Here is a 56,825-nt window from a genome sequence, read left to right on the forward strand (position 1 = left end):
AAATGACAATCCGGGTGTTGGCGACCCCCGCTCGGGCTACGCCCTCACGGCGCTCGCCAACACCCGGATCAAGTGGCCTGGTTTTACTCCGCCTAATGGACGACTTTTACTCCGCCGTTGACAGCTGGCCGCGCTCAAGGACCGTCTCGGCATCACCACGCCATGGGTCATGGAGATGCCGTCCGTGCTGCAAGTGGCTCTCGTGGTTTTCCTTATCGAGTTCGGTCAATACTGGATGCACCGCGCGATGCACGACTGGCTGCCGCTGTGGCTGACCCATGCTCCGCATCATCATCTCACCCAGCTGAACGCGATGAAGGGTTTCGTCGGCAACCCGATCGAGCTTTTTCTCATCAGCCTGAGCGTCGTGGCCCTGTTCGATGTGGCGACGCCCGCGCTATTCTGCGGGCTCAACGTACTCGGCGTGATCTCGGGCTATGCCCACGCCAACATCCGCTCCAATCCGCCCCTGTTCTATTCCTACGCCTTCACCACGATCCGCCATCACAGTCTGCACCATACTGCGCTCAGCTACGAGGATACGCGGTGCAACTACGGCAACTCGGTGATCCTGTTCGATCGCCTCTTCGGCACATATCGCGAAGGGGAATCCAGCATCGTCGGCCAGGATGAGCGCAGGCGCTTGTCGATCCGGGAGCAGTTCCTGTTCCCGTTCCAGCCCCTGCTCGAGAAATTCGAGCTTTCAAACGGCATGCTGCGATCCTCATCCGAGACGCGCCGATGACGTCAGGCTGGAGACGAGGAGCCAGCGCCTGCCTTCCGGGCGCTGACACCCTGCCAGCCATCGACCTCGACCGCCGCGACCACCTGCGCGGGCCGCTTCGAGCAAGTTCCAATCGAATAACAGCAAATCCTACACCGGGACCCGTCGCGCTTCTTGCGTGTGCGGAAACTTCATAAATGAGGGGCAACTACATGAAAGACCGCATGTCGCTCAAAGTCGCGTTGCTGTCCGCAACGTGCTTTTCCGGCGCAATACTTGCCGGTCCTGCGATGGCTCAGGATGCCAGCATGGGACGATCTGCGCAGGCAGGCGATGATCAGTTCGGCGACGATGCGATCATCGTGACCGCCACGCGTCGCGCCACGACCTTGATGGACACCCCGATCAACATCACCGCGCTCGGCTCCGACGAGCTGGAACGCCAGCGGATCGACGATGTCCGCGACATCGCCGATTTCACGCCCGGCGTGACGATTTCCGATACGGGCGGCGGAACGACCGGTTCCATCGTCCTGCGCGGCCTGAATGCCTCTGACGTCGACGACTTCGGAACCAACTACGACGATGCTCTGGGCATCTATCTCGGCGAAGTCCCGCTCTATTACGACTTCAAGCTGCTCGACCTCGAGCGCGTCGAAACTCTCCTCGGGCCGCAAGGCACGCTCTACGGCCTCGGCACGTTGGCGGGTGCCATCCGGTACATTCCCAATCGGCCGAACGTGACCAGTGTGGAAGCCGAGGGTCACGGTCGCTTGTACGCCCGCTCGCATAGTGACGATTTCGGCGTTCAGGCCGATGGCATGATCAACCTGCCGATCGTTCAGGACCACATCGCGTTTCGCTCGGTCTTCGGCTATTATTTCGATCCGGGCTTTATCGACAATCCCTTGCTGGTGCTTGAACCGGGCGTTTCGCTGCCTCAGCCCGATGGCCCCAACCAAGTCACGCAGCAGGGCTTTGCGGACAATCTCTACCGCGAGAAGGACGTGAACTACGAGCGAACCTGGACGACGCGAAACCAATTGCTGTTCCAGGCGAGCGAGGACCTCAAGCTCACGCTGACGTACGCCTATCAGCAGACCAAGACGGGTGGCGCATCCTCGAACAGCTTCGGCGTGCTCGGCACCGGAAGATACGAGAACGCCACGAGGTTCCCGGAGCCCGCCGACCGCCATGCGCATCTCGGCAGCGCCGAGGTCAACGCCAACATCGCGGACATCTTCGATATCGTCGCGACCGGCGCCTACACCGAGACCAAGTATGACGGGCTGGGCGACGTGACCGACCTGCTTCTCGATCTCGATTATGGTTACGAGCTGTTTCCCGCCTTTGCAGGCTACTTTCAGCAGGATACCAAGCGAAAGCAGAAGAACGCCGAAATCCGCTTCGTCTCACGCCATGGCGGACCATTGAGCTGGGTCGTCGGCGGCTTCTACAACGAAAACAAGTACCGCAGCGATTATGCCGAACGCTTGCCCAACCATCCCTGGGGTGATCCCGAGAGCAATCCGGAATATCTCGAATACGTCAGCTACATTCAGTCGAAGGTGACGGAAAAGGCGATCTTCGGTGAAGCCTCGTTCCAGATCATCCCGCAATGGCAGGTCACGGGTGGCGCCCGCTACTTCGACTACGACTCGACGATCGCCGGTGCCGCGGCGCTGCCGTTCCTGGGCGATCCGATCGATCCGCGCGAGTTGCCCGTCAACGGCGGCGACGCGGGCGACGACGGCTGGGTTTGGAAGATCAATACGTCCTTCGACGTCACCCCGGGCCTCCTGCTCTACGGCACGTACAGCAAGGGTTATCGCATCGGCGGTCCGAACCGAGTCGCGCCGTGTCCCGAGGGCGTTCCGACCGATCCGACGCAGTACGAGGGTCCGCAGATCATCTGCGCGCTGCCCAATGAAATTCAGTATGGGCCGGATCGGACGAAGAACATCGAGCTTGGCGTGCGCGCGCAACTGTTCGACAATATCCTGTCGCTCAACTTGAACGTCTTCCAGATCAAGTGGGACGGGATCCAGGTCGACTCCGCGACGACATACGGCGTCACTGGCATTACCGTGAACGGCGGCAAGGCCAAGGCGCAAGGTGTCGAGACATCCTTCACCATCCGGCCGGTACCCGAGCTCACGATCCGGGGCGTCTATTCCTATCTCGATGCGAAATTGACGCAGGATGTCCCCTCGATCATTCCGGTGAACGACCCGCCCGGCGAATATCCCAGCTCGCCGATTCAGCTCCCCGCACTCGATGGCGATCGCTTGCCGGGCTCGGCCAAGAATTCCGGCAGCCTCGGCGTGACTTATTCTGCGCCGCTCAGGGTGGGCAATCTGATCGCCAACTGGACCGCCGTTTATCGCGGAAATGTCGTGTCTCGTTTGGGCTATGATCGCGCATTCGGCGATTTGATCCCAAGCTACACCACGCACCGGGCATCGCTTGGTTACGAGTGGGACAAGTACAGCATTGGCCTGTGGGCCAACAACATCTTCGACAAGTACGCGATCACCGCAGTGACCAACGACCGCTCCCGCATCGGTCTGAATGACGGAGTGGCTTTGCGCTATTATCGTCAGGTGCCGATCGCACCGCGCACCGTCGGGATCGAGGCGCGCATCAAGTACTGATCCGACGACGATGTAACTCGCAGGGAGCGGGGCACTCGCCGCATCATCGGCAAGTGCCCCGTTTTCGATTTGTCGTTTCTGTGGTCTCAAGAAGCCAAAGCTTGGAGACTCTCAGTCTGGCGTAATGCCCTGCTGCTCGAACCACTGGCGCACAGGTTCGAGCTGTCGCGCGTGCCGGCGCCACTGCCCGATCCCGTCGGCGTTGAGCGGGCGACGCACTTGCGCGGCGCTCGGCGTCGCCACTGCGGACCGGTTTTCGTGAAACGAGAGACAGGCGTCTTCCCAGTCGAGCCCGCAATGATCGAGCAAGCGCTGCGTCTGAGCTACCTGATCGCCTACCAGTTCTTCGTACGAAAGCTGGAGCACCCTGCCCGGAAACAGCCTATCCCACAGCGCCATCAACTGGTGGAACCGGGCGTAATAGCGCGCCGTATCCATGAGGTCGTACGAATAGGCGTAGAACCCCGACTGGCTGGCGAACAGGTTCTTGTAGTTGCTCCAGACCGTGTCCATCGGATTGCGGCGCAGGCAAACGATGCGCGCATTGGGCAGCGCGCGCGCAATGTGGCCCACGTAGAGGGAATTTGCGGGCAGCTTGTCGGTGAAACGAGGCGTCGCCTTGGGTCGATGGTGGGCGGCCTCTGCCAGATAGGCGTCACCGATCCGTCTCGGCGTAATCCCACCGCTGGCAGCGACCGTCTCGGGATCGATCACCGTCCGCGACGTGGTCCGGGCAAGCCGCTTCACGGCCAGCGGCATGGCCTGCAGCTCGCCGGCCGAGCCCACTTGCGAGTGCGACGACAGGATCCGGTCGACCAGCGTCGTCCCGGTGCGCGGCATGCCGACTATGAAAATCGGCGATGCTTCGGGATTGCCCGGCCCTGACGCGAGAGCGGGAGGCGAACCGGCGAACAGCGTCTCGATCGCGTCGAAGATCGCTGCATCCTGGGCGAATTCGTATTGGATCTTCCGTTTGTGTCGATCGTTCGCGGCCCGAAGATGATCGAAGGCTTCGGGCTCGCCCAAGTCCTCGAGCTCCTTGGCCAGAGCATAGCGAATCCGCAGCGCGTCGTCCTGCTTATCGGCCCGGACAAGCGCCGCCTTCAGCCGCGGGACGTGGTTGGCCTGTGGCGTCTGACGAGACAGCAGCGCCAGCCCGTAGTGCGCGCGCGCATTGCACGCGTCAGCCGCGACGATGGCCTCGTACTGCGCCCGGGCTTCCGCCACGTCGCCGATGAAGCCGCTCGCGGCCGCCAGATTGTAGCGATACTCGAGGTTTTCCGATTTGGCTGCGACGGCCTTGCGAAACAGTCCGGCCGCGCTCTCGTGATCGCCTAGCCGCGTCAGCACGCAGCCAATGGTGTCCAGCGTGTGCGGATCGTCGGGCTCCAGCGCCAAAGCCTGGCGGGTGGCCTTCGCAGCCTCGCCATCGCGGCGCAGCAAGCTGAGTACGCGGGCGAGCTGCGCCAAATGCTCGGCCTGCGGCCCACGTTCGACCGCCGCCCCGAGCAAGGGCACTGCCTTGTCGAACTGACCGATTTCGGCAGCCGCGATGCCAAGAAGGAAATAGCCCCCGGGCCGGTCCCGGTCCTGCAACACGAGCGCTTTTGCCGCAGTGGTCGCGGTCAGCAGGTCGCCTTGCGCCAGCGCGGCTCTCGCGCTCCGCTCAAGCTCTTCCAGCGAGGCCTGCGACGCGGGGCCTGTATGCTTCAAGCCCGGCCCCGCATCGCGTGTCGCTTCAGTCCCTCATAGCCAAAGTCACGCCGCGATCGCGACTTGCCAGTCTCGCCTGGATCTGGTCGCGGGTTCGTGCCAAAACCTCGGCACGGCATTCCTGGGCGCGCGCGTTGGCATAAGGATGCACGGTATCCAGGCCATCCCCGCAGACCGCGCGAGCGGCCGCGTCCATCCGGATCGCAAGGCGCTGTTGGCCGTCCACGGTGGCAAGGTCGAGCCCGTCGAGACGCAGCGTCACTTGCTGCTGAGCGAAAGGATCCTGTGGAGTATCGGCGAGCGCTGGCGTCGCAAGTGCGCACACGGCCAGGGCTGCAAAGCCGGTTTTGAGCATCGTTCTCTCCTGCATTTTCATCAAACCGCTCTCCGGCGGTTGCACCCGCAAATATGCCGGGATCAGCCGACATACAAGGGTCATCAGGAAAGACGCGCTGAATCAGAACGCGGTAATTTCGATGGCCGCGAGCTTGGAGCTATCGCCAAGCAACCCGATCGGCAGCCGCGCGCGCGCCAAGCTCTCGCGGCGAGTTTGTGGATCGCGCAGGGTCACTTCGATGGCCTGGGCCCGGGGACCGCACATTTTGCGCACGGCATCGATGGGCAGGTCGACACGCCAGTCGTTCTTGCCTTCTGCGGCCACGGGCACGCCGTTGAGGCTGATGACGTGACTTGCTTCTTCGCGATGGCCCGAGACGCGGAGGCAGTCGTCTTTCCCGCAGCGGACCAATTCGGTCTTGGGTGAGAATTTCGCGTGGGCGGGCACTGACGTGACGAGGCCAATCCCGCAGACAAACAACCCCGTCGAACGTCGCCACATGAACAGTCTCCCGGCCCGCGCCTGCAACAGGCGCGTCGCGATGAAACTCTCCCGGACGTTTGATCATTGCTTGATTGAAGACGATGCTAGGCGATGCCGAAGCGACGTCAAGGTCCTTGTCGCCATTTGGGCCGGCCAGAGGTTGGGCTGCCGCGAAGGCCGAACGATCCTTGGCGAAAGTCGAGGCTCATCAACTTAAAGAACCACTATTGCAGGTCTGAAGACCAGCGCTTGTCGCACCGTGGAGCGAGAGGCAGAGCAGCGTCGCGGCACCGACCGGGGCTGACGATGATTGCACCGCCCCCTGTCATCGGGCTTTGGCTTGCGTGCCAGTTTTCCTCATCGCTTGCGCGCCCGACGATCCACGAGCGATCAGGCGGCCTTGCAGCACCACTTTGCGCGCAGGACCATCTGGATGCGCGATGCGATCGGTCAGCATCGTCATCGCCGTGCGTCCGATCTCTTCCACAGGCTGTTCGATGACCGTCAGCCCCTCGCCGACAAATTCCATCCAGTCGATGTTGTCAAAACCAGCCAAAGCAATATCGGCCGGGACTTGCAGACCCAGCGCCCGCAATTCGCGCAAGACACCCATCAGCATCACGCCATTGCTGGCGACGATGGCATCCGGGCGATCCGCGTGTGCCAGTACGTCGTGCAGCATCTGCGCGGCTTCGCCTTGGGCATGCGGGACGGCATGGCTGGTGGTGGCGATCCCCAGGCGGGCCGCCGCGTCCTCGAACCCCTTGCGACGTTCCTGCCCCGTATTGCTTTCAGCGCCGAACAGCCCGGCAATGCGGCGATGGCCGAGATGGGCCAGATGTTGCACGAGCGCATCGGCCATGGCGATATTGTCCAGCACCACGCAGTCGAACACTTCGCCGGGGATCGTCCGGTCGATCAGCACTGTGGGAAAGTCGCGCGGCTTGCTCCGGCGCGCGCTGCGGGCAGGAGCAAGGATGACACCGGTCACCCGCTCCTCCTCCATCAGATCGAGATAGGCGTCCTCCTTCGCCGGGTCCTCGTCCGTGTTGCAAAGGATGATCCGCAGGCCCTGCCGACTGGCCATGTCCTCGATCGTGCGTGAGACGGCGGTAAAGAACGGGTTGCGTATGTCCGCCACGATCAGACCGATGGTGTTGGTATGCTGTGAACGCAGGCGCCGTGCTGCCAGATTGGGGCGATAGCCCGTCGTCTCGACCGCTTTCAGCACTGCATCGCGCATCGCGGGATCGACCGATTTGCCGGACAGGACACGCGATACGGTGGCGGGGGAAACCCCTGCCGCCAGCGCCACGTCGCGAATACCCACTGCCATGAAAACGTTCTCTCACCGTAAGGCCATCGGCCCTTTATGTCGCGCTACCATTGCCTGTTCAGGCAGTTTTTCACAAGGGCTCTTGACAATTTCGCTCAGAAAACGTTTTCTCATGGTAGAACGAAGAATGGAGAGAAGGATGTTGGCAGACACCGCCCCGAGCGCGGTCGCGCAACCCCATGTCGCGATTGGCGCAACTGCGCTTTCGAAAGAGGATGCGATCCGCCAGGCGGGTCAGTTGCTGGTCGCAGGCGGCGCGGTCGATCCGGCCTATGTCCAATCGATGCTGTCGCGCGAAGCGGTGGCCAATACTTTCCTCGGTTCCGCCGTCGCGATCCCGCATGGGATGAAGGAAGACCGCGCCATGGTGCAGCATGACGCGATCGCAGTGCTGCAGTTGCGCGACGGCGTCGAATGGAATCCGGGCCAGAGCGCGCGCCTCGTGGTCGGCATCGCCGCGAACTCCGATAGTCACATCGCGATCCTGCGCCGCCTCACTCGCCTGATTCAGGACGAGGAGAAGCTGGAGGCGCTGATTGCCACCGACGATGCGCAGGCCATCGTGCGTGCGCTGGAGGGAGATGCGCCTGCGCACGACAAGCCCGCCGCCAGCGATCTGGCCCAGACCGCCGAATGGGTCGTCGATTACCCTTCCGGTCTGCACGCCCGCCCCGGTTCGGCCTGGGTCGACACGGCCAAGGCGCAAAAGGCCCGCCTGCGCGTGCGTCATGGCCGTGACAGCGCCGATCCGCGCAGCCTGATCTCGCTGCTGCAGCTGGGCCTGAAACAGGGTGATACCGTGGTCTTCAGCGCCGAAGGAGAAGGCGCCCGGTCCGCGCTGGATGCGCTCGTCAAGACCGCCCGCAACTTGTCGGCCCGCGAGAAGCGCGATGCCGAGCGGGCCGAGCAAAAGGCCGCCGCCCCGATCCGTGGCTGGAAACCGGTCGGCACTCCTGAAATGGTCACGGGTGTCGCTGCCAGCCCCGGCCTTGCCATCGGTACTGTGCATGTGCTTGCGGCGCAGGAGCTGGACGTGCCGGACGTGCCGGTCGATCTGGTCACCGGTGGGGCGCAGTTGAACGAGGCGCTGTCGCGCACCCGCGCCCAGATGAAGGCGCTGATCGACGATACCGCCCGCCGCCTTGGCGCGGGCGATGCCGCGATCTTCAAGGCGCAGACCGAGCTGCTCGACGATACCGATCTCATCACTCTCACTTGCCAGCTCATGGTCGAAGGGCACGGCGTCGCATGGTCATGGTACAACGCGGTCGAGCGCGTCGCGGGCCGTCTTTCGGCGCTCGGCAATCCCGTGCTTGCCGCGCGCGCCGCCGATCTTCACGACGTCGGTCGCCGCGTGCTGGCCGAAATCGATTCCTCGCTTTCCACCGGCTCGCTGGCAGACATGCCCGATGAGCCGACGATCCTCGTCGCCTCCGATCTCTCTCCCTCGGATACCGCGACGCTGGATACGGGCCGCGTAGCCGGTATTGCCACTGCGCTGGGCGGCCCGACCTCTCACAGTGCGATCCTCGCGCGCACGCTGGGCCTGCCCTCGGTCGTCGCGGGGGGCGCACGCCTTCTGGCCCTGGCGGCGGGCACGACCGCCATCGTCGACGGCGACAGCGGACGGGTCTGGATCGACCCCTCAGCCGAAGACCTTGCCTCTGCCCGGGCCTGGATCGCGGGCCTGGAACAAAAGCGCGAGGCCGAAGAAGCCGAGCGCGGCCAGCCCGCCATCACCACGGACGGCACTCGGATCGAGGTTGCCGCCAACGTGAACCGGCCCGATCAGGTGCCGTTCGCCATGGCGCAGGGCGGCGAAGGCGTCGGCCTGATGCGTACCGAATTCCTGTTTCTCGAAGCGGGCGAGACCCCGGACGAGGATGAGCAATACGCCATCTACCGCGCAATGATCGACGCGCTCAAGGGGCGCCCGCTGATCGTGCGCGCGCTGGACATCGGCGGCGACAAGCTGGTCCCCCATCTCGACTTGCCGGAAGAGGAAAACCCCTTCCTCGGCGTGCGCGGCGCGCGCCTGTTGCTGCGCCGTCCCGACTTACTCGACCCGCAACTGCGCGCGCTCTATCGGGCGGCAAAGGGCGGCGGGGATATGAAGATCATGTTCCCCATGATCACTTCGGCCTGGGAATTGATTCGCCTCCGCGAACGCTGCGACGAGATCCGGGCCGAGCTGGATGCTCCCGAAATCCCCGTCGGCATCATGATCGAGGTGCCCGCTGCCGCCGTTCAGGCCCGCGCCCTGGCGCAGCATGCCGATTTCTTCTCCATCGGCACCAATGACCTGACCCAGTATGCGCTCGCGATCGACCGCCAGAACCCGGAGTTGGCGGGTGAGGCGGATAGCCTGCATCCCGCCGTCCTGAACCTGATCGCCATGTGCGTCGAAGGGGCCAAGGCCCATGGCCGCTGGGTCGGCGTTTGTGGCGGCATCGCCGGCGATCCGTTCGGCGCGGAACTGCTGACGGGGCTTGGCGTGGCCGAGCTGTCGATGACCCCGCGCGACATTCCGGCGGTCAAGGCGCGCCTGCGCAGTGCGAGCATGGAGAAACTGAAAGTGCTGGCCGCACGCGCTCTCGCCGCGGCCGGAGCGGACGAAGTTCGCGCCCTCGATACCGGAGCGGGGCAATGACCGTCCTCGCCCTCACTTTCAATCCGGCGATCGATCAGACCGTCGTTCTCGACCGATTGACCGTCGGCGCGGTGCACCGCGCGAGCCATGTACGGCAGGACGCCGGCGGCAAGGGCGTGAATGTGGCCAGCTGCCTTGCCGACTGGGGCACGCCTGTCGCCGCCTATGGCCTGCTGGGCAGCGACAATGCTGCCAGTTTCGACGCGCTGTTTGCCAAGAAAGCGATCCCCGATCGCATGATCCGCATTCCCGGTTCGACGCGCGTGAACCTCAAACTGGTCGATGACGCCGCGACCACCGACATCAATCTCGACGGCATCGCGATCGATCGCGAGTGCGCGCAACGTATTGCCGCATCCCTCCAAAGCGCAGCGCAATCCGGTGACTTGGCCGTGCTGTCAGGCAGCCTTCCACCGGGCTGCCCGGCCGACATCTACGCCACGTTGACCGCCGCGCTGCGCGAGCGAGGCGTCCGGGTTCTGCTGGACACCAGCGGCCTCCCGCTGGCCTGCGCGTTGGAAGGCGCAGTACTGCCTGACGTCATCAAACCGAACCGCGAGGAACTGGCCGACTGGCTGGGCCGCTCGCTGCCCGATACCGCCGCCCTGCTGAGTGCCGCGCATGACTTGCGCCGGCGCGGGGTCTGTCTGGTCGTGATCTCAGCTGGCGAGGACGGCGCGCTCTTCGTATCCGACGAAGGCGCGATCGCCGCGAAGCTGACCCTCGACGAGATCACCAGCACCGTCGGCGCGGGCGATGCCATGGTCGCCGGGATTGGCGCGGCGCTGGCTGAGGGCGCCTCGCTTGAGCGTATCGCGCGCCTGTCGACCGCCTTCGCCGTCGCCAAGCTGGGCATGGCCGGCCCCAATCTCCCCGCGCCGGCCGAGGTCGAGGCACTGGCCGAGCGCGTGGCGGTCGACTGGCTGGAAACCCCGACAACCAAAACAAGCATGGCTGGAGAGGCCGAATGAGCAAGTTCTACGCCATCGTCGAGGATACGGACGCCGGTGTCCGCGCCCTTCTTGCCGCCGAAGCTTTGCGCAAGGCAGCGGCAACCGCTGGCCGGGCGATCGAGATCGAGGTTCGCACTGAGCACGGCACGGTCACCCCGCTGCCTGAAGGCGCGCCCGCCGCAGGCGATACGCTGCTGTTGGTGGGCCCCGAACAGGGTGCCGATCCGGCCCTGGCCGCACGCGCGAACAGCCGCCTCACGCTCGATGCCGTGCTGTCCGATCCTGCCGCCGCACTTGGCGCGAACTTGGGCGCGTCCGCACCGGCAGGCAGCGACAGCAAGCGCATCGTCGCGGTCACTTCGTGCCCGACCGGTATCGCTCACACGTTCATGGCGGCCGAGGGCCTGCAAGCGGGTGCCGCGCAACTCAACTACGACATCCGAGTGGAAACGCAGGGGTCAGTGGGCGCAGGCACTCCGCTGACGGCGGAGGAAATCGCGGCCGCCGATGTCGTCATCATCGCCGCCGACCGCGAAGTCGACCGTGCGCGTTTCGCCGGCAAGCGCGTCTTTGCGTCCAATACCAAGCCCGCGATTTCGGGTGGTGCCAAGTTGATCGCCCGCGCGCTTGACGAAGCCCAGGTCCAGGGCGGCGAAGCCACGAGCGGCGCGCCCGACAAGCAGGAGCGCGCCGGCCCCTACAAGCACTTGATGACCGGCGTGTCCTTCATGCTGCCCTTCGTGGTCGCGGGCGGCTTGCTGATCGCCCTGGCCTTCGCGCTCGGTGGGATTGACGCCAATTCCGACGCTGCCGAAGGAACGCTTGCCCATGCGCTGTTCCAGATCGGTGCCAACGGCGGCTTTGCCCTGATCGTCCCGGCATTGGCGGGCTACATCGCCTTTTCCACTGCCGATCGGCCGGGCATCGCGCCTGGCATGATCGGCGGCATGCTCGCCAGTTCCGTCGGCGCGGGCTTCCTGGGCGGTATCGTCGCGGGTTTTGTCGCGGGCTACGGCGTCTACTGGCTGAACCGCTGGATCCAGCTGCCCAAGAACCTGCAGGGCCTGAAGCCCGTGCTGGTCCTGCCCGTGCTGGGCACGCTGCTGACCGGCCTGCTGATGATTTACGCGATCGGCACGCCCGTGGCCGCGCTGCTCAATTTCATGACTGAATGGCTGCGATCGATGCAAGGGTCGAGCGCGCTTCTCCTGGGTGCCATCCTCGGCGCAATGATGGCGCTCGACTTGGGAGGACCTGTCAACAAGGCGGCCTACGCCTTTTCCATCGGCGTTCTGGCGAGCGGCATCTACGGCCCGATGGCCGCCACCATGGCCGCGGGGATGACCCCGCCGCTGGCGGCCGCGCTGGCCACCCGCCTGTTCAAGTCGCGCTTTTCGTTAGAGGAGCGCGAGGCGGGCGGCGCGGCGGCCGTGCTGGGTTTGGCCTTCGTGACCGAGGGTGCGATCCCCTTTGCCGCGCGCGATCCGCTGCGCACGATCCCGGCGCTGATGGCCGGATCGGCGCTGACCGGTGCCATATCGATCGCCGTGGGCGTGGAACTGCGCACCCCGCATGGCGGCATCTTCGTGCTGCCGATCCCGGGCGCGGTCACGCATGTCGGGCTCTATGCCCTCGCCATCCTTGCCGGAACGGTACTGTCCGCCGTTCTCGTCGGCCTTTTGAAACGCACGGCGCCCGCCGCCGCTGCCGCCTGAAAATTCACGCGAAGGTTCAACTCATGACTGTCACTACCCGCCACGGCGCCCGCCGCGCCGATGCTGCCGCGCTCGCACTTTTCACGGCCCTTTCGCTCGCCGCCGTCCCGGCCCTCGCGCAAGAGAGCGGCGCCAGCGCCGTGACGGACCGGCAGGTTCCGCTGCCGCCCGCACTGCCTGAACCCGCCTCTCCCGAAATCACGCCCCTGCAACCATTCGCAGAAGAAGGCATCACGCTTGCACTGAACTACACCGGAGAAGCCGCGGCAAACCTTTCGGGCGGACTGAAGAAGGATGCGGCATATGCCGGGCAGGTCTATGTCGGCGCCGATCTCGACATGGAGGCGCTTGCCGGGATCGCAGGCGCGACCGTCCATGCCGCCGTCACCAATCGACATGGCAAGAGCCTGTCCGCGGTAGCGCTGGGCAACAACACCTCGGTTCAGGAAATCTGGGGCACGCAGAACACCCATCTTGCCATCCTGACCTGGGAGCAGAAGCTGTTCGACGGCGCGCTGACTCTCGAGGCGGGCAAGAGCCAGGCCAATATCCATTTCCTGAATTCGCAATACTATTGCCACTTCCAGAACAATTCCGTGTGCGGCAATCCCACGTTCGTCTTCAAGAGCAGCAACTTCACTTATTTCCCGGCATCGAGCTGGATGGCCCATGCCAAGGCGCAACTCACTCGGGAGATCAGCTTCCATACCGGCGTCTATGAGGTGAACCCGCGCCGCAAGCGGCCCGATGACGATGGCTTCGCCTTCTCGTTCAAGGGCGGCACAGGCGTGGTCATCCCGTGGGAGCTCGAATATGCGCCATCCGGCGGTCTGCCGGGCCGCTATATCCTTGGCGGCTGGATCGACAGAGGCGATTATGCCGACCCGCTGCGCGACGCCAATGGCGATATCGCGATCCTGTCAGGCGAAGCGCCCGCGACCCGCAAGGGACGCTCCGGCCTCTATGTCCGTGCCGAACAGCAGATCACCGGCAATGGCGGATCCCAGCCGCACGGGCTGGCGATCTTCGGTGTGGTGATGACCAACCTGTCGGGCCGGGTCGAGGAAAGCCGCTTCTTGGATTTCGGGCTGGTCCATACCGGCACGTTCGCGGGGCGCGACAAGGACACGCTCGGCTTCGTCATTTCCGATCAGCGCTTTTCCGATCTGGCGATGGAGCGCATGCGCGCGGCACGGATCGCCGCGGGCGGTAACGGCAAGATTGCGCGCCACCAGACGATGATGGAACTGGCCTATGGCGCGCAACTGAGCCCAGCGATCCGCGTCTCGCCCAACGTCCAGTATATCCTGAACCCCGACCAGACCGGCGCACCGTTCCGCACCCGCGACATCGACGATGCACTGATCGTGGGCTTCAAGTTCACGATCGACGCGCCAACCTTGCTCGGTCGATGACGCTGTCGTTCGACCACAAGGTCAGTCTGGGCCAGGAAAACTTCCTCGCTTCCGTCCGGTTTGACATTGGCTAGCTTGTCGCTTTGAGGTTCCGGTTGCGGATCAGCCCTTCCTGAGCGACGCTCGCGATCCGGGCCCCGGCGCGGTCGTAAATGGAGCCGTGCGCCACACCGCGTGCGCTCCCCGACCAGGGGCTGGTCATCGTGTAGAGCAACCATTCGCCGATCGGCGGCGTGCGGTGAAACCAAACGACATGATCGAGACTGGCGCCCTGAATCTGGGGAGAGAAGAAGTACAGGTCATGCGCGACCATTGCGGTGGAAATCAGCCCGAAGTCGCTGACATAGGCCAAAGCCACGCGCGGCCCGGTCGCATCCCCGGCAAAGTCTTCGGGAATTCGCAGCCAGCCGGACTGGACCGCGGTACCCGTATTGCGATCGTACTCGGCGCTGCCGAGGCGAAGATCGAAAGCGGCAAAGCGACTGCGTAGGAAATTCGGCACGGAAGCGCCTTGTCCGCTCAGAACCTGCTCCATCGTCGGGCATGTCTCGGGATCGCTTGCCTCGGGCATCCTTGCCTGGTGCGACAATCCCTCTTCCGGCAGGTGGAACGAGGCCGTCAGGTTGAGGATGGCTTTGCCGCCCTGCATCGCGACGACGCGGCGGTTGGCGAAGCTTCCGCCATCGAAATCGCGCGCGACGCGGTAGAGAATGGGACGGGCCGGGTCGCCCGCGCGCAGGAAATAGGCATGGAGCGAATGGGCCACTTTCTCGCTCTCGACCGATCGGGCAGCAGCGGTCAGCGCCTGCGCAATGACCTGCCCGCCGAACACGCGGCCGCTGACGCCCAGGGTAGGCTGACTGCGGCACAGATCGGTATCGAGTTCTTCGATTCGCAGGACATCGGCTATTTCGGCCGAAGCGGCTGCCGCATCATTCATCATGTTTGCGCCCCTTGATCCGCCCCACGTCTGGCGTGTTCGGCGAGCCACTCGTGCGCCTGTTGCTCGATCGCGCGCAGCTCGGCGATCGTCTGGTCGATCGCCTTGCGCTGATTGCGCAAATCGGCGACCCGTTCGCTGACTCGCTCGATCAGCCGGCGCGCCTGTTCGTTGTGTTCGGGATCGACTTCGTAGAGGTCGAGAAATTCGCCGATGTCGCGGATGGCGAAGCCCAAAGCCTTGCCGCGCAGAATGAGCCGCATCCGACCCATTTCGCGACGGGAATAGATCCGGGTCGTCCCCGCCCGACGCGGTGAGATCAGCCCTTTGTCTTCGTAGAAGCGCAGCGTGCGCATGGTCACGCCGAGGCGCTTCGCCGCCTCGTGTATGCCGATAAACTCATCGCCTAGATCATCCGCGCCGTCGGTTTGGCTCATGAACTCTTGGCTTCGCGCCGAGCCTGTTCTTCGGCCACAAGTTCCTTCTTGGAGAGCTTGCCGACGAGGGTCTTGGGAAGGCTGTCGCGAAATTCGATAGCGGACGGCATTTCGATCTTGCTGATGCGTTCCTGCAGATGTGCCATCAATTCCCCTTCAGTGAGCGTTGCGCCTTCGCGCAGGGCGACGAAGGCCTTGGGCGATTGCCCCCGGTATTCGTCAGGGACGCCGATGACAACCGCCTCCGCTACAGCGGAATGCTCGTAAATCGCATCTTCGATGACCCGCGGATACACGTTGTAGCCGCTGCACAGGATGAGGTCCTTGATGCGATCGACGAGGAACAGATAGCCGTCCTCGTCGAGATAGCCGATGTCCCCGGTGCGCACGGCGCCGTAGACGAAAGTGCGCTCGGTGGCGTCCGGTCGATCCCAGTAGCCCTGCATCACCTGCGGCCCGCGGGCGCACACTTCGCCGCGCTCGCCGGTCTTCATCAGCTTGGAGATGTTCTCCGGATCCCGGATTTCCAGCGCGGTGCCCGGAAACGCCGGGCCGCACGAGTTGTCCTTCACCAGACCCTCAAGGGGATTGCAGGCGATGATCGGGCTGGCCTCGGTCAGTCCGTAGCCCTCGACCACGCGCACGCCCGTGCGCTTCTCGAATGTCTGCCTCGTTTCCAGCGGCAGCGGGGCGCCGCCGGAAATGCACACCCGCACTTCGCCCATCGCGCCATGCATGTCGACGCCGTTGAGCGCCGTATAAAGCGTGGGAACGCCGAAGAACTGGGTCGGCCTGGTGCGCTTGGCCGTGTCGAGAAACGACTTCATTTCGAAGCGCGGCAGTAGAATCATTTCGGCGGCGGTATCGACCGAATAGTTGAGCACGGTCGTCAGCGCGAAGACGTGGAACATCGGCAACACACCCAGCGTGCGCTCCTGCGTTTCGGGCATGCGACCGACATGTGCGATCATCTGCGCGGAATTGGCCGTGAGGTTGGCGTGGCTGAGCATCGCTCCCTTTGGGCGACCCGTGGTGCCGCCGGTATATTGCAACACCGCCAGATCGTTAGGCGACATTTCCACCGGATCGGGATCGGAATCGCGCGCGACGAGGTCCGCGAAGCGCACGAAGCGCAGATCATGCGGTTCGCGCGCGATCTCCTTGCGCTTGAACAGACGATAGGCCCTGCCCTTCCAGCTCGGGAGTACGTCGGCAATCGGACAGACTACGACGCGGGTCAGCGAAGTGCGCCCCACCAGCGGTTCGAGTTTGGGCAGCGACATCGCCAGGTCCGTGGCGATAATGACGCTGGCGCCCGAATCCTTGACCAGGTGTTCGAGCTCGCGCTCGGTATAGAGCGGGTTGAGATTCACCACGACACCGCCGATCCGCAGCACCGCGAAGTAGCAGGCGACGTAGTACGGTGTGTTCGGCAGGCACAGGCCGACGCGCATACCGGGGCGGACGCCGAGATCCTGCAGCCCGCGCGCTGCCTTTCGCGTCATCTCGCCCAGTTCGGCGTAAGTCCACTTGCGCCCCATGAAGTCGATCGCGGTCCAATCGCCATGGCGATCGACGGCATGGTCTAACAGTTCGGTGAGAAGCCGCGGCGCGATCGGCGGCATCTCGTCGTGATCGGGCGTCTTGCCCGCCGCACTGGCCTTTGCTTCGATCTGCGCCGCGGCCGTCATCAGAACTTCACCCGAGCGCCGAGCGAGAAGACCAACGCCGAGGCATCGTTCAGCTCGCCATTGACCAGGATCGGCGTCTGCGCGGGGCTTCCGGCATAAGCCGCCGTGGTACGATCGATCGGAGCATCCTTGAAGCTGATATAGCTCGCTGCCGCATCGACGGTGAAGGCCTCGCTCAGGCGGTAACTGGTACCGGCCGAGACATTGAAACGGTCGGTGTCGGGAACGCGGGCATCGCGTTCGCCGTCACGCGTGGGCGTGCCGCCCCACTGCACGCCGCCGCGCACGGTCCAGTCCGGCGAGACGTCGTAATCCGCGCCGAAGGCGACGCTCCAGCTATCCTTGTAGTTTTCAGGGATCGCAGTGTTGAGCGGGCTGCCGAGGCGGATCGCATCGAACTCGCTCCAGCCGTAGCGGATAGCCTGCGCGTTGAGGGCGAGCTGCGGCGTCGCTTGCACGCGCACGCTGCCGATCGCCTGCCACGGCGTGCTGAACGTCGCCTTGGTGAAGATCTCACGGTTCTGCGCCGCGAGCGGGCCGAGCAGACCGGCAGTGGTCACCGAGCCTTTGAGCGTGTGCTCGATCGCCGACTTGTAGGCGACGCCCAGAGTGAACGGACCGCCGCGATACTGCGCACCGACCGACCAGCCCAGGTCCCAACCATCGCCCTTCAGCGTCTGGCTGCCGTCGGGCAGGCCCGGCGCGAGCTGGGGCAACGCGTTTCCAAGCGTGGCATCTGCGTATTGGATGTTGAGACCACCACCCACGCTGATCTGGTCCGTCAGCATGACCGCGACCGTAGGCTGAATATCGAACGTGCGCAGCTTCGTCTTGTCGGCCGTGTAGCGGACCCAACTGTCTTCGGCATAATTGGTGGTGAAGTTGAACGGCGCGCTCACTGCCAGACCGACCGCGATCCTGCCGAAGCCGTAGGACACCGCGCCCGACGGGACGACACCCTTGTCGATCGGGTTCTTCGCGACCGGATCGCCGCCGACGGGCGCCGGAGACTGGCCGGGACGGACGATGATCGTGCCCTTGTCCACGACCTTGCCGCGCGGGATGATGGCGCTGGCATGGATCGACGCTTCACCGCCCTGCGTGCCGCCGATCGAGGCCGGGTTCCACCAGATCGAATCGATCCCGGTGTCGGCCGCCTCGCCCGAGAACGCACGGCCCTGTGCGCGGACCGATTGCTCCTGCAGATAAAAGGCCTGCGCATGCGCCACACCGGCGAATGCCGATCCGGCTGCGATCACGGCGCCACCGGCAAGGATACGACCCTTCAAGTTCGTCATTTCTGTTCTCTCCGCTGTGTTATTTTATATATTTGAGGTCACTAAAGGTTTCTGATCCGTCAATTAGCGTACGCGCTTCCACGTCTGCGTCTTGCACAAGGGCCATACGATGCAGCCCTTCAGCTTGAGGGTGTCGGCGTCGACCGGAGTGACGGTGCCTTTGTAGGTTCCGCCATCTTCGGGATTGTAAACCGCGCCATCGGTCCATTTCGCACCATCCTGACGGAACCCGCCAAGCAGCTGCAGCCCCTTCATCCGCCGGCTGCGCTTGCTTTCGTCCTTGTTCTGGCTGTCGAGCGCATTGGGGTTCTTGCGCAGCGTATCGGAATCGACGAGCCGTCCGCAGATCGAGCTGCCGCACCGGCTGATTTCGACCACGCCATTGCGCGTTGGCGTACGCCATTTGCCGATGACCGAGCCGGCGTCCGCGGCCATAGCCGAAGGAACCGCCAGCGACGCGGCAACCAATACCGCCCACGCCGTGTTGAACACTCGCATGCTTATCCTTTCCCATCTCTCCGGTTGGGCATGTGCCCCGATCGCTTCACGGCGAGCGGCGTCACGTGCCCCACGATGAATCGGGGTCTAGCGCAAAATTTGCTTGACGTATAGGGAAAGAATAGCACCTTAAGGGAAGAAATTTAACGGCCGGGAGTCACCGTGCCGTAAAACGCGCTTGGAGAGATTTGCATGGACAGCGTTGTCATCGCCGGGTTCGCCCGTTCCCCGTTTCATCCCGCCAACAAGGGCGCGTTGGCCAAGGTCCGTCCTGACGATCTGGCCGCGCAAGTCATTCGCGGGTTGATCGAACGCACGGGCGTCGACGCGGCGGACATTGAAGACCTGATCGTCGGGTGCGCCTTTCCCGAAGGCGAGCAGGGTCTCAACGTGGCGCGTTTGATCGGCCTCTTGTCCGACTTGCCGCTTTCGGTTGGTGGGATGACGGTCAACCGCTTCTGCGGTTCGTCGATGAGTGCTATCCATTACGCGATGGGGCAAATCGCGATCGGTTCGGGCGAAGCCTTTATCTGCGCTGGCGTCGAATCGATGAGCCGGGTGCCGATGATGGGTTTCAATCCGATGCCCAATCCCGCGCTAGCGAAGTCGAGCGGCGTCTACATGTCGATGGGCGAGACCGCCGAAAACGTCGCCACCAAGTATCAGATCCCGCGCGGCGATCAGGAATCGCTGGCGGTCGAAAGCCACAAGCGCGCCGCCGCGGCGCGCGATGCAGGCAAATTTTCCGACGAGATCGTACCGATCCAGACTGCGGCTGGCATGGTGGATCAAGACGGTACGATCCGCGCGGGCACGAGCGAGGCGGACCTCGCCGCGCTCAAACCCGCGTTCGACAAGGACGGCTCTGTGACTGCCGGAACCTCCTCTCCCCTCACTGACGGCGCCAGTGCCGTCCTTGTCGTTACGGAACGCTACGCCAAGGCCAAGGGCCTGCCGATCCTGGCCCGGATCAAGTCGGTCGCCATCTCGGGCTGCGATCCCGCGACGATGGGCCTCGGCCCGATCGCGTCGAGCCGCAAGGCGATGGAACGAGCCGGCATTGCCGCGAACGATCTTTCGGTGGTCGAACTCAACGAGGCCTTCGCCAGCCAGGCCATCGCCTGCATGCGCGACCTCGGCCTCGATACCGCGAAGACCAACATCGACGGCGGCGCGATCGCGCTCGGTCACCCGCTGGGTGCGACCGGCGCGCGGATCGTCGGCAAGGCGGCCTCGCTGCTCAAGCGCGAAGGCGGCAAGTACGCGCTGGCCACTCAATGCATCGGCGGCGGTCAGGGCATTGCCACGGTTCTGGAGGCCGCGGAATGAGCGATCTTGCCATCAAGAAAGTCTGCGTGATCGGTGCCGGCACGATGGGTGCCGGGATCGCCGCGCAAGTCGCCAACGCCGGCGTGCCGGTGCTGCTGCTCGATATCGTCCCCAAGGACGGCGATAACCGGAACGCCATCGCCGAAGGCGCCGTGGCGAAAATGCTCAAGACCGAGCCAGCGCCGTTCATGTCGAAGCGTGCGGCCAAGCTCGTTGAGACGGGCAATATCGAGGATCACCTCGACAAGGTCGCCGAATGCGATTGGGTGGTCGAAGCGATCATCGAACGCCTCGACATCAAGCAGGGCCTTTATGAAAAGCTCGAGAAGGTGAAGCGCGACGGCTGCGCGATATCCTCGAACACTTCGACGATTCCGCTGGCGAACCTCGTCGAAGGACGCTCGGACGCGTTCAAGCGCGATTTTCTGATCACGCACTTCTTCAATCCGCCGCGTTACATGCGCCTGCTCGAGATCGTCACCAGCCCGGACACCGACGCCGCGCTGGCGGACAAGGTCGAACGCTTCGCCGATATCGCGATGGGCAAGACCGTGGTCCGCGCCAAGGACACGCCCGGCTTCATCGCCAACCGCATCGGCACCTACTGGATTCAGCTCGGCATCAATGCCGCGATGGATCAGGGCCTGACCGTCGAGGAAGCCGACGCCATCGCCGGCAAGCCGATGGGCGTGCCCAAGACCGGCATCTTCGGGCTGGTCGATCTGGTCGGCATCGACCTGATGCCGCACCTCAAGCAGAGCCTCACCTCGACGCTCGCCAAGGACGATCCCTATCACGCGATCGCGCGCGACATTCCGCTGATCGAGACGATGATCTCCGAAGGCAACACTGGCCGCAAGGGCAAGGGCGGGTTCTACCGACTCAACAAGGACATGGGCCGACGCAAGGAATCGATCGACCTCGATTCGGGCCACTATCGCGAGAAGATCAAGCCGCGCAACGTGCCTTCCGGCCCGGCTGCTCGCGGTGACTTGCGAGCGCTGGTGAGTTACAAGGGCAAGGTCGGAGACTATGCCTGGGCCGTGCTGGGCGGCACGCTGGCCTATGCCGCGAGCCTGCTTCCGGCCGCCGCCGAGACCGTCGTCGCGATCGACGATGCGATGAAGCTCGGCTACAACTGGAAGGCTGGCCCCTTCGAGATGATCGACAAGCTGGGCGCTGCCTGGCTGGCGGAAAAGCTCGAAAGCGAAGGCAAGCCGGTCCCGGAAATCCTGCGCACCGCGGGCGATCGCAGCTTCTACCGCGTCGAGAACGGCAAGCGCCAGTATCTCGGCACTGACGGCGATTATCACGACATCGTGCGCCCCCAAGGCGTGCTGCGCCTCGCCGACATCAAGCTCACCGCAAAGCCCCTGCGCAAGAACGCGTCCGCCGCGCTGTGGGACGTGGGCGACGGCGTCGTCTGCCTCGAATTCACCGGCAAGATGAATGCGCTCGATGGCGAAGTGATGAAGCTGATCATCGACGCGCTGCCGCTGGTGAAGGAGAAGTTCAAGGCGCTGGTCGTCTACAACGATGCCGACAGCTTCTCCGCCGGTGCGAACCTCGGCCTTGCCATGTTCGGCGTAAACATCGCCGCCTGGGGGGAGATCGAGAAGCTCGTGATGGGCGGGCAGATGGCCTACAAGGGCCTCAAGTACGCCCCCTTCCCCGTGGTTGGCGCGCCCGCCGGCCTCGCCGTGGGCGGCGGCTGCGAGATCCTTCTGCATTGCGACGCGATCCAGGCCCATGCGGAGCTTTACACCGGGCTTGTCGAATGCGGTGTCGGCCTGATCCCCGGATGGGGCGGCAATGGCGAGATGATCGACCGTGCCCGCCACGCGAAGGGCATGCCGCAAGGCCCGATGCCCGCGGTCGCCAAGGTGTTCGAGATGGTCTCGACTGCGAGTGTCTCGAAATCGGCGGCGCAGGCCAAGGAAATGATGTTCCTGCGCCCCGACGACGGCATCACCATGAACCGCGACCGACTGCTGCACGATGCCAAGCAGAAGGCGCTGTCGCTTGTCGAGGGCTACCAACCGCCCTCCCCGCCCGAATTCCAATTGCCGGGCGAAAGCGGGCACGTTGCGCTCAAGATGGCGGCCGAGGGCTTCCACAAGCGGGGCATGGCGACCGACTACGATGTGGTGGTCTCCGGTTCGCTGGCGAAAGTCCTCAGCGGCGGCGACGCCGATCTGACGGACACCGTCAGCGAACAGGATCTGCTCAAGCTGGAGCGCGAGGCTTTCATGCAACGGGTTCGCGATACCCGCACGATGGCCCGGGTCGAGCACATGCTCGATACCGGCAAGCCGCTGAGGAACTGAAGAAAGGCCGCGACAGGATCCCTTCCACATCGTCATCCCCGCGAACGCGGGGATCCAGCGAGTGCCGACGTGGCAGAATGGATTCCCGCCTTCGCGGGAATGACGAAGAAAGGGGCCGGAGTGTGGCACTGAGGAGAGAACGACATGCAAGTCTATGAAGCCCCCTTACGCGATATGAAGTTCGTCATTCACGAACTCCATGCCGACGACGGATTCGGCGGCCTCGAGGCCTTGTCCGAGTTCACCCCCGACCTCATCGATGCCGTTCTCGAAGAAGCGGCGAAAGTCTCGCAGGAAGTGTTGCTGCCGCTGAACCGCTCGGGCGACATCGAAGGCTGCACGCTGGAAAACGGCGTCGTGCGCACGCCCGAAGGCTTCAAGGAAGCCTACGAGATGTTCCGCGAAGGCGGATGGTGCGCGCTTGCGTCGGACCCGGAATGGGGCGGCCAGGGCCTGCCCGAGGTCGTCAACAAGATGACCGAGGAAATGATCTGCGCGGCGAACTTGTCGTTCAGCCTCTACCCCGGCCTTACGCATGGTGGCACCACGGCGATCGAGGCCTATGCCTCTGAGGACCTGAAGCAGAAGTATCTGCCCAAGATGGTCGAAGGCACGTGGTCGGGCACGATGTGTCTGACCGAAGCGCATTGCGGCACCGACCTCGGCATGCTGCGGAGCAAAGCGGTCCCGCAGGATGACGGCAGTTACAAGGTCACAGGCTCCAAAATCTTCATCTCCGCCGGCGAGCACGACCTCACCGAGAACATCATTCACCTCGTCCTTGCACGCCTTCCCGATGCGCCTGCCGGGGTGAAGGGCATCAGCCTGTTCCTGGTGCCTAAGTACCTGCCCAAGGACGATGGCACGCCGGGGCCCTCCAATGGCGTCGCGGTTCAGGCGATCGAGCACAAGATGGGCCTGAAGGCGTCGGCCACCTGCCAGCTCAACTTCGAGGAATCGACGGGGTGGCTTGTCGGCCAGCCGAACAAGGGCCTCGAGGCGATGTTCACGATGATGAACACCGAGCGCGTCTCTGTCGGCGTGCAGGGTCTCGGCGTCGGCGAAGCGGCCTATCAGTCGGCGGTGTGGTACGCGAAGGATCGTGTCCAGGGCCGTTCGCTGTCGGGCGTGAAGAACCCGGACGGCCCCGCCGATCCGATCATCGTCCACCCCGACGTGCGGCGCATGTTGATGACGATGCGTGCCTACAATGAGGGCTGCCGCGCGGTGTGCGCGTGGGTCAGCCGGGCGCTCGATGCCGAAAAGCATTCGACCGATCCCGAAGTGAAGCAGCGCGCCACCGACTTCGTCGCGCTGATGACTCCGATCGTCAAAGGCCTGTTCACCGATCTCGCCTTCGAAAGCGCCAGCCTTGGCGTGCAGGTCTATGGCGGCCACGGCTACATCGCCGAAAGCGGGGTGGAGCAGTACGTGCGCGACGCCCGGATCGCGATGATCTACGAAGGTACCAACGGCATTCAGGCGCTGGACCTTGTCGGTCGCAAGCTGCCAGCGCACACTGGGCGCTATCTGCGCAGCTTCTTCCACCCGGTCGCCAATTTCATCGCTGCGAACAAGGAAGACGAAACGTTCGGCAAGATGATCGAGGGGCTGGAAAAGGCCTTTGGCGCGCTGCAGCTTTCGACCGCGACGATCGCGCAGAAGGGCATCGCCGATCCCGAGGAAGCCGCCGCCGCCGCGACCGACTACATGCGCCTGATGGGCCTGGTCGCGATGGGTTACTGCTTCGCCAAGTCCGCGATCCTGGCCAAGAGCAAACTGGCGGAAGGCGCGGAGGATGCCGCGTTCTACAAGGCCAAGATCACCACCGCGCGCTTCTTCTTCGATCGCATCCTGCCGCAGGCGACGACCGCGTTCCTCGCGATCAAGTCGGGCAAAGCCTCGATGATGGAGCTGGAAGCCGCCGCGTTCTGACCGGTCAGAGGCGTCCGCCGTCAACGCTGGGGCACTCGGCAGAGACGAAGGACGCCTCGTCCGATAACGGAGGGACCATCGCTCCTCCCGCTGAATCGCCGCTTGGGATGATCCGATTCCGCATCGCAACAACGCCCCTGCGTTCTTCAACTTATGGTTTGTTGTCGGGTTGCTAACGTTTCCCGACTATCATTTGTTATAGGCAGCGAGCGAAGAGGCACTTAATGGCAGTCAGATTGCAACGAGGGATGGAACGCGCAGATTGGATCGACCGATTGTCGGCCCTCTCCTTCGCTTGCATCGGAACAACCATCGAACAGCAAGCGAACCGGCTGCGTGAGTTCAACGATTTGCTGATCCGGGCGCCCGAGGTGCACCTGGTCGATGGCCTCCGGCCGGTCCAGCCCGACGTACTCGAAAGCCTGATCCGCGTGGATGCGCTGGAAAGCGCCATTCTTTCGATGCTCGACGATGCCGCTTACATGATCTCTCGCGGCTGCGGCGGTCACATGGTCACCGTCTTGCTTCCAGGAAGCGAAGACGAGCGCACCGTCACGGGGGACACGCTGTCCCTGGCTTTGCTGACGGCGACCGCGCAAGCGCTGATTGATTCGGCACGCGACAGTGGCGCCCCGACGACCTTCTCCGAGTTCGAGCACCGATCCCGGCAGCTGCATTGAGCGAGACGTCTCGAAGCCCCCGGCTCTCTCAAGATCTAAAAGCCGCGCCGCGCTGTCCCGTCCGGGACGTTCGTGAGTTTGGTCGCATCCGACTCGCTCGACCATTTATGTAGAGCAAGAAACTCAAGAGTGCATCGATCAACGGCGGACTGAAGTTGGCGACCGAAGGGCCTCAGTCTGGATAGACCCCGGCGAGCACCGTGTCGAAATGATGGCGCACTCTGCGATGACAATTACAGGCCCGGGCCTCAAGCCCGTCACTGTCGATCACGACGATGCCGCCGCGACGCGTGCGTAGCAGACCATCACGCTTGAAGCGCTGCACCACCCGGCTGGCGTAGCTGCGACCGATGCCCATCATCGACGCGAGTTGTTCCTGGGTCATGGAGATGTCGTTCTGCCCTGTGCGCTCCAGCGCCGCACCAATCCACTTCGCCGCCCGCTGCTCGATCGAATGCGTGGCGTTACACCCGATCGATTGGAAGACCTGGGCCATCAGACAGTCGGCATATCGCGCCAACAGTTCGGCAATGGCGGGCGACTGCTGCTTCGCGCGGTCCAGATCGTTGACGCTTATCCGGAAAAACCGGCCTTTGTTCATCACGATCGCGCGCGCGAAGGCCGGATTGTTTCCATGACTGACGACGCCGCCGACGGCCCCTTCTCGGCCGATCAGTGTCGTTTCGACGATCTGGCTGTCCTCGAGCAACACGAAGAAGGATCCGATCGCAGCTCCCTGGGGAAAGTAACAGTATTCAACGACGTCTCCGGGCTCCATGAAAATAGTCCCGGCCGGAAAAGCACATTCCGTCAAGTATGCGTCGATGATGCTGCGATCGCCTTCGCTTAAAGTGTCCAGAAGATTGCTGCCTTCGTTCATGCTTACCTCTACAGCAACCCTGCAACCCGGCTTAAAAATCGTCACAGGACGATTTGTTCCGAATATCTTGCTGCGAACCCACGGCTTTTGGGGAAGCGAGTGACCGCATTACGAAGGCGCGCTCCGTAAATCCACGGGGTCCGGAACCAATCGGGTGGTACCAGCGTTGTGCTTTGACGCGGGGTGTTCGCCGGATACCGATCTTGTATTCAAATGGGTCGCGGGCTAAAGCTGGGGTGACGTGAATCAGATTGATATTGGGACAATGCTTCCCGCTCTTCGCATCGCAACGGGGCCTGCGCATTCGGCGCTAGACAAGTCGTTCGGCTCGCTCGACCTCGACGATCGGGGCGATTACGCACGCTTCCTGCTGGCGCACGCAATCGGACTGATGCCGCTTTTCAGCACGTACCGTGAATTCGTGACCCAGGAACTCCGCATGCCGACGCCGGATTTCACCGGCATGCTTGCCGCGGATTTGGGCGATCTCGGCCTCGAGACTCCGAGCATCCCCGAAGTTTCCCTCGACGATGATCTCTCGGCCCCCGGCATAGCTTATGTCGTCAGCGGGTCTCGGCTTGGCCTGACCATGATCCGGCGCAACGGGTACTGGGGTCGGGCTCACGGGCAGCCGTCGCGCTACATGGAAGACGATAGCGGTCTCGAAGTCTGGAAGTCCCTCGTCGGTTGGATGAAGCAGAAGGCTGCAAGCGAGCAGGATGAAGAGCGCGCCTCGCGCGCCGCCCTGACGGCGTTCGATGTTTTCGGCTGTGCTTTCGAAGCCAGCGCGCCAGCTTGCGTGCAGTGACCTGAATGGCAGACATGTCCCATCAGGTCGATCTTTCGACGTGCGACCTCGAACCGATCCACATCATCGGCCGCATCCAGAGTTTTGGATGGCTGATTTCTTGCTCCAGTGATTGGATCGTCAATCACGTCTCCGCCAATTGTCCCGACTTGCTCGGTATCGACATCGGCGAAATCGTCGGCAGTCCGGTAACGCGCTTCATCAGCGCCAGTGCGATCCACGACATTCGCACACGCTTGCAAGTCTTGAGCGATGGCGATTCGGTCGAACGGCTGTTCGAAGTCGATCTGCACGACGACGGACGCTTGTTCGACATTGCCATCCATGCCTCCGGTCGATCCTTCGTGCTCGAGATCGAGCAAAGCGAGGGGGGCCGCCGTCGCGACTACGTCAGTTACGTCCGGCCCATGATCAACCGGATGCGCAGCACCGATTCGGTCGAGGAACTGTGCAAGAGCGCGGCGCGGCATTTGCGCGGATTGACCGGGTTCGACCGCGTGATGGTCTATCGCTTCGAGCAAAGCGGCGCGGGCGAAGTCATCGCCGAGAGCCTCAATGGAGGCGTGGACAGCTTTCACGGGTTGCACTTTCCCGCATCGGACATCCCGGCGCAGGCGCGCCGGCTCTATGCGCGCAACATACTGCGGATCATCACCGATATCGACGATCCGACCGTTCCGATCGTTCCGGCGACCAATCCCGACGGCGTGCCGCTCGATCTGTCGATGAGCGGGCTTCGCGCGGTATCGCCGATCCACATCGAATACTTGCGCAATATGGGCGTGAAAGCCTCGATGTCGGTTTCGATCATGCGACGTGGCAAGCTGTGGGGGCTGATGGCCTGCCACCATTATGCGCCGCTGACACTTTCGTTTTCGGTCCGGACTGCGTCCGAGCTTTTCGGGGAGTTTTTCTCCTACCTGCTCGAGCAGAAGGAGAGCGATTACGTCTACGCAACCCGCGAGCGCTCGCTGCGCGTCCATGACGAAATCATGGCGCGCGTCGCCGGCGGCGGCGAACTGCTGGATACCTTCGGCGAATTCGGAGAATCGATCGACAGCGTCGTGCCGTTCGATGGCATCGTCGGCTGGGTCGACGGCCAATTCGTCCAGCAAGGCTCGACGCCCAATCGCGAGCAATTCGAAAAACTTGCGCGCTTTCTCAACACCGCGGGTGCGAGCACGGTGTGGTCCACGGACAACATCGGCGCGCTGCACGAACCGGCGAAGGAATGGATCGACAAGGCCGCCGGTCTGCTGGCCCTGCCCGTTTCACGATCGCCACGAGATTACATCGTCCTGTTCCGCAAGGAACTGCTGCAGGAAGTCGCCTGGGCGGGCAATCCGGAAAAGTCGGTAGAGCTCGGTCCCAACGGTGCGCGCCTCACCCCACGCAAGAGCTTCGAAATCTGGAAGGAAGAGCGCCGGGGCTATTCGAAGCCTTGGACAACTGAGGAAATCCAGACCGCCGAATCCTTGCGAGTCACTTTGCTCGAAGTCGTGCTGAGGCTCGCCGACGCGGCCAACAACGAACGCGAGGAAGCCGCGAAGCGCCAGGATACCCTGATCGCGGAGCTCAATCACCGCGTCCGCAATATCCTGAACCTGATCCGGGGGCTCGTTTCGCAAAGCAAGGATGGCGCGAGCACGATCGACGAGTTCGCCGAGCTCATCGGCAGCCGCATCTACGCGCTGGCACGCGCGCATGACCAAGTAACACGCACGGACTGGTCGCCGTCTTCGCTCTATCAGCTCATTCGCACCGAAACCGAAGCTTACGCCAACGAGAGCATCGATCGGGTGCAGATCAACGGGCCCGATGCGATGATCGCGCCGACGGCTTTCACCACGCTGGCCCTGGTCGTGCATGAGCTGATGACGAACTCCTGCAAATACGGCGCGCTGTCGGATTCGAGCGGCAAGGTCCACGTCACGATCAGTCACGATAGCGACGGCGCGCTCGACATCGACTGGCACGAGAGCGACGGGCCGACCGTTCGGGCGCCCACCCATCGCGGGTTCGGATCGACGATCATCGAACGGACGATCCCGCATGAGTTGGGCGGTCGTGCCGACGTCAGCTATGCGCCAGCGGGCCTCCACGCCGCGTTCCACCTCCCCGGCCGACATGTCGCTGCCTACGATTCGCCGACACCATCGCCATCGAACACCACCGTCCAGGACGCGGAGACGCGCGCGCACGAACTCGATCTGTTCGGTGGCATCGCGCTGATCGTCGAGGACAACGTGATCATCGCCATGGAAGCCGAAGACCTCTTGCGCGAATATGGATTTCGCGATTGCCAGATCGTCGGCTCGGTTCAGTCCGCGCGCTCGATCATAGACACGGGCAAAGTGAGCTTTGCCATGCTCGACATCAATCTGGGCAAGGAAACCAGCGAGGACATTGCCGAACTGCTGACCGAAAAAGGCACCCCGTTCATCTTGGCGAGCGGCTACGGCGATCGCTCGACGACGGCGAACCGTTTTCCGAGCGTTCCGGTCATCACCAAGCCCTACTCGCTACGCGACGTCCGCAGTGCGATCGTGCGACTCCCTGGCGTCAAGACCTGAGCTTCTAGCCGAGTCACGCCGCTAGCGGCAGTTTGGCCCCGGTTCCTTCCAGGAACACCAGCAAACCGCGCTCTTCTCGCGAGAGCCAGCGCGTGCGGCGCGGCAGGCGCTCGGGCAGCATCAGCCTTTCGTCGGCGCCACCTTTCACTGCGGCGATCACATAAGGGTGGACATAGGATTTGCGCGCAATCGCGGGGGTGTTTCCCAGTTGCGCCGACACTTCGGCCATGAGCGCTTTCAAGGTCATCAGCGGATCCTCGCAAAGCCGGCCGAACGCGATCACACTGGCCGCCCAGGTGCGGAAGTTCTTCGCCGTGAATTCGTCGCCCATTGTCTCGTGCAGGTAATCGTTGACGTCGTGCGAGTGGACCGGGGTCGGCGTGCCCTCGTCATCCAGATACTGGAACAAGTGCTGCCCCGGCAGATCCTGCATCTGCCGCACACAACGCACCAGTGCGGCATCGTCACTATCGATCTCATGCAGTTTTCCGGATTTGCCTTTGAAGCGCAGCTTCAGCGTCTTTCCGGTGATGTCGGCGTGCCGAGTGCGTAAAGTCGTCGCGCCAAAACTGCGATTGCGCTTGGCGTAGCATTCGTTGCCCACGCGGATAGCGCCGGTATCGAGCAGCGTGACGATCGAGGCGATGGCGCGCTCGCGTGTCAGGCCACGGCCGGTCAGGTCGTCGGCCACGCGCTTGCGCAATTCGGGCAGGCTGGAGCCGAACTGAGGGCACAGTTCGAACTTGTACGCCTCGCGTTCCGAGCGGAAATCCGGGTGGTAGCGATACTGCTTACGGCCCTTCGCGTCGTAACCGTAGGCTAGCAGATGCGCATCGGGGTTCGCGCAGAACCAGCAGTTTTCATAAGCCGGCGGGAGGCCGATCTTGTTCAGCCGGTCGATCTCGTCGCGATCGGTGATGCGCGCGCCTTCGGCCGAATAGTAAGCCCACTTCCCGCCACGCGTCTTGCGGCGAGTGATCCCGGGCGTGCCGTCGTCGATGAATTGCAGCGTCTTTCCAGCTTTGCGCATGTCTGCCTTTTCTCATCTTGCATGCCGATCTTCGGCTCAGGATCGTAAACGCCTGAGAAACGGTGAGGTTCTCAAGCGCATGGCTGCCCGAACGGGAAACGCTTTCCCCACCATTCGATCTCCCAAGACCCTCCCGCGGGTTTCCCCATGGTGCACTGGACGCCCGCACGATGCGAACATAGATAGAACATATGGCGCGTCTGACCCTTAGTGAGAAGCTCGGCATCCTTGCGGATGCGGCTAAGTACGATGCGTCCTGCGCCTCGTCGGGAACCGCCAAGCGGGATAGTCGCAAGGGCGGCCTGGGATCGACGGAAGGCATGGGCATTTGCCATGCGTACGCGCCGGATGGGCGCTGCATTTCGTTGCTGAAGATCCTGCTGACCAACTACTGTCAGTTCGATTGTCACTACTGCATCAATCGCAAGAGTTCGAACGTCCGGCGTGCCGCTTTCACGGTGAAGGAAGTGGTCGACCTCACGATCGGGTTTTATCGCCGCAATTATATCGAGGGACTGTTCCTCTCCTCCGGGATCATCCGCAGCCCCGACCATACGATGAGCGAACTGGTCGAAGTCGCGCGACAGCTGCGCGAAGACCATGAGTTCAAGGGCTATATCCACCTCAAGACCATACCCGATGCCGATCCGGAACTCATCGCGCAGGCGGGAATGTGGGCGGACCGCGTCTCGATCAATATCGAGCTTCCGACCAGCCACGCGCTGGCAAGGCTGGCGCCGGACAAATCCGAGACGCGCATAACCGGCGCAATGGCGGGGATGAAAGACTCGATTACTGCGGCAAAGGATGCGTCTCGGCGATTCCGCTCGGCCCCCAAATATGCCCCTGCCGGACAGTCGACGCAGATGATCGTCGGTGCCGATGCCGCAACCGACAGCCAGATCATCGATCGCGCCGCCGGGCTTTATCACCAGTATGGCATGCGACGCGTCTACTATTCGGCCTTTTCCCCAATTCCCGACGCCAGCGCGGTGCTCCCGCTCAAGCGACCGCCGCTGATGCGCGAACATCGGCTTTATCAGTCCGACTGGTTGATCCGCTTCTACGGCTTCGATCCGCACGAAATCAACGATGCCGGGGAGAACGGCATGCTTCCGCTCGATATCGATCCCAAGCTGGCGTGGGCATTGAAATTCCGCGAATCCTTTCCCGTGGATGTGAATCGGGCGGAACGCGAGCGCCTGCTCCGCGTGCCGGGGCTCGGCACGAAAGCGGTCAAGACGATCCTGCAAACGCGCCGTTATCGCCGCCTGCGGCTCGACGATGTGGGTCGACTGACGCAGTCGATCGCCAAAGTGCGCCCCTTCATCGTCGCAGCGGATTGGCGACCGACCTTGCTGACCGATCTTGCCGATCTTCGCGGCCGCTTGGCACCCCGCTCCGAGCAACTCGAGTTGTTCGCCGCGTGAACCTTGGGGCGAACGCGGAACCACGCCTGACTTGGGCGGTTTCGGTGTCAACCAAGGAGATATCGACATGGCAGAAGCACGGATTTTTGCAGACCTGAAAGCGGATCACGACCGTCATCGCGAGATGCTGGAGAAGATTGGCGAAACGCAAGGCGCGAGCGACGAGCGCAAATCGCTGTTCAAGGACTTGCGAGAAGAATTGCAGGCGCATGCCGCAGCCGAAGAGGAATCGCTCTATTCGACGATGCTTGCGGACCCCGAACTGCGCGACGAAGCGCGTCACTCGGTTTCCGAGCACAAGGAGATCGACGATTTCCTGGGCGAACTGATGGACATCGATCTGAGCTCGAGCGCCTGGCTCACCAAGTTCAAGGAAATGCGCCATCGCTATCTCCATCATATCGATGAAGAAGAAGAAGAAATGTTCCCCGAAGCAGCCAAGAAGCTGAGCGGCGACACGGAAAACAAGATCGCCGACGTGTTCGAGGACCGCAAGCCGCAGGAACTCGAGATGGCCAAAGAAGACAAGCCGGGTGACGATCGCGACTGACCCCGCATCCCAGGCAGCGGCGCATTCGGCAGGTCCGACGCGCGCCGTTCGCCTCTTGGGAGAGGATGACTGGGATGGCTGGCGCGATGCCGCGCGTCGCCTGCTTGCCGCCGGCATCGATCCAGACGCGATAATCTGGACTGTCGGCGGGAAAGCGGACGACCTGTTTGCCATCGAGAACGAGCTGCCGCCGCAGCCCCGCGTGCCGCCCCGCGTGCCACGATCCTTTCTGCCATTGGCGCAAAGTGCGATCCTCCATTCGGATCCAGAGCGGTTTGCGCTGCTTAATCGGCTGCTGGTCAAGGTATCGCGCTATCCCGACTTGATGTCGGATCGCGCCGATCCCTTGCTTCGCCGGATCGACTTGCTGGCAAAAGCGGTGCGCCGCGACATCCATAAGATGCATGCCTTCGTGCGTTTCCGCGAATTGGATAACGGGGATGGCTCGCAGCGCTTCGTCGCCTGGTTCGAGCCCGATCATCATATCGTGCGGGCGACGTCCGGGTTCTTCGTGCGGCGTTTTGCGCAGATGCAATGGTCGATCCTGACGCCCGAACTGTGCATTCATTGGGATGGGGAAGCGCTGACCGAAAGCCCGGGCGCCGAACGGCCCGATGCCCCGGCCGACGATGCCTTCGAGCAGGCGTGGAAGACCTATTATGGGGCCATCTTCAATCCCGCGCGGCTCAAGATCAAAGCCATGTTGAAGGAAATGCCACGCAAGTATTGGAAGAACCTTCCGGAAGCGGACTTGATCGCCCCGCTCGTTGCCTCCGCGCAGGCGCGGGAAAGCAGCATGGTCGAGCAAGTCATTCCGAGCGGGAACCGTGCGCGGACACTCGAAGCGCTCGCCGAGGAAGCGCAGGGCTGCCGGCGCTGTCCCTTGTGGAAAGGCACCAGCGGGTGCGTTTTCGGGGAAGGGCCCGGCGATGCGGCGATGATGATTGTCGGCGAACAGCCCGGCGACGAAGAAGACCGCGGCGGGCGCCCCTTTATCGGCCCGGCGGGGCAAGTGCTCGACCGGGCGCTGAGCGAAGCCGGAATCGATCGCCGCGAGGTCTACCTGACCAACGCGGTCAAGCACTTCAAATACGTCATGCGCGGCAAGCGAAGGTTGCATCAGAAGCCCGACGCGGCCGAAATCGACATGTGTCGCTGGTGGCTGGATCAGGAAGCCTCGCTGATCCGCCCGCGTTCGACGGTGATGCTCGGCGCAACCGCAGTGCGCGGCATCACGGGCAAAACGGGCGCGGTGGGAAAAATGCGCGAGACCGCCCTGCCCCTGCAGCATGGGAGCGGAACCGTATCCTGGCATCCTTCCTACGTGCTGCGCTTGCCGGATCGCGAGGCCGCCGATCGCGCCTACGATCAATTGGTCCAGGACTTGCGGCTCGCCGCCGAACGGACCGGTTAGCTCGACGTATGGGCTAAGGGGCATGGAACGACCCTGGGTTCGAGACGTTGGAAAACTAAGCAATGCGATTGAAAGGAGAGAAATTCATGGACACCGATACACGCGAGACTTTTTGGAAGGCCTTCGAAGACAGCCCCTTCATCATGATGAAGCTCGATAACGACACCGGCCATTCGGAACCGATGACCGCGCAGCTCGACAAGGACGCGCATCACGCGATCTGGTTTTTCTGCAAGCGCGACAATCGGATCGCCAACGGCGGCCGTGCGATGGGTCAGGTCGCCACGAAGGGCCACGATGTCTTCGCATGCATCTCGGGCAACCTCACTGAAGAGATGGACCGTTCGAAGCGCGAAGAGCATTGGAACCGGATCGTGGAAAGCTGGTTCCCCAACGGCAAGGATGACTCCAGCGTCCTGATGCTACGCTTCGACATTCAGGATTCGGAAGTCTGGGTTGCGGACATGTCGATCAAGGGCAAGCTCAAGATGCTCACCGGCCAACCCATCCATTCCGACGAAGCGGGCGAACACGCTGTTGGCGCAGTCTGACGCTTAAGGTACGTGCATCACGTCATGATCTCTCATATGGCGTGATGCACGTGACCGCATCATCGAAAAATCTTGATTGTCCAGCAGACGATCCGTCACGCCTCGGCGTGATTTCGCAATTCCCGAACAACGACCCCGAGCTGCGCGATCAGCTTGATAGGCTTGCTGGCTTGGCTGCGCGCATTTGCGATGCGCCCGTCGGACTGGTTTCCATCGTCACCCGAGATGAGCAGGTTTTCTTCGGTCGTTTCGGAACCGAAATGACCCAGACACCGCGCGATTGGTCGTTCTGCGCGCATGCCATGCACGAGAAACAGTGCATGGTGGTGCCGGACGCCACTGCCGATCCGCGGTTCATGGAAAACCCGCTGGTGACCGGCGAAGCCGGCATTCGCTTCTATGCGGGCTATCCGTTATTGACGGCCGAAGGGGCGCCGCTCGGCAGCTTATGCGTGATCGATACCAAGCCACGCACAGACCTCTCGGACGATCAGCACGACACGCTCAAGACTCTCGGACTTGCCGCGATGGGCTTGCTCGAGAAGGCGCGCAACGACAGTCGGCACGCATCCGTCCAGCGCCTGTCCGACGCGCAGATCGCAAAACTTGAACACAAATTCGAGTTGCTCAGCGACGCCATGCCCCAACTGGTATGGATGACGGACGCGGAAGGCCAGGTTGAATATCTCAATCGCGGATGGATCGAGTTCGTCGGCCGCCCCGAAGGGGAAAGCATGGGGCACGGCTGGCTGGCAATGCTTCATCCCGACGATCGAATTCTCGCGCAGAATGTCTGGGCCAAGTCCGTCGAATCGGGAACGCCCTATGACATCGAGTATCGGCTGACGCACTATTCCGGCGGCTACCGCTGGGTCCTGACCAGAGGTTTGCCGATTTTCGACGACCAAGGGCAAGTGGATGGTTGGATCGGTACCTGCACGGATGTGAACGCGCAGCGCGATGCCGTGGATCGGCTGGATATCCTGTCGCGCGAGCTCAACCACCGGATCAAGAACATCTTCGCCATCATCAGCGGCCTGATCTCGATGACATTCCGCGGCGAGGCCCCTGCATCGCGCGAACGTGCGATGGCGTTGCAGGCCCGCGTCCTGGCGCTCGGCCGCGCGCACGATTTCGTGCGTACGCATGCCGGCAGCGACATCCTGCAACATCCCCACACCAGTCTTCAGGCCATGCTGAGGGCTCTGCTCGAGCCTTACCAGAACGATTCCGGCGACCGCATCGGCATCAGTGGCGAGGATCCCGTGATCGACGATCGCTCGGCAACGCCGTTGGCTCTGTACTTCCATGAATTGGCGACCAACGCCGCGAAGTACGGCGCGCTGTCGGACGATGCCGGAAAGGTGGTCATTACGGTTGCACGCGAAGGCGACAATGTCACAATGGAGTGGGCGGAACAGGATGGTCCGCCTGTGATCCCCAGCAGCGAAAATGGCTTCGGCGCCCGCCTCATCGAGATGAGCATCGTGCGGCAATTGAGTGGATCGCTGACTTACGATTGGGAGCGCTGCGGCGTCAGGGTCACGGCCAGCGTACCGCTACGCGCGATGGCGCGCTGAGGTCAGGCCTTTGCGGGATCGCTGTCGGACTTTCCGGCGATCAGATACCGGTAAACGCCGACGCAATTGATAACCAGCAGGACGATGTTCTGAACGCCAATGCCTTCGGCGTCGTCGTCGAGAAACCCCCACGCGATGAGCGCAATGGAGCTTGTCACGAAAATCACGAAGGCCCAGCCGCTCCAGATCCGCCCGACATTGAGGGATAGGATAAGAGCGGCGAAGGCAGCAGCGCCAGCGCCATAATATTGCAGAGCGGTGAGGACGAAATCATTCATGTGCGAAAAAACGCGCCGTACGTCGGCACGTTCCCGCATCGATCGAATTGATTTTAGATCAAGTGAAGGATCAGTGTCCGGTGGCAGGCGGCGTTTCGAGCGCGATCGGTCGTTGGCCTTCGTGAGCCCCCATGGACGCGTAAGCGATCGCATCCAGCACGGTGCGATCGCAGAACGGCTTGCGCAAGACCCCGATCGTGGTCGCGACCGGCAGTCCAATCTGCGAGGGGTTGGCTGTGGCGTAGATCACCCTCGTTGCGTAGCGATCCGCCAAAAGGCGCGCGATCTTGGGGCCGGTCAGTCCGTCCCGCAGATTGAGATCGACAAACGCGACATCCGGCGCATCCTGAAGCGACTCGAGCGAGTCCAGGTCGACCACCGTACCGACGACGGTATAGCCGCCGTCGGTCAGAATATCCTCGAGCTGCAAGGCCACAAGGAACTCGTCCTCGACGACAAGGACCTTGCAGCCCGGGGTACTAAACGATTCCCCCAACGTTCGCCTCCGTCAAGCAACCAACAGAGTGCGATCGTCGGAATTCGCGATCTTGGTCAACTCGGCAAAGAAGGCATCGATGGCATCGCCGGTCAGCACGAAGTCGTGGCGGGAGTCGGGCAGCTGGCCGGACTCGATGACTTTGCTGAGCATGGAGCGCGCGCGGCAAATCCGGCTCTTCACGGTTCCGAGCGCGATGCCGCAGATTTCCGCGATCTCTTCGTAAGACAGGTTGCCGGCCGCTACGAGAATGAGCGCTTCGCGGTAGCTTGCCGGAATGGCCGCCAGGGCGCGCAGCACGTCACCGAGTTCGACCGAGCTATCCTGACTGGCAGGGGCGCACAAAATGCGCTCGGCGGTCAGCTCGTCATATTCGCCATGAAAGCGCGCGCGGCGCGCTTCGCTGTAGAAGTGGTTGCGCAGAATGGTGAAAGTCCACGCTTTGAAATTGGTGCCTGCGGCGTAGCGGTCACGCGCAGCCCAGGCCCGCAGCATGGCTTCTTGCGCGAGGTCGTCGGCGCGGTCACGACACCCGCACAGCCCCCGTGCAAAAGCACGAAGATGCGATGCAACCTCCGTCAGCGCCCGCTTGAAATCCTTGTCGCTAAGTGCCTGGACCGTCTCTGTCTCAGTTTCGACTGTTGCCGGCATAGCTTGTCCCTCGCTTTAAATTCCGATGCACCCTTAACGCGGCGCGACGTCGAAAGGTTCCCGCGATATGTACAATTGTACTCACTTCGCTGGATTTCGGCTCCATGAAGGGTGCGCCCACCCTGCTCGGCCCCTATCCTTAACCCGAAAAAAATGAGGCCCCTGCACTCGGGGGGAGCGGCAGGGGCCTCGGGGATCGGATCACCACCGGAGCGGGGGGGGGGGTGGGGTGGGGTACCAGCGGTGATATTCGAGGAACGCCGCACCGGGAGATTTGGTTCCTGACCACAGCGAAAAAATCAAAAATTGCGCAAAGCCCTGATTCATAGTGCACTTGGGGCTTCCAAATCCCAGCCAATCATGCTCTGCGCTAGGCCTGAGTACGAGACCGTTGGCGGATCGCCTCGTGTCCCCATGGGAACAGCGGTTGGCTTTGAGGTTGGTTTCCTTCAGATTGAGCATACAGCTCGCCCCATTGCGTTCGAGGTTCCTGCATGTCCGTATCCGATCAGATCAGTGTCCAGCTGCCCTATTTGCGCCGGTATGCGCGCGCGCTAACCGGGTCGCAACACTCAGGCGACGCTTATGTTCGCGCAACACTTGAAGCCGCGCTTGCGGACAAGGAATTGCGGAACGCGATCGCCGGTAGCCGGGCGGCGTTGTATGCTGCCTTCACTCGCATTTGGTCGACGGGCCATGTCGAAGAGCTGGGCGCGACCAACGAGATCGGCACGCACGAAACCGCGGCGCAATCCCGCCTCGCCAACGTGGCGCCGACACACCGTCAGGCGCTCCTGTTGACGACGGTCGAAGAATTCTCGCACGAAGAGGCCGGAGAGATCCTCGACGTTTCCGCCGGCGATGTCGATGATCTGGTCGCTCAGGCGATCGAGGAAATCGAGAGCGAGTCGACCACCGACGTCCTCATCATCGAAGACGAGCCCTTGATCTCGATGCAACTGGAAGGTCTCGTGTCCGATCTCGGGCACAATGTGGTCGGCACCGCGGCCACGCACGCCCAGGCAGTCGAATTGTTCGAGCGTCAGCGCGCCGGTCTGGTCCTAGCCGATATCCAGCTGGCCGACGGCAGCTCCGGCATCGAGGCGGTGGAGGATCTTCTCAAGTTCGGGGATGTCCCGGTGATCTTCATCACCGCCTATCCCGAGCGCCTGCTCACCGGCCAGCGCCCGGAGCCGACGTATCTGGTCACCAAGCCGTTCCAGGAAGCCACCGTCCGCGCCGCGATCAGTCAGGCGCTGTTCTTCGGTTCCAGCCGCCCGCTCTGATAGCGGGCTTTGCGGCTGAAAATGACGTGGTCAGGAGGGCTCGGGAGCCCTCCGGCGTAGCTCGAATTCGCGAGTGGAGCGCACGGGAACCCGCAGGCGACATTCCACTCCGCCGGGCAGGAACTGCAGATTCACTTCCGAACGCAATTCGTGGGCGACGATCTTCTCGATAAGGTCGCGCCCGAAGCCGCGCTTGGTCGGCGCGATCACTTCGGGTCCGCCCGACTCGCGCCAATGAATCTCGGCAAGATCCGCAGTCAGCAATTTCCAGTGCACGTGGATGCGCCCTTCGATCGTGCTCAGAGCGCCGTATTTCGCCGCGTTGGTGGATAGCTCGTGGATCGCGAGGCCCACCGACATCGCGTCGTTGGGCGCGAGCCGAATGTCGGGGCCGGACATCTCCACATGGCTCTCGTTGCCTTCCATGTACGGCGCCAGTTCGCTCTTCACCACGTCTCCCAAAGGAGCGTTCGACCAATCGCTTTGCGACAGCAGATCGTGCGTGGCGGAAAGCGCCCGGATCCGTGCCGTCAGGCTCTCGGTGAAGTCGTCGATGTCGGTCGCCCGGCGGCGAGTCAGCGCCGCGATCGACAGCACGTTGGCCAAGGTGTTCTTCACCCGATGATTAAGCTCCCGCGTCAACGAGTTACGGATCGATGATTCGTTGGTGAGCCACTCGAGCACGCGCCGATCTTCGGCCGCGCGCTTGGTGATCAACCGCCCGATCGCCATGACCAGCAAGGAGGCGACGAAGCCGAAAAACAGCGTAATCTTCGAAAGCGTCGACAAGCTATCGGTCTGTTTGTCGCGCACGACGATGGTCCAGGTATGGTTGCCGACGTCAAGGCTGCGTTCGGTGGCACTGCCCAAGGTTCCGGGCAGTTCCCGCTGCGCGATGAGATTGCCTGGTTCCGCGACCCCATCGTAGATCGCCATCTCGATGTCGTCGTTGCCGAACAATTCCGCGGCCGATGCGAGGAACTCGTCAGCTCGGAAAGGGCTGTAGACGAATCCTTTAACGGTCTCATTGCGCCCCGGAGCGACGATGACGGGCATGTAGATCAAGAATCCGTTCGCTTGTGCCGTCTTGTCCTGGACGAGACGCACCTTTCCCGACGTGACCGGCTTGCGAAGCTCTGCAGCCTTGATCATCGCTTCGCGGCGCACGGGATCGGAATACATGTCGAAACCGACGGCCCGCCGATTGGCGACGCTCATCGGCTGTAGGAAGAAAACGGGAGTCGAGAAGCCGAGGTCCGGATCGGGCCGCGGATGCACGTAGAACCCTTCCAGGCCCGTCTGGCGCAGGTTGTATTCGAACATCGGGACGTCATTGGCGCGCAGCAGCGGAGCCCAGCCCATTCCGAGCGAGCCATAGAGGTTGCCGTTGGACTGCAAATCGGAAACGAAGTCGGAAAAATCGCTCGCCGAAACCTGATCGCGGGTTGCGAACAGCGCGGCCGCGGCTCTCAGCAAGGCGATGTTCTCCGTCACTCTGCGCTGCAAGGCCGAAGAGACTTCTATGATGTTGCGATCGAGCTCGGACTGGCGGGACAAGCGATCCGCCCGCTCGATCGCAATGACGCTGACGATCGTCCCCAGGCTTGCGACCAGGAACAACAGGAAAGGCCAACCGCGTGGGTAAGTATGAAACCACGCCTGTCTGCGCACCCGTTCGAGAAGGGCGTCGTCAACCAATCGAGGTCATCCTGCTAATCATTAACCCCACCCGGCACCGACACATCTGTGTGCCGATATGACAGCACGTCGTGGACAGGGGAACCTTGAGCGCGATCATATGTTCCCCGTTATGTGTCGTTCGATGTTTCTGGACTTTGTGTTAGTCAGCCGGAAACAGCGTCGGAAATGCTTGACCGTTTTTGGGACAAGCGCAACGATGTTGCGAAAGGGAGTCCGTGTTGAGTCAGCAAAAGCCGCCCAAGGGGCCCGAGCGGATGCCCGGTTTGCCTCCTGAAACCCTTCGAGATGGCGAACCGGGTTGGGCAGTCGGCTTGCGCAAACTTTATAACTCGGTCGTGGACGAACCCCTTCCCACCAGCTTCGACGATTTGCTCAAGAAGCTGGATGATGGCGAAGATGGCTGAGTCCGACGCAGCCCCGCCGATAGCCAACTATAGCGATGAGGATTTCCGAGACGAGCTGCTTGCGACTCTGCCGCATCTTCGTGCCTTCGCGCGCGGCTTGTGCGGTCGTCCCGATTATGCGGACGATCTGACTCAGGAAGCGGCGATCAAGGCATGGACGGCGCGTGACCGGTATCAGCCGGGGACGAACTTGCGCGCGTGGACCTTTGCTATTCTGCGCAATCATTTCCTTAGCGAGTTGCGAAAGACCCGGCGTCAGACCGATCTCGATGATGGCGCGGTCGAACGCATGCTGGTGATGGAGGCCGACCAGGAAGGCGGTCTGCACCTTTCGGATATGGAAGATGCGCTGCGGCAACTCAATCCGGAGCGGCGCGAGGCAGTGCTCCTCGTTGGCGCAGGCGGTTTCACATACGAAGAAGCCGCTGCGATCGCGGACTGTGCCGTGGGCACGATGAAAAGCCGCGTCGCTCGCGCCCGCACCGATCTGGCTAGAATTCTGGATACCGAGCCGGGCGAGATTGCCGCAGAAACCAACCGAAAGAGGCCCGGCCTCACCAAGCGGCGCTAAGCCCGAACCCCATCCATCGGATCGGATCGCTTCGCCCCAGTCTGGGCCCGGCAAGAGGCGAGCCGAACAAAAAAAAGCCCCACTCTCGCGAGCGGGGCTTTTTCGATTTAGGCTTCTGCCACTCAGGCCGGATAGACCCAGGGCGTTCCGCGGTCGAAGTTGTCCGAAGCAAACTTCCAGTTGAGCAGGTTCTCAAGCACCGCCTTCACATAGGCCGGGCGCTTGTTCTTCTGGTCGAGATAATAGGCATGCTCCCAGACGTCGATGGTGAGCAGCGGGTTGACGTTTTCGGTGATCGCCGTCCCCGCGTCATGCGTCGACATGACCTTCAGCTTGTCGCCATCGACGACCAGCCAGGCCCAACCGCTTGCGAAGTGGTTGACGGCCTCGTCGGTGAGCGCTTCGAGCAGCGCATCCATCGAACCGAAATCGTTCTTGATCGCGGTGGCAAGGCTCTCGCTCGGCTCGGACTTTTCCGGAGCCATCGAGTGCCAGTAGAAACCGTGATTGTAGACTTGCGCCGAGTTGTTGAAGAGACCGCCCGAGGCGCTCTTCACGATTTCCTCGAGCGACTTGCCGGCCTTGTCGGTTCCCTCGATCGCCGCATTGGTCTTGTCGACGTAGGCCTTGTGGTGAGCGCCGTGGTGAACCTCGAGCGTATCGCTCGAAATGTGGGGGGCCAACGCATCCTTGGCGTAGGGCAGCGGCATCAGCGAAATGGTCATGGTGAGGTCCTATTTACTTGTGGAAAAAGCGAGAGCGGGCCGGGGCGCATGCAGCCTCGAGCACGATCGCGGCGAAGAAGGCACAGCCTATGTTTGGACTGAACGGTTAGAATTCAACCCGCGATTCAGCCTGAATTCACAAACCGATTTTCATGCGCAGCTAGCACGCAGCAAAAAGGGCGGCGAGTGGCTCGCCGCCCTTTCAACTTGGCCAGTATCGCAGTGATAGACTGTGGCCAGTCCACCGCGATAACTACCCGTGATTACGGATGACCGGCGACGTCGTCGGCCTTTTCCTCGATCATGTCGGCCTTGTCTTCGCCAGCCTGGCGCAAAGCTTCAGCCTGATCTTCAACGGCTTCACCCGTGGCGCCGCCCATCTCCTCGCCGCGATTCTCCATCATGTCCGCAGCAGCGTCAGACGAGTCTTCGACGTAGTCCGCCTTCTCTTCGAGCGCGTCGTCCTGCGGGTTGTTGCAAGCCGCGAGGCCGAGAGTCGTGGCGGCAAGCGCAACGGCGGCAAGGCGAGGGGTGGTGATGAACTTCATAGGAATTTCCTTTTCCCTGTTGCTGAAAAATCAGGCTTTGGAGTCCCGCCTTAGCGCATCGAACCGCGACGGAAAAGATTGACAATCGCAAGCAGGATAACGGCGCCGAGGAACGAGGCGAACAGCGAGAGGATATCGAACGAACCGCTCGTAATCGGGGCTCCACCGATCAGCGGCGTGATGATCACACCCGCAATCAGCGCGCCGATGATGCCGACGACGATGTTCAGAAAAATTCCCTGCTGCGCATCGGTGCGCATAAGAATGCTGGCGAGCCAGCCGATGATGCCACCGACCAGAAGAATGAGAATGAGCGTCATAGTGTGCAACTCCAGTGTTCGTACCTGGAAGCGTAAACGGTCCGTTGAGACGTTGGTTCCATCGGCCGAAGCACAAAGGTTTGGTTACAAGATGCACCTTCGGGTCCAGAAAAGCGGGAAATCTAGGCGCAGGGGCCCTTCCCCCGACGCGATTTTCCCACGAAAAAATTCGGTCGTGCCACCGCTTTGACCCAAAACTCAGCATCGAACGCGTCCAAGGGTGAGCGCATTCGCGCCAACGCACGGCTCGTGCTTCGGCGCGATCGTGACGATTTTCAGCGCCGACGGAGTGTGCTTGCGTTCAGCCGATCATCATCAAGCTGGCATTGCCGCCCGCCGCAGTGGTGTTGATCGAGGTCGAGACCTCCTCGAGCAACCAGCGCGGGTCGCATCCTTCTCGCGTCCATACCGGCACCAGCGGCCCTTCCCACTCGGCCACTTCGGCGAGCGTTGCCAGCAACGATTCGCTATTGCCCTCGAACAGCACGACCGCTGCCTCTCCGACGGAAACCGGATGAACGCGCGCCGTTACAGCTGTCGGCAGTCCGTGCGGCGGGGCCCAGCCCTCGATCATGGCGTCGCAACCGGCCGAGAAGGTCATCGCCAGCAGATCGTGCAGGCCCTCTTCGGTGGCCGCGCGGATGAAGACACGCCCGCGTGGTTCAAGCCCGTAGAGGTTACGCTCGCCCACCGGGCCCGGCAGCTCGGTTACGAACCCCAGCAAGGAGTCCCGGCCGAATTGGCGTGCCCGCTCGGCTTGGTCCGGCTTGTCTTGCTTGGTCAGCCACTGGGCATAGGCGGTGAGCGCGGGATCCATCGGGCCATCGTTTCCGGCCAGCGCCAACGGCGCATGGCGGACGAGCCGTCCGAGATAGAGCGGGCCACCCGCCTTTGGGCCCGTCCCCGAAAGGCCGCGACCGCCGAACGGCTGAACGCCGACCACCGCGCCGATCTGGTTGCGATTGACATAGAGGTTGCCCGCCTCGATCCGCTGCGCGACATGCGCGACCGTCGCATCCAGCCGCGTGTGCAGGCCGAAGGTCAGACCGTATCCGGTCGCATTGATATCCGCGATCAGAGCATCGAGCCGGTCGCGGCGGTAACGCAGGACATGGAGAACCGGACCGAACACCTCGCGGTCCAGCTCTGCGATGCTGGCGATCTCGATAATCGTCGGCGCCACGAAAGTGCCGAGCGCCGCTTCCGGATCGACTTGTGCCTGGGTGATCTTTTTGCCTGCCGCGCGCATCGCCTCGATATGCGCGACGATACCCTGCTGCGCGTCTTCGTCGATCACCGGCCCGATATCGACCGCAAGCCGGTCGGTCTTGCCGATGCGCAGTTCCGCAAGAGCGCCGCGCAGCATCGCGAGCGTGCTGTCGGCGATCTCGTCCTGCAGGCACAGCACGCGAAGGGCGGAGCAACGCTGGCCGGCACTGTCGAACGCCGAGGCGATGACATCCGCCACGACTTGTTCGGGAAGCGCGGAAGAATCGACGATCATCGCGTTCTGCCCGCCCGTCTCCGCAACCAGCGGGATGGGCTGGCCATCCCGGGAAAGCCGCGTCGAGATTTGCTCGCGGATCAGCCGGGCGACATCGGTCGAGCCGGTGAACATGACGCCCGCCACCTCCGGCGCGGCGACCAGTGCCGCTCCGATCACGCCATCGCCGGGAAGCAGTTGCAGCGCGTCTTCCGGCACCCCTGCTTCGCGCAAGATGGCAAAGCCTGCCGCCGCGGTGAGCGGCGTTTGCTCGGCAGGCTTGGCCAGCACCGGGTTTCCCGCGACCAGGGCGGCCGCGATCTGTCCGGTGAAAATCGCCAGCGGAAAGTTCCACGGACTGATGCAGACGATCGGCCCAAGCGGCACCGTATCCGCAAGCGTCGCGCGCGCCTGTGCTGCATAGTAGCGCAGGAAATCGACCGCCTCGCGAACTTCGGCCACGGCATTCGCCGCCGACTTGCCCGCCTCGCGCATGGCAAAGGCCATCAGCTCGGGCATCCGCATCGTCATCAGGTCGGCCGCGCGTTCGAGGATCGCGGCGCGCCCGGCGACGGGTACCAGCGGCCACTGGCTGTTCGCAGCCCGGCGAGCCGCATCGGCGGCGTCGCTTTCGCTCGCCTCGACGATGGCACCGACGCGTTCGCGCCTGTCCGCAGGGTTGAAGAGGATTCGGGTCGCGCCGGAGAGGCCGTCTTCCGATGGCTCGAATGGTGCCGAGGCCGCCTCGCCCAGCGTCTGGGAAAGCCACGCCAAGACGGCTTCGTCGCTCAGATCGATCCCGGCGGAATTGACCCGGTCAGGGAAAATGTCCCGCGGTAGGGCGATCCGCTGGTTACGCGCGCCGGGCACCGGCATCGCCCGCACCACATCGGCTGGGTCGGTCAGCAGGTCCTCGACCGGGATGTCGGGATCGGCGATCCGATTGACGAAGGAGGAATTCGCTCCGTTTTCCAGCAGCCGGCGCACAAGGTAGGCCAGCAGCGTGCGATGCGAGCCGACGGGCGCGTAGATCCGGCAAGGTCGTTCCAACCGCGAAACGACTTCTTCGTAGAGCGCCTCGCCCATGCCGTGAAGGCACTGGAACTCATAGTCGCCTTCCTGAAACTCGGGGCCGGCGAGCGCCATCACGCTGGCCAGGGTCTGCGCGTTGTGAGTCGCGAACTGCGGGAACAGCGAATCCCTGTTGTCGAGGAGCTTCCTTGCGCAGGCCACGTAAGCCAGGTCGCTATGCACTTTGCGCGTATAGACGGGATAGTCGGCCAGCCCATCGACTTGCGCGCGCTTGATCTCGGCATCCCAGTAGGCACCCTTCACCAGCCGCACCATGATCCGGCGATCGGAGCGCCGCGCCAGATCGGCCAGCCAATCGATCACGAACGGACAGCGCTTGCCGTAGGCCTGGACCACGAAGCCGAGCCCGTCCCACCCGGCCAGCTCCGGATCGAGCGCGAGCGCCTCGAGCAGGTCCAGCGAGATTTCGAGCCGATCGGCTTCCTCGGCATCGATGTTGAAGCCGATCCCGAAGCGAGAGGCCTGCACCGCCAGTTCGCGCAAGCGGGGAAGCAGTTCGCCCATCACCCGATCGAGCTGCGCCCGGCCGTAACGCGGATGAAGCGCGGATAGCTTGATGGAAATGCCCGCGCCTTCGTAGACGCCGCGCCCTCCCGCAGTCATGCCGATGGCGTGAATCGCGCGCATGTAATCGGCGTAATAGCGGCGTGCATCGTCCGCCGTCGCTGCCGCTTCGCCCAGCATGTCGTAGCTATAGCGAAACCCGCGCGCCTCCTTCTCCCGCGCGCGCTTGAGCGCCTCGGCGATGGTCTCGCCCATCACGAACTGCTCGCCCATCAGCCGCATCGCCACTTCGACGCCGCTGCGAATCACTGGCTCTCCGGCGCGCCGCAGCAGCCGAGTGAGCGCGGCGGAAAGACCGTCGTCATCGACCGTCGAGACGACTCGCCGCGTAACGACGAGACCCCAGGTCGCAGCGTTGAGAAACAGCGAGCGGCCGCTGCCGAGATGCGACTGCCAGTCGCCCGGCGCGATCTTGTCGCGGATCAACGCATCGCGCGTGCCGTCGTCGGGAATGCGCAGCAGCGCCTCGGCGAGACACATCAGTGCGACGCCTTCCTGGCTCGACAGCGAATATTCCTGAACCAGCGCCTCCATCCCGCCGCGCCGATCCTTGCCGCGCACGGCGAGGACGAGATCCCTAGCCACCGATCTCGTCTGCTCGCGCTGTTCGGGCGACAGGGTCGCCGCGTCGAGCAGCGGCAGGATGCAGGCGGATTCTTCGCGACGCGTTGCTGCCGTGATCGCCTTGCGAAGCGGCGTGGGGTTGGCGGCGGCGGGCGCAAATGCGCCGAAGGCGGAAGCGTTCATGGCGACACTATAATCCGTCCCGATTGAGCGGTCCGACTTGCTTTGCGCACTCAGAGAGGCAAATTGCCCTCATTAGCTTGGCTTAATAGTGAGAATGGTGTGAGAAATCCTCCCAAGGCAGCCGATCTGGATGAGTTCGACCGCAAGATGCTCAAGGTGCTCGCGCACGATGGCCGTATCACCGTCACAGCGCTCGCGGAGAGAATCGGACTTTCCAAAACGCCTTGCCAGCAGAGGCTTAAACGCATGATCAGCCAGGGCGTGATCCGGGGATTTCGCGCCGTCATCGACCCCACCCGGCTCGGAACGGACCATGTCGCGTTCACCGAGGTCAAACTTTCCGACACCCGCCAAGCCGCGCTAACCGCTTTTAACGATGCTGTACGGGCAATTCCCGAGGTCGAGGAATGCCATATGATCGCCAGTCATTTCGATTATCTGCTCAAGGTTCGCACTCGGGACATCCGCCGTTACCGGGAGGTTTTGGGCGAAAGGATCGGCAGCCTGCCGCATGTCGCGAGCACCTCCACTTTCGTCGCGATGGAGACGGTCATCGATAAGGCGCATTAGTCTGCGCAGTTAACCAAACTTGACTTAAATCTAGTCGTCATCTGCCGTTCAGACAGGCATGAAAGCGATCGATACCAGCGCGCCGGCGGGCGGCTTCTTGAGCTGGCTCGGGATCGGACCGGGCCGGACTGGGGCGGAAGATGTGGCACCTGCGGCAGAGCGACCTACGCTCGAGGTCGTCGAAAGCCCCGTGGACAGGCGACGGCGCCTGCTGTTGGAGGACATTCGCAGCTTTCTGCTCGCCCACGGTCTCGAAATCAGTCCGTGGACCCTCATGGTTGCCTACGAGATCATGACCGGAGGCAACCCGGACCTGAGCAAGGCGATCGAGAACCAGGTTTCCACGCGGCGACCGGTCACGGTCGAATGGCTCAAGGAGGTGTACGCTCAAAGCGACGAGGGAGACGCCGTCGAAGGGCTCACCACGATGATGGGCAAGCTCGAGAGCGCGATCGAGGAATTTTCCAAAACCGCCAGTGCCGCCAAATCCGCGACCAGCGAATACAACATCGCGTTGGAAGCCAGTGTCTCCGATCTGCGGCAAGCTTCCGAGGCGGGCAATGTCCTCAATCAGCTGGCGACGATCGCGCGCGACATGCTTGCGCGAACCCAACAGATCGAAGTCGAGCTGGCCCGCAGCGAAAAGGAAACGCGTTCGCTCCAGGAGTGTTTGGCTGAGGCTCGCAAAGAGGCCGAGATCGACCATCTGACCGGGCTGCCCAATCGCCGCGCTTTCGAGACGGTCTTTAAGATGGAAATCGAAACCGCTCGCGAGACCGGTGAACCGTTGTGCGTCGCCTTCTGCGACATCGATCACTTCAAACGGATCAACGATACGCACGGCCATGACGCGGGCGATCGAGTGCTGCGCATGATTGCCCAGACGCTGGCCAAGATTTCCAAGGACAAGTGCCACGTCGCACGACATGGCGGCGAAGAATTCGTCATTCTGATGCGCGGTCGAACGCTGGATAAGGCTTGGGAAATGCTCGACGATGCGCGCGAGGGTCTTGCCTCGCGGCGGCTCGTCAACCGCTCCACCGACATTCCATTCGGCCAGATCACGTTCTCGGCCGGTATCGCGGAAGTGCAGGCCCGTGAGCGGCCACGCGACGCGCTCAAATGCGCCGACGAGGCTCTCTACGCCGCAAAGGAAAGAGGCCGTAACTGCATCCTGCGAGCGGATCAGATCCAATCGAACGCCGCCTGACGGGATCCTTAGAATAAGCCTCGCCTGCCAGTGGCCGGTAAGCTTCGCCCTTTTTCCTACGGGGGCGGAGCGTTCAGGCGTTCTCGCACGAATACGTCAACCGGGCGGGTCGCCATCGCGGCACCGCCCCGGTTGGCATGCGAGGGTCACACCCAGGTGGCCTCAGTGCGCGGTCGTCAGCTGCCCGCGAATGGCGCCCTTGGGATAGTCCCCGGTATGCACGTTGGCATAGTAGCCGGCGGGATTGGCAAGGATCGCTTTCAGCAGATCGGGCTCGACCGCGACACATTCGTCGCTGTCGGTCCCGGTCACGCTGATGGTGATGACCGGCGGCCCGTCGCTGCCCGCCGCGCCTTCGTGAATGTGCGCGGCCACGGGCGATGCAATCTGCTTCGCAGCGAGCGAGAAGCAGAAATCGCCGGTATCGGCGTCGACATCCGCTTTCAATTCGCCCGTTCCGTCGGAATCGCCGCCGCCGGTTTCCTCCGCGCCCTTGAGCATGGCGTGAAGTTCGGTCGCTGCGGCAAGAGCCGGCGTAAGCGCGAGGCCAACGGCAGCGGCGCCGGCCAGCAGTGTGCGATACCTGGTGATCATGTCCGATCCTCTCCTGTCTTGCAGCGCCGCTTTTGCTTGCGGGCTTTCCGATCTTGGATGCAGCAGCTTACCGCGCCCCACGCGAAACGAGAATGCAGAATCGTACTCGTGTGGGCGCTAAAATTAAGGAGCGCGACCCGTCCGGTCAGCCGTAGCCAAACCGCTCCATGAAGCCGACGATTTCGGGATCATCATAGATGCGGTCGAGCTGCTCGGGTGTCAGATCCTCATCCTCGATCTGCGCGCGAGAAGGATCGAAATCCTTGCTGGCGCCCGTCTTCCAGTCGACCGCAGTATCCCACAGGAAGCGACGGGCATGCAGCCGCTCGAACGGCTCGAGAAACCGGGTCGATGGTTCGAGACCGAGGAAGGCGTAAACTCGCGTCATCGTCGGCACCGGATCGCGCACGAGGTCCTCGTAGCGCGAGACCAGCACGTTGCTTCGATCCCAGTGCGGCCGCCAGCCGGCAATGTTGCGCTTGAGCAGCGCCCACCGGCTTTCTTTCTCAGCAGGCTTCACATTCTGCCGCCAGATCGAGCGCAGAATCGCCTTCGGATTGCGTGGCGTATAAATGGCGCGACCTTGACGCGAAATCAGATCGACGATCTCAGGCGCATCGACATAGTCCGGGCTCTTGTCGCCGAACGCCAGCACCTCGGGCTTGCCGTACTTCTTCTTGAACAACCGCAAGGCGTCGACGTGCCAGCGAAGCCAGCTGTCGACGGAAAGCGGCGCTCGCCCGTCGATCAGGCGCAGCACTTCCGCCACCGTAGCGCCATGACCGAGCATGCGCTGGAAATGCAGTTGCCACATGTGCGGCGCGAACAGCGCGCGATTGATTTCGCTCTCGCACAGGCAAATCGCCTGGGGATGATCGTCGATGCAGCGCGAAAGCAGTGACGTTCCGGTCCTGAGGGGCCCGACGATGAAGAACAGCGCGGTGTTGCGCGGAACTCTTACGTTCTGGCGGCGAGGCACGGTAATGGTCTGGCCCGCGATGGGGTCTCTCCTGCGGCGGAATCCTTTCGCGCCAAGTCCTAGCGCCGCCATCGCGTCAGTTGAAGAGCGCGGCGCGCGTCAGAGCATTTTCGACAGATAGTGCCCGGTATAGCTGCCCTTGGCCTTGGCGACCTTCTCCGGCGTTCCTTCGGCGACGATCTTGCCGCCGCGCACGCCGCCTTCGGGCCCGAGATCAAGGATCCAGTCGGCGGTCTTGATGACATCGAGATTGTGCTCGATCACCACGACCGTGTTGCCTTGGTCGACAAGGCGATGCAGCACTTCGAGAAGCTTGCGCACGTCCTCGAAATGCAGGCCCGTGGTCGGCTCGTCGAGGATGTAGAGCGTCTGTCCGGTCGAGCGGCGCGACAATTCCTTCGCCAGCTTGACCCGCTGCGCCTCGCCGCCCGACAGCGTCGTCGCTTGCTGGCCGACCTTGACGTAGCCGAGGCCCACTTCGTTGAGCATGTGCATCTTGTCGCGGATCGGCGGGACCGCCTTGAAGAACTCCTCGGCATCCTCGATCGTCATGTCGAGCACGTCCGCAATCGACAGACCCTTGAACTTCACTTCGAGCGTTTCGCGATTGTAGCGCCGACCGTTGCATTCCTCGCACGTGACATAGACGTCGGGCAGGAAGTGCATCTCGATCTTGATCAGGCCGTCGCCCTGGCAGGCTTCGCAGCGCCCGCCCTTGACGTTGAAGCTGAAGCGCCCCGCCTTGTAGCCGCGCGCCGCGCTTTCCGGCAGGCCCGCGAACCAGTCGCGGATCTGGGTGAACGCGCCGGTATAAGTGGCGGGGTTGGACCGCGGGGTTCGGCCGATCGGCGACTGGTCGATCTCGATCACCTTGTCGCACAATTCCAGGCCGGTAATCCGGTCGTGCGGGCCAGCGATGATCCGCGCGCCGTTGAGCGCCCTCGCCGCGCCGGCATGCAGCGTGTCGATGGTGAAGCTCGATTTGCCCGAGCCCGAGACCCCGGTGATGCACGTAAAGGTGCCGAGCGGGATCGAGGCGGTCACGCCGGTAAGGTTGTTGGCGCGCGCATTCTCGACGGTGATCTTATGGCCATTGCCCTTGCGGCGAGTCTTCGGCACCTCAATCGCGCGGGTGCCGTTGAGATAGGCGGCGGTCAGGCTGCGCTTCGATTTGAGGACTTGCTTGAGCGTGCCTTCGGCGACGATCTCGCCGCCATGGACGCCCGCGCCCGGCCCGAGATCGACGACATGATCGGCCGCGCGGATCGCGTCCTCGTCATGCTCGACGACGATCACCGTATTGCCGAGATCTCGCAGCCGCTTGAGCGTCACCAGGAGCATGTCGTTGTCGCGCTGGTGCAGGCCGATCGATGGTTCGTCGAGCACGTAGAGCACCCCCGACAGCCCGCTGCCGATCTGGCTGGCCAGGCGAATGCGCTGCGATTCCCCGCCCGAGAGCGTACCGGAGGTGCGATCGAGATTGAGGTAATCGAGCCCGACATTGTTAAGGAATCCAAGGCGTTCGTTGATTTCCTTGAGAATAGCCTTTGCGATCTGCTTCTGCTGATCGGTAAGCTTGGCCTCGAGCCCGCCGAACCATTCGTGCGCGTCCGACACGGACAATCTCGCGGCATCGGCGATATCGCTATCGCCCAGCTTCACCGACAGTGCCTCGGGCTTGAGCCGCTTGCCGTGGCAGGTCTCGCAAGGCTGCGCGGTCTGATACTTGCCCAGTTCCTCGCGCATCCAGGCGCTCTCGGTCTGGAGCAGGCGGCGATTGAGATTGCCGATGACGCCTTCGAACGCCTTATTGACGGTGTAGCTCTTGCGGCCGTCCTTGAACGTCAGCGGCACCGGCTTGCCCTTGGTGCCGAACAGGATCATCGCCTGCGCTTCGCCCGGCAAGTCCTGCCACGGCGTCGTCAGGTCGAAGCCGAGATGACTGGCAAGGCTGCCCAGCACTTGCATATAGTAGGGGCTCGGCGGATTGGACTTCGCCCAGGGCACGACCGCGCCTTGCTTCAGCGTCAGCGCTTCGTTCGGCACCACCAGCTGCGGATCGAACAGCAGCTTTTCGCCAAGTCCATCGCACGCCGGACAAGCCCCCTGCGGCGCGTTGAACGAGAACAGCCGCGGCTCGATTTCCTCGATGGTGAAGCCCGAAACCGGGCAGGCGAACTTTTCGGAAAAGACGATGCGGTTGGGCGGAAGGCCCGCGCCCTTGAGGTTCGTGCCCTCACCGCCATCCTCGCGCCCCGGGACATTGCCGTCTGCCAAGTCCACATACGCCAGCCCTTCGGCCAGCTTCAGCGCCTGCTCGAAGCTGTCCGCGAGACGCGTCTGGATGCCGTCCTTCACCGCGATGCGGTCCACCACGACCTCGATGTCGTGCTTGTATTTCTTATCGAGCGCGGGTGCGTCCTCGATCGCATACATCTCGCCGTCGATGCGCACGCGGGTGAAGCCCGACTTCTGCCATTCGGCGAGCTCCTTGCGGTATTCGCCCTTGCGGCCGCGCACCACGGGCGCCAGCAGGTAAAGCCGGGTGCCCTCGGGCAGAGTCATCACCCGATCCACCATATTGGAGACGGTCTGCGCCTCGATCGGCAAGCCGGTCACGGGCGAATAGGGAACGCCTACCCGCGCCCAGAGCAAGCGCATGTAGTCCCAGATCTCGGTCACGGTCGCGACGGTGGAGCGCGGGTTGCGGCTGGTGGTCTTCTGCTCGATCGAGATGGCGGGGCTGAGCCCGTCGATGTGCTCGACGTCGGGCTTTTGCATCATTTCGAGGAACTGGCGCGCATAGGCGCTCAGCGATTCGACATAGCGGCGCTGGCCTTCGGCATAGATCGTGTCGAACGCGAGGCTGCTCTTGCCCGAGCCCGACAGGCCGGTGATCACGATCAGTTTCTCGCGCGGCAGCTCGACGTCCACGCCCTTGAGATTGTGCTCGCGGGCGCCGCGCACGGTGATGTGGGTGAGACTCATGAAAAGGGCGTGTTCCGGAAATGTTCGCGCAGGTCAAGCCGGCAGGCGGGGTTGATCGCCTAGATGGCATCGGCAAGGCGCGGTGCAAGGGCGGCATGCCACGGGCAGTGGCGGGCTGACGATCAGCGGGCGGCGACAATCCGATCTCGTGGCTGGACCGCAAGCTGCGCCCGCCCCTATGCCTCGGCCATGGCGATGAGTATCGGAAAAGCGATGCGTGGCGCTGGTGGGGCGCTGCTGATCTCCGCATTGGCGGCTTGCGGCGGCGGCACCAAGTTCCGGCCGGTCAGCGATACGCCGGTGCGCATCGGCCCACCCTACAAGATCCGCGGCACCACTTACACGCCCGCCGCCGACCCGACCTATGACTTTCTGGGCTATGCCACCTGGTACGGCAACGAAAGCGGCAACCAGACTGCGAATGGCGAACGCTTCCGCCCCGATTGGGTCACCGCCGCGCATCGCACTTTGCCGCTGCCGAGCTATGTCGAAGTGACATCGCTGGAGACGGGGCGACGCGTCCTCGTGCGCATCAACGATCGCGGGCCGTTCACCGAGCAGACTCGAATCATCGATTTGTCGAAGGGCGCGGCCGAATTGTTGGGAATTCGGGACAGGGGCAAGTCCGGCGTTCGCGTGCGCCTCGTCTCGCCAGTCGAGAACGATCGGGCGGCTCTCCGGAAAGGCAAGGCCGCTCGCGCCCTTCCCCCGGTCGAGCCGCGCGCGCTCGCCAATCTGCGCGCCCAGTTCGAACGAGGTGTCGGCGACTGGTGAGCGGAAGCCGCTCGATCGCGCTTCGAGGGTAGATTAAAGCGGCAATCGTCCCCATGTCGATGGCAGAGGCGGCAAAGAAGCCGTCCGCAACGACAGGAGAGCAACGCCATGGAAAAACTCGGCAATGAAATCCCCTTCCGCCGCGCGCACGATCCGCGCCGCACCGGTTCGCTGGTGCTCGACCAGCATCGCGAGGAAGCGGTGCGCGAAATGCGCGAAGCCGCCAGGAAGGATGCGAAGTCCGGCCGTTAAGCGGTTACAGTACGAGGTTGGCGGGGCCGAATGCATGGGGCAGCAGCGCTGACAGGCGTGTCTCCATCACCGCCTCGCCGCCCGCGCACCACACGACGGGATCGGTTTCGCCGAGTTGGGCCAGTTCGTTGAGGACTTGCCTGCACCGGCCACAGGGCGTGACCGTGTCACGCGGTTCGCCCTCGATCCCGCCGATCACGGCCACCGCAACCAGCCCTCCGCGACGCCCCGCCGCCATCGCGGCCGAGATTGCGACCGTCTCCGCGCACAGCGCCAGGCCGTAACTGGCATTCTCGACATTGGCACCACTCACGACGGTGCCGTCCTCGAACAGCAGAGCCGCGCCCACATGAAACCCCGAATAGGGGGCGTAGGCCTGCGCCATCGCCGTCCGCGCGTGGCGCACGAGTTCATCGCGCGTATCCGCTGAGGCTGTGGCATCGGTCATGGCCGCACCACCACCCAGCGAAGGTCGGTCTCGCCGACTTCATTGGCGAGATGCTTGTTGGCAGTCCACATCGTCCAGTGCCTCCCGGCATAGTCCGGCTGAAAGCGATCGCTCACCAGCCAGAGATTGCGATCGATCCGCGCGGCGACACCATACGTGTCTTCGAACGTCTCGGTCAGCTTGAGGATGGTCGGCCGGCCAGTATGGGTCTCGACCTGGTTGAGAAAGGTCATCAGCTCGCTCTCCACTTTGGCATCGCTGACGGCGACGAGGCAACCTTCCGCCGTCGTATCGAGCTCAACCGCAGGCGGTAGCAATTTCGGATCGCGCGGCACCGTCGTCACGAAATTGGCGGCTTGTGCATCGGCTGGCTGGCACGGATCGTAGCGATGGAGCGCCCCGACTTGCATCCCCGCCTTGAGGGCACCGCGAAGGTTCTCGGTAAAACGCGGATCGCGCGCCGACGCGCTGGCGCTGGCATCGATATAAGCGAAGTTCGCACCGATCCCCTTGATCGTGCCCCAATCGATCGGGCCGTCCATGGCGCCGATTTCGACGCCCTGCAGCGGATACTCCTCGCGTGTGGGCTGCCAGTGCCGCAAATGCCACCAGACCCACCCGCCCGCAATGAGCGTGACGAGCGCGAGCGCGCCCAGGACGCGCGCCAAAACGGCACTGCCTTTCCGTTTCGCCATCTCAAGCGTTCCCCGTGCCCGGCCCTCAGCCCCTGATATGCAGCACGCAGATCAGGGTAAAGAGCCTGCGGGCGGTATCGAAATCCGTTTCGATCTTGCCTTCCAGGCGTTCGACCAGCATCTCGGATGCCTCGTTGTGGATGCCGCGGCGCGCCATGTCGATCGTCTCGATCTCGCGCGCGGTCGCCTTGCGCACGGCTTGATAATAGCTCTCGCAGATCGCGAAGTACTCGCGGATCGGGCGGCGGAAGCGACCCATGCCGAGGCCCAGCGTCTCCAGCTTGGTGCCCGCTTCATCGGATATCACCATCATCAGCCGGCCGTCCTGAACCGAGAGATGCAAGCGGTAGGGGCCGTGATGCCCCGCCTCGTAGGATCGGGTCGGCTTGAACGTGTTGTCCTCGATCAGATCGAACATGGCCACGCGCCGCTCTTGCTCGATGTCGGCATTGCGCGACAGAATCGTCGCTTCGTCCAGTTCTATGTGCGAAATTCGCGGATCCGCCATGGTCTTTGCGCCTTAGGCAATTGCGGCATGTCGGGGCAAGGGGCGAAGCTCTCGCGGTGAGCGATCCAGCCACCGCGCTCTTCCACATGCTGTGGATTACTTTGCCGGGCCGCTGCGCTTGCGGCGACTCGTCCGCACGCGCATTGTCGTTCGCTTATGGCCGAGCCCGAACTCCTGTTTCACACCGCCAGTGTGCCCGAAGCACGCACCCTTCCCTCCAACGTCGAGGCCGAGGCTGCGTTTCTCGGCGCCGTGCTGATCGACAACCGCGTGCTGGAGGAACTTCAGACCCAGCTTGCGCCCGCGCACTTCTTCGAACCCGTGCACGCGCGGATCTACGAACGCATCGTTCAGTTGCTGGACCGCAAGGCGGTGGTCACCCCCGTGACGCTGCGCCCATATTTCGAAGCCGACGAAGCGCTCAAGCAACTGGGCGGCGTCGCCTATCTCGCGCGCCTCACCGCCGATGGCCAGGGCTTGCTCGCGCCGCGCGAACTCGCCGAGCAGATCTACGACTTGGCGCTGTTGCGCGAGCTGGTTTCCGTCGGCCGTGGACTGGTCGAAGGAGCGATGGATACGTCCGAAGCGGTCGAGCCGATGGAGCAGATCCAGCAGGCCGAAGCCGCGCTCTACAAGGTCGCCGAAGGCGCTGGCCCGAACAATGAGGCGCAAAGTTTTGGCGTCGCCACCCGCACCGCGATCCAGGCGATCGAAAAGGCGTTCAATTCGGGCGGCCATATTTCGGGCAAGACGACCGGGCTGACTTCGGTCAACGAGAAGATCGGCGGCTTGCACGATTCCGATTTGGTGATTCTCGCCGGGCGTCCGGGCATGGGTAAGACCTCGCTCGTCACCAACATCGCGTTCAATGCCGCGGATCGCTTGCTGCGCGACATCGCCGACGGCATTCCCGAAGAGAAATCGGTGGGCGCGGCAACCGCCTTCTTCAGTCTGGAAATGAGCGCCGACCAGCTGGCGACCCGTATCCTCGCGGAGCAATCCGGGATCAG

General features: G+C 63.0%; 49 protein-coding genes and 1 pseudogene (1 of these 50 running past the window's edge). 25 read left to right on the forward strand and 25 right to left on the reverse strand.

All coding sequences use genetic code 11. From position 1 onward, the window contains the following. Positions 1-124: 124 nt before the first annotated feature. A pseudogene (locus GQO94_RS05590) lies at positions 125-745 on the forward strand (sterol desaturase family protein); the annotation flags it as partial. A 191-nt stretch (positions 746-936) separates the two neighbouring features. Next, on the forward strand, positions 937-3,378 hold the full coding sequence (locus GQO94_RS05595; protein WP_156840200.1) for a TonB-dependent receptor: 2,442 nt from the start codon (positions 937-939) through the stop codon (positions 3,376-3,378). A gap of 111 nt (positions 3,379-3,489) precedes the next feature. Here GQO94_RS05595 and GQO94_RS05600 read toward each other — a convergent pair whose 3' ends face one another. The 4 genes from GQO94_RS05600 to GQO94_RS05615 all read right to left on the reverse strand — a co-directional run bounded on the left by GQO94_RS05600 (position 3,490) and on the right by GQO94_RS05615 (position 7,247). Next, the gene (locus GQO94_RS05600) at positions 3,490-5,091 is read right to left on the reverse strand and encodes a tetratricopeptide repeat-containing sulfotransferase family protein (RefSeq protein ID WP_232332793.1); all 1,602 of its coding nucleotides are present in this window, start codon (positions 5,089-5,091) and stop codon (positions 3,490-3,492) included. Between the two features lie 25 nt (positions 5,092-5,116). Beyond that, positions 5,117-5,446 carry a UrcA family protein gene (locus GQO94_RS05605; RefSeq protein ID WP_232332794.1) on the reverse strand — a complete coding sequence of 110 codons (330 nt, stop codon included), beginning with the start codon at positions 5,444-5,446 and terminating at the stop codon, positions 5,117-5,119. Between the two features lie 102 nt (positions 5,447-5,548). Then, positions 5,549-5,929 carry a hypothetical protein gene (locus tag GQO94_RS05610; RefSeq protein ID WP_156840201.1) on the reverse strand — a complete coding sequence of 127 codons (381 nt, stop codon included), beginning with the start codon at positions 5,927-5,929 and terminating at the stop codon, positions 5,549-5,551. Positions 5,930-6,236: 307 nt separating this feature from the next. Next, complete coding sequence (locus GQO94_RS05615; protein ID WP_156840202.1) at positions 6,237-7,247, reverse strand: LacI family DNA-binding transcriptional regulator; 1,011 nt, start codon at positions 7,245-7,247, stop codon at positions 6,237-6,239. 139 nt (positions 7,248-7,386) lie between these two features. Between GQO94_RS05615 and ptsP the strand changes: the two genes are divergently transcribed. From ptsP to GQO94_RS05635, 4 genes are read left to right on the forward strand one after another with little or no spacing between them, the layout of a single operon-like run. Beyond that, positions 7,387-9,897, forward strand: a complete 2,511-nt coding sequence (gene ptsP / locus GQO94_RS05620; protein WP_156840203.1) for a phosphoenolpyruvate--protein phosphotransferase — start codon at positions 7,387-7,389, stop codon at positions 9,895-9,897. After that, on the forward strand, positions 9,894-10,868 hold the full coding sequence (gene pfkB / locus GQO94_RS05625) for a 1-phosphofructokinase (protein ID WP_156840204.1): 975 nt from the start codon (positions 9,894-9,896) through the stop codon (positions 10,866-10,868). The genes ptsP and pfkB overlap by 4 nt, the downstream gene beginning before the upstream one ends. Beyond that, positions 10,865-12,565 carry a PTS fructose transporter subunit IIC gene (locus GQO94_RS05630; RefSeq protein ID WP_156840205.1) on the forward strand — a complete coding sequence of 567 codons (1,701 nt, stop codon included), beginning with the start codon at positions 10,865-10,867 and terminating at the stop codon, positions 12,563-12,565. Before pfkB ends, GQO94_RS05630 begins: the two co-directional genes overlap by 4 nt. A 23-nt stretch (positions 12,566-12,588) precedes the next feature. After that, positions 12,589-13,980, forward strand: coding sequence for a carbohydrate porin (locus GQO94_RS05635; protein ID WP_156840206.1), 1,392 nt, complete (start codon positions 12,589-12,591; stop codon positions 13,978-13,980). 70 nt (positions 13,981-14,050) lie between these two features. Here GQO94_RS05635 and GQO94_RS05640 read toward each other — a convergent pair whose 3' ends face one another. The 5 genes from GQO94_RS05640 to GQO94_RS05660 all read right to left on the reverse strand — a co-directional run bounded on the left by GQO94_RS05640 (position 14,051) and on the right by GQO94_RS05660 (position 18,844). Next, positions 14,051-14,923 (reverse strand): acyl-CoA thioesterase, encoded by an 873-nt coding sequence (locus tag GQO94_RS05640; RefSeq protein WP_332310833.1) that lies wholly within the window; start codon positions 14,921-14,923, stop codon positions 14,051-14,053. Continuing rightward, a complete protein-coding gene (locus tag GQO94_RS05645; RefSeq protein ID WP_156840207.1) occupies positions 14,920-15,357 on the reverse strand; it encodes a MerR family transcriptional regulator in 438 nt (145 codons plus the stop codon). Before GQO94_RS05645 ends, GQO94_RS05640 begins: the two co-directional genes overlap by 4 nt. Next, the gene (locus tag GQO94_RS05650) at positions 15,354-17,048 is read right to left on the reverse strand and encodes a long-chain-fatty-acid--CoA ligase (protein WP_408636591.1); all 1,695 of its coding nucleotides are present in this window, start codon (positions 17,046-17,048) and stop codon (positions 15,354-15,356) included. The genes GQO94_RS05645 and GQO94_RS05650 overlap by 4 nt, the downstream gene beginning before the upstream one ends. After that, positions 17,048-18,346, reverse strand: coding sequence for an OmpP1/FadL family transporter (locus GQO94_RS05655; RefSeq protein WP_156840208.1), 1,299 nt, complete (start codon positions 18,344-18,346; stop codon positions 17,048-17,050). The genes GQO94_RS05650 and GQO94_RS05655 overlap by 1 nt, the downstream gene beginning before the upstream one ends. A gap of 63 nt (positions 18,347-18,409) precedes the next feature. After that, the gene (locus GQO94_RS05660; RefSeq protein WP_156840209.1) at positions 18,410-18,844 is read right to left on the reverse strand and encodes a DUF2147 domain-containing protein; all 435 of its coding nucleotides are present in this window, start codon (positions 18,842-18,844) and stop codon (positions 18,410-18,412) included. 192 nt (positions 18,845-19,036) lie between these two features. On the opposite strand from GQO94_RS05660, the gene GQO94_RS05665 reads away from it, so the two are divergent. From GQO94_RS05665 to GQO94_RS05680, 4 genes are all read left to right on the forward strand, one after another. Further along, entirely contained in the window at positions 19,037-20,173 is a 1,137-nt protein-coding gene (locus GQO94_RS05665) for a thiolase family protein (RefSeq protein WP_156840210.1), read from the forward strand. Then, positions 20,170-22,500 carry a 3-hydroxyacyl-CoA dehydrogenase/enoyl-CoA hydratase family protein gene (locus GQO94_RS05670; RefSeq protein ID WP_156840211.1) on the forward strand — a complete coding sequence of 777 codons (2,331 nt, stop codon included), beginning with the start codon at positions 20,170-20,172 and terminating at the stop codon, positions 22,498-22,500. Before GQO94_RS05665 ends, GQO94_RS05670 begins: the two co-directional genes overlap by 4 nt. 144 nt (positions 22,501-22,644) lie before the next feature. After that, entirely contained in the window at positions 22,645-24,435 is a 1,791-nt protein-coding gene (locus tag GQO94_RS05675) for an acyl-CoA dehydrogenase C-terminal domain-containing protein (protein WP_156840212.1), read from the forward strand. A 248-nt stretch (positions 24,436-24,683) separates the two neighbouring features. Further along, positions 24,684-25,115 carry a hypothetical protein gene (locus tag GQO94_RS05680; RefSeq protein WP_156840213.1) on the forward strand — a complete coding sequence of 144 codons (432 nt, stop codon included), beginning with the start codon at positions 24,684-24,686 and terminating at the stop codon, positions 25,113-25,115. 172 nt (positions 25,116-25,287) lie between these two features. On the opposite strand, the gene GQO94_RS05685 is transcribed toward GQO94_RS05680, so the two are convergent. Next, positions 25,288-25,995, reverse strand: coding sequence for a Crp/Fnr family transcriptional regulator (locus tag GQO94_RS05685; protein WP_156840214.1), 708 nt, complete (start codon positions 25,993-25,995; stop codon positions 25,288-25,290). Positions 25,996-26,260: 265 nt separating this feature from the next. On the opposite strand from GQO94_RS05685, the gene GQO94_RS05690 reads away from it, so the two are divergent. Further along, positions 26,261-26,803 (forward strand): biliverdin-producing heme oxygenase, encoded by a 543-nt coding sequence (locus GQO94_RS05690; RefSeq protein ID WP_156840215.1) that lies wholly within the window; start codon positions 26,261-26,263, stop codon positions 26,801-26,803. A 5-nt stretch (positions 26,804-26,808) separates the two neighbouring features. Beyond that, complete coding sequence (locus GQO94_RS05695; protein ID WP_156840216.1) at positions 26,809-29,376, forward strand: HWE histidine kinase domain-containing protein; 2,568 nt, start codon at positions 26,809-26,811, stop codon at positions 29,374-29,376. Positions 29,377-29,389: 13 nt separating this feature from the next. Here the strand turns inward: GQO94_RS05695 and GQO94_RS05700 are convergent, their stop codons facing one another. Continuing rightward, positions 29,390-30,406: a DNA topoisomerase IB gene (locus GQO94_RS05700; RefSeq protein WP_156840217.1), complete on the reverse strand. Its 1,017-nt coding sequence runs from the start codon at positions 30,404-30,406 to the stop codon at positions 29,390-29,392. 191 nt (positions 30,407-30,597) lie between these two features. Here GQO94_RS05700 and GQO94_RS05705 point away from each other — a divergent pair, with 191 nt between their 5' ends. From GQO94_RS05705 to GQO94_RS05725, 5 genes are all read left to right on the forward strand, one after another. After that, entirely contained in the window at positions 30,598-31,836 is a 1,239-nt protein-coding gene (locus tag GQO94_RS05705; protein ID WP_156840218.1) for a putative DNA modification/repair radical SAM protein, read from the forward strand. Positions 31,837-31,903: 67 nt separating this feature from the next. Further along, positions 31,904-32,386 (forward strand): hemerythrin domain-containing protein, encoded by a 483-nt coding sequence (locus GQO94_RS05710; RefSeq protein ID WP_156840219.1) that lies wholly within the window; start codon positions 31,904-31,906, stop codon positions 32,384-32,386. Next, positions 32,376-33,800, forward strand: coding sequence for a UdgX family uracil-DNA binding protein (locus GQO94_RS05715; protein WP_156840419.1), 1,425 nt, complete (start codon positions 32,376-32,378; stop codon positions 33,798-33,800). Before GQO94_RS05710 ends, GQO94_RS05715 begins: the two co-directional genes overlap by 11 nt. An 86-nt stretch (positions 33,801-33,886) precedes the next feature. Further along, positions 33,887-34,351, forward strand: a complete 465-nt coding sequence (locus tag GQO94_RS05720) for a pyridoxamine 5'-phosphate oxidase family protein (protein ID WP_156840220.1) — start codon at positions 33,887-33,889, stop codon at positions 34,349-34,351. Between the two features lie 44 nt (positions 34,352-34,395). Beyond that, on the forward strand, positions 34,396-35,931 hold the full coding sequence (locus GQO94_RS05725) for a PAS domain-containing protein (protein WP_156840221.1): 1,536 nt from the start codon (positions 34,396-34,398) through the stop codon (positions 35,929-35,931). Positions 35,932-35,933: 2 nt separating this feature from the next. On the opposite strand, the gene GQO94_RS05730 is transcribed toward GQO94_RS05725, so the two are convergent. The 3 genes from GQO94_RS05730 to GQO94_RS05740 form a co-directional block, all read right to left on the reverse strand. Continuing rightward, positions 35,934-36,209, reverse strand: a complete 276-nt coding sequence (locus GQO94_RS05730) for a hypothetical protein (protein ID WP_156840222.1) — start codon at positions 36,207-36,209, stop codon at positions 35,934-35,936. A 70-nt stretch (positions 36,210-36,279) separates the two neighbouring features. Then, positions 36,280-36,705 (reverse strand): response regulator, encoded by a 426-nt coding sequence (locus GQO94_RS05735; RefSeq protein ID WP_156840223.1) that lies wholly within the window; start codon positions 36,703-36,705, stop codon positions 36,280-36,282. 12 nt (positions 36,706-36,717) lie between these two features. Continuing rightward, positions 36,718-37,356, reverse strand: coding sequence for a sigma-70 family RNA polymerase sigma factor (locus tag GQO94_RS05740; RefSeq protein ID WP_156840224.1), 639 nt, complete (start codon positions 37,354-37,356; stop codon positions 36,718-36,720). Between the two features lie 494 nt (positions 37,357-37,850). On the opposite strand from GQO94_RS05740, the gene GQO94_RS05745 reads away from it, so the two are divergent. Further along, a complete protein-coding gene (locus GQO94_RS05745) occupies positions 37,851-38,642 on the forward strand; it encodes a response regulator (RefSeq protein ID WP_156840225.1) in 792 nt (263 codons plus the stop codon). A gap of 30 nt (positions 38,643-38,672) precedes the next feature. Here GQO94_RS05745 and GQO94_RS05750 read toward each other — a convergent pair whose 3' ends face one another. After that, positions 38,673-40,340, reverse strand: coding sequence for a CHASE domain-containing protein (locus tag GQO94_RS05750; RefSeq protein ID WP_156840226.1), 1,668 nt, complete (start codon positions 40,338-40,340; stop codon positions 38,673-38,675). A 257-nt stretch (positions 40,341-40,597) separates the two neighbouring features. Here GQO94_RS05750 and GQO94_RS21215 point away from each other — a divergent pair, with 257 nt between their 5' ends. After that, positions 40,598-40,747 (forward strand): NepR family anti-sigma factor, encoded by a 150-nt coding sequence (locus GQO94_RS21215; RefSeq protein WP_198045829.1) that lies wholly within the window; start codon positions 40,598-40,600, stop codon positions 40,745-40,747. Next, positions 40,740-41,318, forward strand: coding sequence for a sigma-70 family RNA polymerase sigma factor (locus GQO94_RS05755; RefSeq protein WP_156840227.1), 579 nt, complete (start codon positions 40,740-40,742; stop codon positions 41,316-41,318). The genes GQO94_RS21215 and GQO94_RS05755 overlap by 8 nt, the downstream gene beginning before the upstream one ends. A gap of 122 nt (positions 41,319-41,440) precedes the next feature. Here the strand turns inward: GQO94_RS05755 and GQO94_RS05760 are convergent, their stop codons facing one another. The 4 genes from GQO94_RS05760 to putA form a co-directional block, all read right to left on the reverse strand. Next, a complete protein-coding gene (locus GQO94_RS05760) occupies positions 41,441-42,043 on the reverse strand; it encodes a superoxide dismutase (RefSeq protein WP_156840228.1) in 603 nt (200 codons plus the stop codon). 263 nt (positions 42,044-42,306) lie between these two features. Continuing rightward, positions 42,307-42,591 carry a hypothetical protein gene (locus GQO94_RS05765; RefSeq protein ID WP_156840229.1) on the reverse strand — a complete coding sequence of 95 codons (285 nt, stop codon included), beginning with the start codon at positions 42,589-42,591 and terminating at the stop codon, positions 42,307-42,309. Between the two features lie 50 nt (positions 42,592-42,641). Continuing rightward, on the reverse strand, positions 42,642-42,911 hold the full coding sequence (locus GQO94_RS05770; protein ID WP_156840230.1) for a GlsB/YeaQ/YmgE family stress response membrane protein: 270 nt from the start codon (positions 42,909-42,911) through the stop codon (positions 42,642-42,644). A 301-nt stretch (positions 42,912-43,212) separates the two neighbouring features. After that, on the reverse strand, positions 43,213-46,797 hold the full coding sequence (gene putA, locus GQO94_RS05775; protein ID WP_156840231.1) for a bifunctional proline dehydrogenase/L-glutamate gamma-semialdehyde dehydrogenase PutA: 3,585 nt from the start codon (positions 46,795-46,797) through the stop codon (positions 43,213-43,215). 99 nt (positions 46,798-46,896) lie between these two features. On the opposite strand from putA, the gene GQO94_RS05780 reads away from it, so the two are divergent. Next, positions 46,897-47,367 carry an Lrp/AsnC family transcriptional regulator gene (locus tag GQO94_RS05780; RefSeq protein ID WP_156840420.1) on the forward strand — a complete coding sequence of 157 codons (471 nt, stop codon included), beginning with the start codon at positions 46,897-46,899 and terminating at the stop codon, positions 47,365-47,367. Positions 47,368-47,425: 58 nt separating this feature from the next. Further along, positions 47,426-48,577, forward strand: coding sequence for a GGDEF domain-containing protein (locus GQO94_RS05785; RefSeq protein ID WP_156840232.1), 1,152 nt, complete (start codon positions 47,426-47,428; stop codon positions 48,575-48,577). 162 nt (positions 48,578-48,739) lie between these two features. Here the strand turns inward: GQO94_RS05785 and GQO94_RS05790 are convergent, their stop codons facing one another. The 3 genes from GQO94_RS05790 to uvrA form a co-directional block, all read right to left on the reverse strand. After that, positions 48,740-49,171 (reverse strand): CHRD domain-containing protein, encoded by a 432-nt coding sequence (locus GQO94_RS05790; RefSeq protein WP_156840233.1) that lies wholly within the window; start codon positions 49,169-49,171, stop codon positions 48,740-48,742. Positions 49,172-49,316: 145 nt separating this feature from the next. Then, complete coding sequence (locus GQO94_RS05795) at positions 49,317-50,150, reverse strand: sulfotransferase family protein (RefSeq protein WP_198045830.1); 834 nt, start codon at positions 50,148-50,150, stop codon at positions 49,317-49,319. A gap of 99 nt (positions 50,151-50,249) precedes the next feature. After that, a complete protein-coding gene (gene uvrA, locus GQO94_RS05800) occupies positions 50,250-53,138 on the reverse strand; it encodes an excinuclease ABC subunit UvrA (RefSeq protein WP_156840235.1) in 2,889 nt (962 codons plus the stop codon). Positions 53,139-53,333: 195 nt separating this feature from the next. Between uvrA and GQO94_RS05805 the strand changes: the two genes are divergently transcribed. Together GQO94_RS05805 and GQO94_RS20770 are read left to right on the forward strand one after the other, a co-directional pair. Next, complete coding sequence (locus tag GQO94_RS05805) at positions 53,334-53,912, forward strand: septal ring lytic transglycosylase RlpA family protein (RefSeq protein WP_232332796.1); 579 nt, start codon at positions 53,334-53,336, stop codon at positions 53,910-53,912. 108 nt (positions 53,913-54,020) lie between these two features. Next, positions 54,021-54,164 (forward strand): hypothetical protein, encoded by a 144-nt coding sequence (locus GQO94_RS20770; protein WP_198045831.1) that lies wholly within the window; start codon positions 54,021-54,023, stop codon positions 54,162-54,164. A gap of 4 nt (positions 54,165-54,168) precedes the next feature. On the opposite strand, the gene GQO94_RS05810 is transcribed toward GQO94_RS20770, so the two are convergent. From GQO94_RS05810 to GQO94_RS05820, 3 genes are read right to left on the reverse strand one after another with little or no spacing between them, the layout of a single operon-like run. Continuing rightward, positions 54,169-54,612, reverse strand: coding sequence for a cytidine deaminase (locus GQO94_RS05810; RefSeq protein WP_156840236.1), 444 nt, complete (start codon positions 54,610-54,612; stop codon positions 54,169-54,171). Further along, the gene (locus GQO94_RS05815; RefSeq protein WP_156840237.1) at positions 54,609-55,307 is read right to left on the reverse strand and encodes a glycoside hydrolase family 25 protein; all 699 of its coding nucleotides are present in this window, start codon (positions 55,305-55,307) and stop codon (positions 54,609-54,611) included. Before GQO94_RS05815 ends, GQO94_RS05810 begins: the two co-directional genes overlap by 4 nt. A 25-nt stretch (positions 55,308-55,332) precedes the next feature. Continuing rightward, positions 55,333-55,815, reverse strand: a complete 483-nt coding sequence (locus GQO94_RS05820) for a UPF0262 family protein (protein WP_156840238.1) — start codon at positions 55,813-55,815, stop codon at positions 55,333-55,335. Positions 55,816-55,971: 156 nt separating this feature from the next. On the opposite strand from GQO94_RS05820, the gene GQO94_RS05825 reads away from it, so the two are divergent. After that, positions 55,972-56,825, forward strand: the 5' portion of a protein-coding gene (locus GQO94_RS05825; RefSeq protein WP_156840239.1) for a replicative DNA helicase. 664 nt of this gene lie beyond the right edge of the window; the window shows 854 of its 1,518 coding nt (coding positions 1-854); it begins with the start codon at positions 55,972-55,974; its stop codon lies beyond the right edge, outside the window.

Origin of the sequence: Novosphingobium aquimarinum, from assembly GCF_009746585.1 — a bacterium.
GTDB classification, from domain to species: domain Bacteria; phylum Pseudomonadota; class Alphaproteobacteria; order Sphingomonadales; family Sphingomonadaceae; genus Novosphingobium; species Novosphingobium aquimarinum.

What these genes read in the sequence shown, in the direction of transcription:
- GQO94_RS05595 (WP_156840200.1), top strand. Translation starts at nt 937, where the DNA reads ATGAAAGACCGCATGTCGCTCAAAGTCGCGTTGCTGTCCGCAACGTGC.
- GQO94_RS05605 (WP_232332794.1), bottom strand. Translation starts at nt 5,446, where the DNA reads ATGCTCAAAACCGGCTTTGCAGCCCTGGCCGTGTGCGCACTTGCGACG.
- GQO94_RS05610 (WP_156840201.1), bottom strand. Translation starts at nt 5,929, where the DNA reads ATGTGGCGACGTTCGACGGGGTTGTTTGTCTGCGGGATTGGCCTCGTC.
- GQO94_RS05615 (WP_156840202.1), bottom strand. Translation starts at nt 7,247, where the DNA reads ATGGCAGTGGGTATTCGCGACGTGGCGCTGGCGGCAGGGGTTTCCCCC.
- ptsP (WP_156840203.1), top strand. Translation starts at nt 7,387, where the DNA reads ATGTTGGCAGACACCGCCCCGAGCGCGGTCGCGCAACCCCATGTCGCG.
- pfkB (WP_156840204.1), top strand. Translation starts at nt 9,894, where the DNA reads ATGACCGTCCTCGCCCTCACTTTCAATCCGGCGATCGATCAGACCGTC.
- GQO94_RS05630 (WP_156840205.1), top strand. Translation starts at nt 10,865, where the DNA reads ATGAGCAAGTTCTACGCCATCGTCGAGGATACGGACGCCGGTGTCCGC.
- GQO94_RS05635 (WP_156840206.1), top strand. Translation starts at nt 12,589, where the DNA reads ATGACTGTCACTACCCGCCACGGCGCCCGCCGCGCCGATGCTGCCGCG.
- GQO94_RS05640 (WP_332310833.1), bottom strand. Translation starts at nt 14,923, where the DNA reads ATGATGAATGATGCGGCAGCCGCTTCGGCCGAAATAGCCGATGTCCTG.
- GQO94_RS05645 (WP_156840207.1), bottom strand. Translation starts at nt 15,357, where the DNA reads ATGAGCCAAACCGACGGCGCGGATGATCTAGGCGATGAGTTTATCGGC.
- GQO94_RS05650 (WP_408636591.1), bottom strand. Translation starts at nt 17,048, where the DNA reads ATGACGGCCGCGGCGCAGATCGAAGCAAAGGCCAGTGCGGCGGGCAAG.
- GQO94_RS05655 (WP_156840208.1), bottom strand. Translation starts at nt 18,346, where the DNA reads ATGACGAACTTGAAGGGTCGTATCCTTGCCGGTGGCGCCGTGATCGCA.
- GQO94_RS05660 (WP_156840209.1), bottom strand. Translation starts at nt 18,844, where the DNA reads ATGCGAGTGTTCAACACGGCGTGGGCGGTATTGGTTGCCGCGTCGCTG.
- GQO94_RS05665 (WP_156840210.1), top strand. Translation starts at nt 19,037, where the DNA reads ATGGACAGCGTTGTCATCGCCGGGTTCGCCCGTTCCCCGTTTCATCCC.
- GQO94_RS05670 (WP_156840211.1), top strand. Translation starts at nt 20,170, where the DNA reads ATGAGCGATCTTGCCATCAAGAAAGTCTGCGTGATCGGTGCCGGCACG.
- GQO94_RS05675 (WP_156840212.1), top strand. Translation starts at nt 22,645, where the DNA reads ATGCAAGTCTATGAAGCCCCCTTACGCGATATGAAGTTCGTCATTCAC.
- GQO94_RS05680 (WP_156840213.1), top strand. Translation starts at nt 24,684, where the DNA reads ATGGAACGCGCAGATTGGATCGACCGATTGTCGGCCCTCTCCTTCGCT.
- GQO94_RS05685 (WP_156840214.1), bottom strand. Translation starts at nt 25,995, where the DNA reads ATGAACGAAGGCAGCAATCTTCTGGACACTTTAAGCGAAGGCGATCGC.
- GQO94_RS05690 (WP_156840215.1), top strand. Translation starts at nt 26,261, where the DNA reads ATGCTTCCCGCTCTTCGCATCGCAACGGGGCCTGCGCATTCGGCGCTA.
- GQO94_RS05695 (WP_156840216.1), top strand. Translation starts at nt 26,809, where the DNA reads ATGGCAGACATGTCCCATCAGGTCGATCTTTCGACGTGCGACCTCGAA.
- GQO94_RS05700 (WP_156840217.1), bottom strand. Translation starts at nt 30,406, where the DNA reads ATGCGCAAAGCTGGAAAGACGCTGCAATTCATCGACGACGGCACGCCC.
- GQO94_RS05705 (WP_156840218.1), top strand. Translation starts at nt 30,598, where the DNA reads ATGGCGCGTCTGACCCTTAGTGAGAAGCTCGGCATCCTTGCGGATGCG.
- GQO94_RS05710 (WP_156840219.1), top strand. Translation starts at nt 31,904, where the DNA reads ATGGCAGAAGCACGGATTTTTGCAGACCTGAAAGCGGATCACGACCGT.
- GQO94_RS05720 (WP_156840220.1), top strand. Translation starts at nt 33,887, where the DNA reads ATGGACACCGATACACGCGAGACTTTTTGGAAGGCCTTCGAAGACAGC.
- GQO94_RS05725 (WP_156840221.1), top strand. Translation starts at nt 34,396, where the DNA reads ATGCACGTGACCGCATCATCGAAAAATCTTGATTGTCCAGCAGACGAT.
- GQO94_RS05730 (WP_156840222.1), bottom strand. Translation starts at nt 36,209, where the DNA reads ATGAATGATTTCGTCCTCACCGCTCTGCAATATTATGGCGCTGGCGCT.
- GQO94_RS05740 (WP_156840224.1), bottom strand. Translation starts at nt 37,356, where the DNA reads ATGCCGGCAACAGTCGAAACTGAGACAGAGACGGTCCAGGCACTTAGC.
- GQO94_RS05745 (WP_156840225.1), top strand. Translation starts at nt 37,851, where the DNA reads ATGTCCGTATCCGATCAGATCAGTGTCCAGCTGCCCTATTTGCGCCGG.
- GQO94_RS21215 (WP_198045829.1), top strand. Translation starts at nt 40,598, where the DNA reads ATGCCCGGTTTGCCTCCTGAAACCCTTCGAGATGGCGAACCGGGTTGG.
- GQO94_RS05755 (WP_156840227.1), top strand. Translation starts at nt 40,740, where the DNA reads ATGGCTGAGTCCGACGCAGCCCCGCCGATAGCCAACTATAGCGATGAG.
- GQO94_RS05760 (WP_156840228.1), bottom strand. Translation starts at nt 42,043, where the DNA reads ATGACCATTTCGCTGATGCCGCTGCCCTACGCCAAGGATGCGTTGGCC.
- GQO94_RS05765 (WP_156840229.1), bottom strand. Translation starts at nt 42,591, where the DNA reads ATGAAGTTCATCACCACCCCTCGCCTTGCCGCCGTTGCGCTTGCCGCC.
- GQO94_RS05770 (WP_156840230.1), bottom strand. Translation starts at nt 42,911, where the DNA reads ATGACGCTCATTCTCATTCTTCTGGTCGGTGGCATCATCGGCTGGCTC.
- putA (WP_156840231.1), bottom strand. Translation starts at nt 46,797, where the DNA reads ATGAACGCTTCCGCCTTCGGCGCATTTGCGCCCGCCGCCGCCAACCCC.
- GQO94_RS05785 (WP_156840232.1), top strand. Translation starts at nt 47,426, where the DNA reads ATGAAAGCGATCGATACCAGCGCGCCGGCGGGCGGCTTCTTGAGCTGG.
- GQO94_RS05790 (WP_156840233.1), bottom strand. Translation starts at nt 49,171, where the DNA reads ATGATCACCAGGTATCGCACACTGCTGGCCGGCGCCGCTGCCGTTGGC.
- uvrA (WP_156840235.1), bottom strand. Translation starts at nt 53,138, where the DNA reads ATGAGTCTCACCCACATCACCGTGCGCGGCGCCCGCGAGCACAATCTC.
- GQO94_RS05805 (WP_232332796.1), top strand. Translation starts at nt 53,334, where the DNA reads ATGAGTATCGGAAAAGCGATGCGTGGCGCTGGTGGGGCGCTGCTGATC.
- GQO94_RS20770 (WP_198045831.1), top strand. Translation starts at nt 54,021, where the DNA reads ATGGAAAAACTCGGCAATGAAATCCCCTTCCGCCGCGCGCACGATCCG.
- GQO94_RS05810 (WP_156840236.1), bottom strand. Translation starts at nt 54,612, where the DNA reads ATGACCGATGCCACAGCCTCAGCGGATACGCGCGATGAACTCGTGCGC.
- GQO94_RS05815 (WP_156840237.1), bottom strand. Translation starts at nt 55,307, where the DNA reads ATGGCGAAACGGAAAGGCAGTGCCGTTTTGGCGCGCGTCCTGGGCGCG.
- GQO94_RS05820 (WP_156840238.1), bottom strand. Translation starts at nt 55,815, where the DNA reads ATGGCGGATCCGCGAATTTCGCACATAGAACTGGACGAAGCGACGATT.